Here is a 55,594-nt window from a genome sequence, read left to right as displayed (position 1 = left end):
CCGACTTGGCGGGCACACTCGGCGCACCATTCGGCCAAGCGCAATAGGGGAGGAGACCATGCCGCTGCCGGTCCTTCTGGCGCTGGTCGTGCTGGGCATCGGCGGCATTGCCGTGGCGCTGCACCTGCTGGGCCTCTCCGCCCCGCGGCGGCTGGACGAAGCCGGCGCCCGCGCCGCCTGGCTGCGCGAGTTTCCCGGCGACACCGTCACGGCGGCCACGGTCTGCGCCGACGGCTCCGCCGCACTGATCGCGGCGCACAGCGGACCCGGCGTGGTCTGGACGATGGGGGCCGACACCACCGCGCGGCCTCTGCAAGGGGCTCGCACCGCTGCGCATGAAACCGGCCTGACGCTCCACCTGCCCGATTTCACCGCCCCGCGCCTGCAGCTGCGTCTCACGCCGCAGGAGGCCGACCTTTGGACCCGTACCCTGAAAGACACCGCATGACCGACCAGATCGCCTTTCCCGATGTCGTCCAGCTCGCCGTGCCGCTGTTCATCGCGGCGATCCTCGCGGAACTCGCCTGGATCGTGCTCAGGAAGCGCGGCGGCCGCTACGAGACCCGCGATGCCCTGACCTCGCTGATCATGGGGGCCGGCAACGTCGCCTCGGGCATCCTGCTGGGCTTCATCGCCTACGGCTTCTTCATGCTGCTCTGGCAGATCACGCCGCTCGACCTCGGCACCTCGCTGCCGGTGATCCTGCTGTGTTTCGTGCTGGACGACCTGCGCTACTACTGGGTGCACCGTTTCGGGCACCGCATCCGCTGGGTCTGGGCCAGCCATGTGAACCACCATTCAAGCCAGCACTACAACCTCACCACCGCGCTGCGGCAGACCTGGACCGGCACCTTCACCTTCATGATGCTGGTGCGCGCGCCGCTGATCCTAGCAGGCTTCCACCCGGCGCTGGTGCTGTTCTGCGGCGGGCTCAACCTGATCTACCAGTTCTGGATCCACACAGAAGCCATCGGCCGCCTGCCCCGCTGGGTCGAATCCGTCATGAACACCCCCTCGCATCACCGCGTGCACCACGGCCGCAATGCGCGCTACCTCGATGCCAATTACGCCGGGGTCTTCATCGTCTGGGACAAGCTCTTCGGCACCTTCGTGCCCGAACAGCAAAGCGAAAAGGTCGACTACGGGTTGGTGCGCAACCTCGGCACCTTCAATCCGCTGCGTGTCGCCTTTCACGAATGGGTGGGCATCTTCCGCGACGTGACGCAACCCGGCATCACCTGGCGCGACCGCTGGATGTACATGGTCGCGCCGCCGGGCTGGAGCCACGACGGCAGCCGCGCCGACACCGCCCGGATCAAGGCCGATCACCTCGCCCGCCACCCCGAGGACCGCGGCACCCCCGGTTTCAGCTGACGCGAAACGCAGGCAAAGGCCGCTCCTTCATCTTGCCGATAAACCTCCAGAGAGCACGAGAGACAGCGTCTCTCGTATCGCCCCGGAGGGGCGATCCTCCGCCTCAGCGGCAGTAGGATCCGTTGCGGTGGCGCGCCGTGTCGAAGTGGAAGTGATCCTGGTGGAACCGGTCCGACTCCGGCCCGAGCACCGTCCCGAAGATGCCGCACGCGCGGCCGTGCATCTGCCGCAGCGCTTGGCCGTCGCGGGCGGTGTTCCAGCCCTGCAACACCGTGATCTCGCTGCCGTCGCGCAGGATGATGCCCGAAATGTCGATCGCGCGGCCCTTGCCATGCTCGGACACCTTCGCGCCGGGCTGGTTGTTGCGCGTCCGGCAGGCGTAATGTGCCGCCACCCGCAGCCGTGCGACGCCGCCGCCGCGCGACCCGATGGCGGGCTTGACGCCGCGATTGACCCATTGCTTGAACGCCTTGGCGGTGCGGCAGTCGATCATCGGCTGCTGGGTCAGCGCGATGCCGTCCACCGACCGCACCCGCACCGCGTCGTCGATGCCGCAGGCGGAAATCCGGCCGGGCACGAAACCGACCCGTTCGCCCTGGATCGCCGGATCGCCGCAGACCGACCCGCGGACCTCCTGCTGGCGCTGCGCCATCACCCGCTGCACCAGCGATTGCGACCGCCGCTCGGGCCGCAGCGTCCGCGCCACCGCCTGCGGCGTGGCCGTGGCGAAGGCCAGGAGCGGCTCCATGAACGGCAGCGGCTCGGCGCGCTCGACCGGTTCGAGCCGGGTCATGCGGCGAAGGAGCTGCGCCGCCAGCGCCGCTTCGAACACCTCTGGCCGGGCGGATGGGCGGAAGCCCGCCAAACCCGCGCGCTCCGGCGTCGTGTTACTTGCGGCGACGACCGGCGCGGCGGTGGCGTCCATGCGGGCGACCGGGGTCAGGGAGGTGACGGGCGCCTTGGCCAAAACCGGGCCGGACAGACAGAAAGCTGCAAGAAAACCAAAAAGATACCGCATCAACGCTCCACTTTCTTGCGCCCGAAGTCGGGCGCGTCGGTGTCCTGACCGGCCTGGATGATACCACGGCGGATCGCCCGGGTTCGAGTGAAATAGGCGTGAAGATGGTCGCCGTCCCCTGTGCGGATGGCGCGCTGCAAGGCAAAAAGCTCCTCGGTGAACCGCCCGAGGATTTCCAGTGTCGCCTCCTTGTTGTTGAGGAAGACGTCGCGCCACATCGTCGGGTCCGAGGCCGCGATCCGGGTGAAGTCCCGAAAGCCCGCGGCGGAATACTTGATCACCTCGCTGTCGGTCACCCGGCGCAGGTCGTCCGCCACACCCACCATCGTGTAGGCGATGAGGTGCGGTGCGTGGCTGGTGACCGCCAGCACCAGGTCGTGATGCTCGGCATCCATCTCCTCGACGAAAGACCCCAGCCCCTCCCAGTAGAGCCGCAGCCGGGCCACGGCCTCGGGGTCGGCGCCCGGCGGCGGCACCAGCAGGCACCAGCGGTCGTCGAAGAGCGTGGCAAAGCCCGACTCGGGCCCCGAATGCTCGGTCCCGGCCAGCGGATGGCCCGGAACGAAATGCACGCCCTCGGGAATATGCGGCCCGACCGTGTCGATCACGGTCTTCTTGACCGATCCCACATCGGTCACCGTGGCGCCGGGCTTGAGATGCGGCGCGATCTCTTCGGCGACGGCACCCATCGCACCGACCGGCACGGCCAGCACCACGAGGTCCGCATCCGCCACCGCCTCTGCCGCGCTGTCGCAGACCGTATCGCAGAGCCCGATCCGCCGCGCGGTGTCACGTGTCTCCCGCGACCTGGCAAAGCCCGATACCGTGCCCGCCAGCCCGCGGCGGCGCATCGCCCAGAACATCGACGAGGCGATCAGCCCCAGCCCGATCAGCGCGACCTTTCCGTAAACCTGGGTCATCGCTGGCCTGCCTTGAACTGCCCCACCGCATGGGCGACCCGGCGGCAGGAGGATTCGTCGCCCACCGTGATGCGCAGCGCCGCCGGCAGCTGGTAGCCCGCCACCCGGCGCACGATCAGCCCCTGGCTTTGCAGGTAGGCGTCGCAGGCCTCTGCCTCTTCGGGCGAGGCAAAGCGCGCGAGGATGAAATTTGCCATCGAGGTGTCCGAGGGCACGCCGTGTTCGGCCAGCGCCTCGGCCAGCCAGGTGCGCATACGGGCATTCTCGGCCAGGCATTTCTCGACGAAGGCGCGGTCCTGCACCGCCGCCTCTGCCGCTGCCAGCGCCGTGCCCGACAGGTTGAAGGGGCCGCGGATGCGGTTCAGCACGTCGATGATCTCCTGCGGGCCGTAGCCCCAGCCGACGCGCAGACCGCCCAACCCGTAGAGCTTGGAGAAGGTCCGCGTCATCACCACGTTGTTCCGCGCCTCGACCAGCCTGGCGCCGCCGTCGTAGCCGCCGACATATTCCGCATAGGCGCCGTCCAGCACGAGGATCGCTTGGCTTGGAATGCCGGCGGCCAGCCGTTCGATCTCGGCCATGCCGATCATTGTGCCGGTGGGGTTGTTCGGGTTGGCGAGGAAGACCAGCTTCGTGCGGTCCGTACAGCCGGCGAGGAAGGCATCCACGTCCGTGACCCGCTCGCGTTCGGGCACCTCGACCGGCGTCGCCCCGGCGGCCATCGCGCTGATCCGGTACATGCCGAAGCCGTGCACGGAATGCACCACCTCGTCACCCGGCCCGGCATAGCACTGGCAGAGGAAATGGATGATCTCGTCGCTGCCGACGCCGCAGATGATGCGCGCGGCATCCAGCCCGTGCACCTCGGCGATGGCGCGGCGCAGGCTCGCGTGATCCGTGTTCGGGTAGCGGTGCAGCTCGTGGACCGACCGGCGCACGGCCTCCTGCGCTGCCGGAGAGGGGCCGAAGGGGTTCTCGTTCGAGCTGAGCTTGACCACGTTGCTCACACCCTCCACCGCGGCCTTGCCGCCCTGGTAAAGCGCGATATCCATGATCCCGGGCTGCGGGGTTATGCTGTTCATCGGGGTACTCCTTGGACCCGTCTTTAGCGGGCGTGAGGGTCCAAGAAAAGCGGCAAACCGGCGGGACGGGAGATCAAGGATGTCCGGCGCGGAACAAAGGCGGCCAAGGGCCGCCGCCGCGCCATCGCCGGGCCGCCCCCCGGCACGGCGATTTGGCAGTTCTTGGACCCAAGCYCGTACCCTGCGCGGACTTGGCCGGGATAAAGTGCCCCGCTCCGGCGAAGGATCGCCGCACCGCGGCCCGGCGATGGCGCGGCCCCGCCGCTGGGCCGGGATCGCGCTCTTGAGGCTGCCGCAACAGACCTAGAGCCCGTGCCGGGAGAGGTGTTCAGGCGAAGTGCGCGTTTCCTCAGGTCGCCAGCACGTTGCGGAACAGCCAGGGATCGGATTCGTCGATATCCTCGGGAAAATGTTCCCAGCGGTCCTGCAGCGGCGTCCAGTCGGTGTAGTGCGCCTCGACCGGACCGAGATAGGGGCGCTGAACCTCGAGACAGCGGGCGTGGTCCATCTCGTCGGTCTCGACGATGCCGGCCTCGGGGTTCTCGAGCGCCCAGACCATGCCCGCCAGCACGGCAGAGCTGACCTGCAACCCGGTGGCGTTCTGGTAGGGGGCCAAGTCGCGGGTTTCCTCGTTCGACAGGCGCGAGCCGAACCAGAGCGCGTTCTTCTCGTGGCCGAAGATCAGCACGCCCAGCTCGTCGATGCCCTCGACGATCTCGTCCTCGGTGAGGATGTGATGCTTGGTCTGCTGTTTGCCCGACCCGAACATCTCGTGCAGCGACAGCACCGCGTCGTCGGACGGGTGATAGGCATAGTGGCAGGTGGGCCGGAACTCCGGGCTGCCGGGATCGCCGACGGTGTAATAATCCGAGATCGAGATCGCCTCGTTATGGGTCACGAGAAAGCCGAACTGCGGCCCCGGCGTCGGGCACCAGGTGTGCACACGTGTGATCGCGCCCGGGCGTTCGAGCCAGATCGCCGCTTGGCAGCCTTCGTCGTAGGAGTGGCCGTTCTCGGGGAACCAGGTTTCGTGCGTGCCCCATCCCAGCTCTGCCGGTTGGAAACCCTCGGCGATGAAACCCTCGACCGACCAGGTGTTGACGAAGACATTCCGCGGACGCGGGACACGGCGCGCCTGGGTGTCGCGCTCGGCGATATGCACGCCCTTGACGCCCAGATCCTGCATCAGCCTGGCCCAGCCGTCGCGGTCGGCGGGTACCTTGGCATCCCGGCCCAGGTCGCGGGCGAGGGTGAGCAGCCCCTCTTTCACGAACCAGCTGACCATGCCGGGATTGGCGCCGCAGCAGCTGACCGCTGTCGGCCCGCCCGGGTGTGCGGCCTTTTCGTTGCGCACCTTCTGGCGCAACGCATAGTTGGTGCGTTGCGCGTTGTCGCTGGTGTCGAAATAAAATCCCGCCCAGGGTTCGACCACCGTGTCGATATAAAGCACGCCCAGGTCGCGGCAGTATTTCATCAGGTCGAGAGAGGAAGTGTCGACCGACAGGTTCACGCAGAACCCCTTGCCCTCCTTGAACAGATCGCCCAGCACGTCGCGGTAGTTCTCGGGTGTCAGCGCCACCTGCAGGTGGTTCAGGCCGTGCTGTCGAAGGAAGTTCGCCTGCGCCTTGTCCGGCTCGATCACCGTCAGCTTGTCGGCATCGTAGTCGAAATGCCGTTCGATCAGCGGCCATGTGCCTTTGCCGATCGACCCGAAACCGATCATCACGATGGGGCCGTCGATGCGACCGTGGACGGGATATTCCTGAGCCATGCGGGGACCTCCTGTTTCCGTTCAGCCCCTACCTAACCCGTGTGACAATGAAGGGAAATGCGCAAGCCGCCATTTCCGGACCACAAAGGGCGGCTTCTCCGGTTGGTCGCTGCCTCGGGATTCGGGCAGAGCCTCAGGGTCGCAAGGCCAGCCTCAGACCAGCACCTCGAAGCTTTTCTGCGCGCCCACGTCGAAGACTGACTTGTACCGCGCGATCTGATCTTCGGGGCCCATCGCTTTTTTCGGATTGTCCGACAGCTTGACCGTGGGCTGGCCGTTCGCCGACACCGCCTTGCAGACCAGACTGAAGGGCGCCAGCCGGTCGTCGGGAGTGAGACCGCGGAAATCGTTGGTGAGCAAGGTGCCCCAGCCAAAGCTGACGCGCACCCGGTCCTTGAACTGGGCGTGCAACTCCAGGATCTTCTCGGCATCCAGCCCGTCGGAGAAGATCACCAGCTTCTTCTTCGGGTCTTCGCCGCGATCCTGCCACCAGCGGATCGCCACCTCGGCGCCGGTGGCCGGGTCGCCGCTGTCGATGCGGATGCCGGTCCAGCCCGCCAGCCAGTCGGGCGCGCGGCTCAGGAAACCTTCGGTGCCGTAGGTGTCGGGCAGGATGATGCGCAGGTTGCCTTCGTGCTCTTCGTGCCAGTCGGCCAGAACGTCATAGGGCGCGCGGGCCAGGGCGGCGTCGTCTTCGGCCAGGGCCGCATAGACCATCGGCATTTCGTGGGCGTTGGTGCCGATCGCCTCGAGATCGCGGTTCTTGGCGATCAGGCAGTTCGACGTACCGGCAAAGCAGTCCCCGAGCCCTTCGGTCATCGCCTGCACGCACCAGTCCTGCCAGAGGAACGAATGCCGCCGCCGGGTGCCGAAATCGGCGATGCGCAGGCCGGGATGGCCGCGCAGCCTTTCGACCTTTTCCCAGAGCTTGGTCATCGCGCGGGCATAAAGCACTTGCAATTCGAAACGCCCCATCTCGTTCAGGACGGCGCGGCCGCGCAATTCCATCAGAACGGCGAGCGCGGGGATTTCCCACAGCATCACCTCGGGCCAGGCGCCTTCGAAGGTCAGCTCGTACTGGTCGCCGACGCGTTCCAAATGGTACGGCGGCAGGGACAGATTCTCGAACCAATCCATGAAGTCGGGGCGGAACATCTGCCGCTTGCCGTAGAAGGTGTTGCCGCGCATCCAGGTCGATTCGCCGCGGCGCAGCGACAGCGACCGGATGTGGTCCAGCTGTTCGCGCAATTCGCCTTCGTCGATGAGCCGGGCCAGCGGGACGTGGGTAGACCGGTTGATCAGAGAGAAAGTGACCTGCGTCTCGCGCTTGTTGCGGAACACCGACTGGCACATCAGCAGCTTGTAGAAATCGGTGTCGATCAGGGACCGGACGATGGGGTCGATCTTCCACTTGTGGTTCCAGACTCGGGTGGCGATGTCCAATTCGGGGCCTCTTTCGCTGTTGGGTCCCCTGATACGCGATGCGCGCCGGAGGGTCCAAGCGTTTTACCCATGGCCGCCGCGCGGGCCAGCGCTCGCAGCAATTCCGCCTTGCGGACGGGCTTGGCGAGGAAGTCGTTCATCCCCGCGGCAAGGCAGGCGGCCTTGTCCGAGGCAAAGGCATTGGCCGTCAGCGCGATGATCTGCGGCTGCGCGATGGGGGCCGCGCGGATCGCGCGGGTGGCGGCGATGCCGTCGAGTTCCGGCATCGACATGTCCATCAGCACCATGTCGGGCGGCTGGTCCAGGCAGGCTTCCACCGCGGCGCGGCCGTCCTTGACGAACCGCAGTTGCAGACCCGCGTCCGACAGAAACCGCGCGATCAGGGTGCGGTTGGTGGCGTTGTCGTCCGCCACCAACAGGCTGCGGCCGGCAAGGTCGGGCGGCCGGACCTCTTCGGCCCCGGCGTCCGAAGGCATGGCCTCGCCGCAGCCGAGGCGCAGCGTCAGCTTGAAGCAGGCCCCGTGTCTGCCCGGCTCTGTCGTCAGCAGCACCAGGTCGCCGCCCATGCCGCGCGCCAGATGCCGCGAGATGGCGAGGCCCAGGCCGGTGCCGCCGTATTTGCGGGTAATATCCGCATCCGCCTGTTCGAACTGGTCGAAGATACGGGCGGCCCGGTCCGGCGGGATGCCGATGCCGGTATCGCGCACGGTGATCTCGATCCGGTGATGTGCGGGACCGTCCGGCCTGGCGCTGACGCGCATCGTGACGCCGCCGGTGTCGGTGAACTTGATCGCGTTGCCGATCAGGTTCAGCACGATCTGCCGCAGCCGTCCAGCATCGCCCGTCACCGTTTCGGGCAGCGCCGTGTCGTGGCAGATGTCCAGCGTCAGACCCTTGTCCAGCGCTTGCGGACGCAGCAGTTGCGTGGCGGAGCGCAGGCAGGCGGCCAAGGCAAAGGGTTCCTGCACAACGGTCAGCTTGTTCGCTTCGAGCCGTGAATAGTCGAGGATGTCGTTGATGATCTTCAACAACGCCTCGGCGGAATCGCGGATGGTTTCGACATTCGCCTTGTGGCGATCGTCCAGGGCCGACTCCGCCAGCAGGTTGGCCATGCCGATAATCCCGTTCATGGGCGTGCGGATCTCGTGGCTCATGGTTGCAAGGAACGCGGCCTTGGCGCGGGCGGCCTCCTCGGCGCGGCGCTTGGCCTCGGCCAGCTGGCGGGCGTGATCCTTGGTCTCGGTGATATTACGTTCGATGGCGATGACCACGTCGGTGGCGCCGGCATCGTCGAGCAGCGGCACGAGGTTCGTCTCGATCCAGATTTCCTGCCCCGATTTCGTGTAGTTGAGAATTTCGGTCCGGTAGGGTCGACCCTTGCGGATTTCCGTTCCGATCCGGGCTGAAACCGCCATGTCGGTCCCGGGTCCGTTCAGAAGCCGCCCCGGAGATTTCCCCAGCGCCTCTTGCAGGGAGTAGCCCGTGGTGCGGGTGAACGCGTCATTGACCCAGAGGATGCCGTGGTCCGGTTTCGAGATCACAACGCTGTCATTGGCATGCCGCGCCACCAGCGACAGCTGCCGCGCCTCGCGCTGCGACTCTTCAAGTTCGCGATTGGCGGTCGACAGCGCCTTGGCCCCCAGCAGAAGCTCGCGCCGTTCACTTTGGGCGCGGCGGTGATAGCGGGTCACATAGGTCAGGAAGACCTTGACCATGTAGGCAAGCATCACCGCGCCCAGAAGGTCGAACCCGTGTTTGGCCGCGACCTGCGGCGCCGACAGCAGCTCGACGATCAGGAAGACCGCGCAGGTCGCGGCGTAGACCGACAGCCGCAGGGTTGCAGCGGCGCGGTGGAATGGCATGACGAGGCCCGCGTTGATCGCGGCGCCGGTTAGGAACGCGAGGGCGAAGAAGGACGCCGCCCCCGACGGCGCCCAAACCTGCGCGAGCAGCACGCAGAGCCCGATGGTCAGCGCCTGCAGCCAGGCGGTGAAGGCGGTCACGGCGCGAACCCGGTCGATGTCCTGCCCCGCGGCGCGCCACGGCGCGACCCGCCGCAAGGTCAGGCAATCGATTGCCTCGCCAAACAGGGCCAGCGCCATCGCGATCAGCCCGTGCAGGGGCGAGGCCAGCCAGAACAGCGACCAGGCGCCGGCGACGGTCAGGATCTGCCGGCTGAGGAAATGCGCGATTCGGCCCGAGGCATAGCGTTCCAGCAGGCCCCAGGGACTGTTCTGCCGGTCGAATTCGGCAAGGGCCCGGTCGGGCGCGAGGGGCGGATCGGCCATGGCGTCAGGGTCCGGAACATATGCGTTCCCCGACACCTAGCGCTGCAAGGTTAAGAAAAGGGCAAACCGCGCGGGCGCGCGTTCAGGCGATGCGGACCCCGGCGGTGCGCATCGCCGTCATCGCGGCGTCCAGCGACCCGTCCACGTCGATGCCGCGGCACAGATCGGCGCGCAGCGTCACGTCGAACCCGGCGCGGGCCGCGTCCACGGCAGAGAAATGGACGCAGAAATCCGTGGCGAGCCCAACCAGCGTCAGCGCGGTGATGCCGCGGCTGCGCAGGTAGCCGTCGAGCCCGGTGGGCGTCTCGTGGTCATTCTCGTACAGCGCCGAATAGCTGTCGATGGCCGGGTTGAAACCTTTGCGGATTACCAGATCGGCGCGGTCGGTGTCGAGGTCGGGGTGAAAGGCGGCGCCCTCCGACCCTTGGATGCAGTGATCGGGCCAGAGCACCTGCGGGCCATACGGCATCTCGATCATCTCCATAGGCGCCTTGCCGGGGTGCTGGCTGGCAAAGGAGGAATGGCCCGCCGGGTGCCAGTCCTGGGTCAGGATCACCGCGTCGAACTCGGCCATCAGCGCGTTGATCGGCGCGACGATCCGGTCGCCTTCGGCTACCGCCAGCGCGCCGCCGGGGCAGAAATCGTTCTGGACGTCGATGACGAGAAGGGCGTGCATGGGGTCCTCCGGCTTTGCTGCGGTCGCGGAGAGTCTTAAAGGTGCTGTGCCTCGGTGCAAGGGGCGCGCACTTGATCCGCGCGCGCACTGGGCGTAAAGCGCGCGCCATGTTCACCATCGCCGCGCTCTATCACTTCAGCCGCTTCGACGACCCCGCTTCGCTGCGGGGGCCGCTGCTGGCGCTGTGCCGGGAGCAGGCGATCACCGGCACACTGCTGCTGGCGGGCGAGGGCGTCAACGGGACGATTGCCGGACCGGAGGCGGGCATCCTGCAGGTGCTGGAGCATATCCGCGGGCTGCCGGGCTGCGCCGGGCTGGAGTGGAAGCGGGCTGAGGCGGCGGAGCGGCCGTTCGCGCGGATGAAGGTGCGGCTCAAGAAAGAGATCGTGACCATGGGCCAGCCCGATGTCGATCCGCGCGCCCGGGTCGGGCATTACGTCCCGCCCGCCGAGTGGAACGCGCTGATCGCGGCGCCGGACGTGGCGGTGATCGACACCCGCAACGATTACGAGGTGGCCATCGGCAGTTTTGAGGGCGCCATCGACCCCGGCACCCGCAGCTTCGGCGAGTTTCCCGCCTGGTGGGTCGCCAACAGGCACCGGTTCGAAGGCAAGCGCATCGCGATGTTCTGCACCGGCGGCATCCGCTGCGAGAAATCCACCAATTACCTGCTGGGGCAGGGGGTGGAAGAGGTCTATCACCTGCAGGGCGGCATCCTGAAGTACCTCGAAGAGGTGCCCGAGGCGCAGAGCGCCTGGCGCGGCGACTGCTTCGTCTTCGACGGGCGCGTGTCGGTGGGGCACGGGTTGATCGAAGGTCCCCATGCGCTCTGCCACGCCTGCCGCCGTCCGATCCTGCCCGAAGATCGGGCGCGGCACGCGTTCGAGGAGGGCGTGTCCTGCCATCACTGCATGGACGAGACCTCGGACGCCGACAAGGCGCGGTTCCGCGAGCGTCAGAAGCAGATCACGCTGGCCCGGGCGCGGGGCGAGCGGCACCTGGCGGTGGATATGCGCGACGAGAGCTGAGGCGGGAATGCCTGCGGCATACGAGAGACGCTGTCTCTCGTGCTCTCTGGAGTTTATCGGCAAGATGAAGGGACTAGGCAGGTGCCGCGCCGGGCGCAGGTCCGGCGCGTTGTCCGCGCAGCAGGATCACGATCATGATCGCGATGTTGAGCCCGTTCCAGACGATCCCGTTGAGGAAGGCCCACTGGTAGCTGCCGGTCAGGTCGTAGATCAGTCCCGACAGCCAGCCGCCGAGCGCCATGCCGGCGATGGTCAGCATCATGACGAAGCCGACGCGTGCGCCGGCCTCGCGAGCGGGCAAGTATTCGCGCACGATGACCGCGTAGCTGGGGACAATACCGCCCTGGCTCAGGCCGAAGATCAGGCTTACCGCGTAAAGCGACACCAGCCCGCCCGCGGGCAGGTAGAGAAACAGCGCCAGGGCCTGCAGGGTCGAGCCGATGAGCAGGGTGCGTACACCGCCCAGCCGGTCGGCCAGCGCGCCGGAGGCCAGCCGCGAGACCACACCGCCCAGCAGCATCAGCGACAGCATCTCGGCCCCGACGGCGGCGCCGAAGCCCATGTCGACGCAGAGCGAGACGATATGCACCTGCGGCATCGACATGGCGACGCAGCAGCCCACCCCCGCGAACCCCAGCAGCCATTGCAGCTGTCGCGGGCTGAACCCGGTGGCGCGGCGGTGCAGCCGGCTCTGGGTTTCGGCCTGCTGCAAGGCCTCTGACGGAACGCTTGGCCGCAGAAGCTGCGCCAGCGGCAGGATGATCGCCAGGGTCAGCAGCGCCAGCGCCGTGTAGATCCAGCGCCAGTCCGCATCCGCCGCGAACCATCCCAGCAGCGCCGGCCAGATCGCGCCGGAGAGATAGTTGCCCGAGGCGGCGACGGCCACGGCGATGCCCCGTCGGCGCAGGAACCATTGCGAGATGTCGGCGATCAGCGGCCCGAAACACGAGGCGGTGCCGAAGCCGATGGCGAACTGTACGAGGCTCAGCACCGCGATCGAGGGCGCGAGGGCCGCCAGCCCGTACCCCGCCGCGATCAGCAGCGCCGCGCCGGTCAGCGACGCGGTGATGCCGAAACGGTCGACGGCGCGGCCGATGAGCATGTTGCCCAGGGCGAAGCCGAGCATCGTCGTGGTATAGGGCAGCGCGGTTGCGGCGCGGCCCGCGTCGAATTCCGTCCCGACCTCGGGCATCACAACGACGATTGCCCACATGCCGACATTGCCCATCACCGCCACCGTCAGCGTGATGGCGAGCCGGAGCCAGGAATAGCGGGTGTCGAAGGGGCTGGTGTCGTCGCGCATGGCCGCACCCTAGCGCCGCGCAGGGCGGGCCGGTATCCCCAATGCGACAATCGCGGGCGCGAAAGGCGATTGTCGCGCAAGCCGGGCTGCGGTCTTTGCATCCCCGGGGCCTCTGCCTATAGTCGGCCCAGACTTGCAAGGACCGACCCGATGCCCGACGCCGCCACCGTGACGCTTTCCGATATCATGTCCGCTGCGCGGGTGATCCGGGGGGTGGCCGATGCCACGCCGCTGGTGCCGTCGCCCTTCATGGAATCCCGGTCCGGGCAACCGTTCTGGCTCAAGCTAGAAAACATGCAACCGATCGGCGCCTTCAAGCTGCGCGGCGCGCTCAACGCCGTTGCCTCGCTGCCGGAGGGCTGCGCCGGCGTGACCTGCTGTTCGACCGGCAACCACGGCCGCGGGGTGGCTTACGCGGCGCGCGAAAGAGGCCTGCGCGCGGTGATCTGCATGTCGGAACTGGTGCCGCAGACCAAGGTCGACGGCATCCGTGCGCTGGGCGCGGAGGTCTGCATCGTGGGGCGGTCGCAGGACGATGCGCTGGCCGAAAGCCGGCGGCTGGTGGCCGAGGAGGGGCTGACGGAAATCTCGCCCTTCGACGATCCCTTCGTGATCGCCGGGCAGGGAACCATCGGGCTCGAGATCATGGCGGCGCGGCCTGAGGTCGGCACGCTGCTGCTGCCGCTGTCGGGCGGCGGGCTTGCGGCGGGCATCGCGCGGGCGGCGCGCGCCATCCGGCCGGACATCCGCATCGTCGGCATCAGCATGGACCGGGGCGCGGCCATGGCCGAAAGCCTCAAGGCGGGGCGCCCGGTCCCGGTCGAGGAGGTGGCGAGCCTTGCGGATTCGCTGGGCGGTGGCATCGGAGTCGACAACCGGCTGACCTTGGCCATGTGCCGCGAGCTTCTGGACGAGGTGGTGACGGTGACCGAAGAGGAAATCTACGGCGCCATGCAGGTGCTGTATCACGAGGACCGGATCGTGGCCGAAGGGGCCTGCGTCGTCGGCTTGGCGGCGGTGCTCGCCGGGAAGGTCACGCTCGACCGGCCCGCGGCGACGGTGATTACCGGGCGCAACGTGGACATGAAGATGTTCACCGACGTGATTTCGGGCCGCGACGTGGTGCTGGGCGACCTGACGGTGAAGGGGACGCCCTATGGTCGATGACACCCGCGTCGTGACCGAGGCGCATCTGCGCCGGATCGTCACGCTGGACACGCAACTTGTGGACATGGTCGAGGGGGCCTTCGTGGCATTGGCCGAAGGCCGGGTCATGATGCCGCCGATCATGTCGGTCGAACTGCACGAACGCAATGCCGAGATCGACGCGAAGACTGCCTATGTCTCGGGCCTGGACAGCGTCGCGCTGAAGGTCAGCACAGGGTTCTTCGACAATCCGAAGCAGGGGCTGCCCAGCCTCGGCGGCATGGTCACGGTGCTGTCGGCGCTGGACGGGTCGGTGCGGGCGGTGCTTCTCGACCGCGGCTACCTCACCGACCTGCGCACAGCTGCCGCGGGCGCGGTCGCGGCGCGGCACCTGGCGCCCGAGTCGGTGAGCACGGCCGGGGTGATCGGCACCGGGTTGCAGGCGCGGCTTCAGATGCAGGCGGCGCATCTGGTGCGGCCCTTCGAACGGGTGCTGGTCTGGGGGCGCGATCTGGAAAAGGCCGCCGCCTGTGCCGCCGACCTCGCCCGCGACATCGGCTGCGAGGCCGAGGTCTGCAGCGATCCCAACATCCTGGTGAAGCGCAGCCAGCTGGTGGTGACCACGACGCCGTCCTTCCGCCCGCTGTTCGCAGCGGAGAGCCTGCATCCCGAGCTGCACATCACCGCGATGGGGTCGGACGCGCCGGACAAGCAGGAGCTGGCCGGCGCCTGTCTTGCTCGGGCTGATCTCTACGTGGCCGACAGCGCGCCGCAGGTGGCGCTGCGCGGCGAATTGCGCGCCGCACTTGCGTCGGGCGACTGGACCGGGGGCGACCCGGTGGAACTGGGCCAGGTCATCACCGGCCAGCACCCCGGCCGCCGCCACCCGCGCGACATCACCATCGCGGACCTGACCGGCACCGGCGCGCAGGACACGGTGATCGCGCAGCACGTGATGGACCTGCTGGATCGCGGTACGGCGGCTGCATGATCAAGCTCGACGCCCGCGACCTGGAAATCCTGCGCGTGCTGAGCGCGGAGGGACGCATCACCAAGGCGGAACTGGCCGACCGCGTGGGCCTGTCGCCGACCCCCTGCTGGGAGCGGCTGAAAAAGCTGGAGACGGCCGGCATCATCGAAGGGTATGGCGCGCGCCTGGCGCTGCGGGCCTTCGGACCGCACGTGGTGGTGTTCGTCGCCTGCGAACTCGAAGGCCACAAGACCGAGCATTTCCAGGCCTTCGAACGCGCCGTCGCCCAATACGAGGAAATCACCTGGGCCTGGGCACTGGGCGGCGGGTTCGATTACCTCATTCAGGTGGTGACCCGTGACATCGACGCCTATCAACGGCTGATCGACGCGCTGCTCGAGGCCCGCGTGGGGTTGGCACGCTATTACACCTATATCGTGACCAAACGGGTGAAATCCTCGTACGGCCTGCCGCTGGGGCTCCTGTCTGATGAGTGACCGCCGCCGCCGGAGGTATCCTCTGCCCGGCGGCTGCCCTGGCAGAGGAATCCTCTGCCACTGAGCGTATCTTTGGTCTCGCTCTCTGCCGGTCCTGCCGTAGGCATGGGACACTTCAGTCAGAGGAGACACCCCATGACCGTTCATCAGACCCTTCCGAAATCGCCGCTGGCCGAGGCCGACGACCCGCGCCTGGTGCGCAGCTTTTCCTATATCGGCGGCAAGTGGAACCAGGGCGCCGAGGGTGCCTCCTTTGCGGTGACCAACCCGGCTGATGGCGAATGGCTGGGCGAGGTGGCCAAACTGACCGGCGCCGATTCCACCCGCGCGGTGGATGCAGCCGAGGCGGCCTTCGAACCGTGGTCCAACACCCTGCCGCAGGACCGCGCGCGGCTGCTGCGCCGCTGGTACGAGCTGATGATCGAACACCGCGAGGACCTCGCCCGGATCATGGTGCTGGAGCAGGGCAAGCCGATTTCCGAAGCGCGCGGCGAGATCACCTATGCCGCCGATTTCATCGAATTCTACGCCGAGGAATGCCGCCGTCCGAACATCGAGGGCGTGACCTCGCACCTGCCCGATGCCGAGGTCGAGCTGTGGCGCGAACCGATGGGTGTCGCCGCGCTCATCACGCCGTGGAACTTCCCCGCCGCGATGCTGACCCGCAAGGCCGCGGCGGCGCTGGCCGCTGGCTGCACCGTGGTCGCCCACCCCAGCGCCGAGACGCCGTTTTCGGCCTTGGCGCTGGCCGAGCTTGCCGACCGCGCCGGGTTCCCGGCGGGTGTCTTCAACGTCGTCACCGGCCACGCGCCCGAGATCGTCGAGCCCTGGACCCAGGACGCGCGGGTGCGCGTGCTGTCCTTCACCGGCTCGACCGAGGTCGGCCGGCTGCTTTACCGGCAATGCGCGGGCACCGTGAAATCCCTGATCATGGAACTGGGCGGCCACGCGCCGGTGCTGGTCTTCGGCGACACCGACCTCGATCAGGCGGTCGAGGAGACGATGAAGGCCAAGTTTGCCACTTCGGGCCAGGATTGCCTGGGCGCCAACCGCATCTTCGTCGAACGCGGCATCTACGACGCCTTCGTCGAGAAATTCGCCGCCGCCACGAAAGATCTGAGCATCGGCATCGGCATGGACGATCCCGAAATCGGACCGCTGATGAACGAAAAGGCCGTCGCCAAGCAGGAAGAGCACGTGGCCGACGCGCTCAAGAAGGGCGCGAAGCTGGTCTGCGGCGGCGACCGCCACACGCTTGGGCCGCTTTTCTACCAGCCGACTGTCCTGGCGGACGTGCCTGCCGACGCGCTGATCCTGAAAGAGGAAACCTTTGGTCCTGTCGCGGCCATCGTACCCTTCGACAGCGAGGACGAGGTGCTGGCACGCGCCAACGACAGCGAATACGGGCTGGTGGCCTACGTGCACACCATGGACCCGCGCCGCATCTACCGGCTGGCCCGGGCGCTGCAGTTCGGCATGGTCGCGGTCAACCGCACCAAGGTGACCGGCGCGCCGATCCCCTTTGGCGGGATGAAGCAGTCGGGTCTGGGCCGCGAAGGCGCGCGGCAGGGCTTGGAAGCCTTCACCGAGATCAAGTATGTGTGCCGCGACTGGGCCTGATCACGACCGGGCCTGAGCGCGACATGCAAGCCGGAAGCGCGGACGGGACGCGCCGGAGCCTCCGGCGGGAGTTTAGTGGCAAGATGAAGGGGCGCGCGGCGCCTGCGAAAGGAAAGACGATGCTGAAGAACGACATGCTGGACCAGTGGGACCGTGAGAATTTCTTTCACCCCTCCACGCACCTGGCGGAATTCGCCCGCGGCAACCTGCCGAACCGGGTCATCACCGGCGGCACCAACTGCCATATCGAGGATCGCGACGGCACCCGTCTGCTTGACGCCTTTGCCGGGCTCTACTGCGTGAACGTCGGCTACGGCCGCCAGGACATCGCCGAGGCCATCGCCGCCCAGGCGAAGGAGCTCGCCTATTACCATGCCTATGTCGGCCACGGCACCGAGGCGTCTATCACCCTGTCGAAGATGATCCTCGACCGCGCGCCCGAGCACATGTCCAAGGTCTATTTCGGCATGTCCGGGTCCGATGCGAACGAGACCAACATCAAGCTGGTCTGGTACTACAACAACATCCTGGGCCGCCCCGAGAAGAAGAAGATCATCTCGCGCTGGCGCGGCTATCACGGGTCGGGCCTCATGACCGGGTCGCTGACCGGGCTCGAGCTTTTCCACAAGAAGTTCGACCTGCCGCTGTCCCAGGTGATCCACACCGAGGCGCCGTATTATTTCCGCCGCGCCGACACCGCGATGTCCGAGGCCGATTTCGTCGCCCATTGCGCCGCCGAACTCGAGGCGCTGATCGCGGAAGAAGGTGCCGACACCATCGCGGCCTTCATCGGGGAGCCGGTGCTTGGCACAGGCGGGATCGTGCCGCCGCCCGCGGGTTACTGGGAGGCGATCCAGGCGGTGCTGGCCAAGCACGATATCCTGCTCATCGCCGACGAGGTGGTCACCGGCTTCGGCCGCCTGGGCAGCATGTTCGGGTCCGAGCATTACGGACTGAAGCCTGACCTCATCACCATCGCCAAGGGCCTGACCTCGGCCTATGCGCCGCTGTCGGGATCGATCGTCAGCGACAAGATGTGGAAGGTGCTGGAGCAGGGGACCGACGAGAACGGGCCGATCGGCCATGGCTGGACCTATTCGGCCCATCCCATCGGCGCGGCCGCCGGTGTGGCGAACCTGAAGCTGATCGACGAGCTGAACCTCGTGCAGCAGGCCGGCGAGAACGGCGCCTATCTGAACAAGGTCATGGCCGAGGCGGTTGGCGCCCATGCCCATGTGGGCGATGTGCGCGGCGAAGGCATGCTCTGCGCGGTGGAATTCGTGAAGGACCGGAACAGCCGCACCTTCTTCGATGCCTCGGAAAAGGTCGGCGCGCGGGTCGCGGCGGCGCTGCTGGAGCACGGGGTGATCGCGCGGGCGATGCCGCAGGGTGATATCCTGGGCTTTGCGCCGCCCTTCTGCCTGACCACCGCGGAAGCCGACGAGATCGCAGACAAGACCGCGAAGGCCGTGGCCGCGGTTCTGGACTAAGAGCCGATCTGCCGCGGGGCCGGATCATCCCGGCCCCGCGGGCGCTAGAAATAACTGCGCACCAGGCTGCTCGCCAAAAGTGACCAGCCGTCCGCCACCACGAAGAACGCCAGCTTGAACGGCAGCGACACGATGGCGGGCGGCACCATCATCATCCCCATCGACATCAGCACCGCGGCGACCACGAGGTCGATGATCAGGAACGGCAGAAAGATCAGGAAACCGATCTGGAAGGCGCGGGCAATCTCGGACAACAGGAAGCTCGGGATCAGCACCGACAGCGGCGCCTCGGGCGCCAGCGGCGTGCCGGCTGCGTCGGGACGCAGGTCCGCCATGGCGCCGAAGGTGTCGGGATCGGTGCGCGCCGCCATAAACCCGCGGAACGGTTCGAGCCCGCGCATCACCGCCTCGTCGAGCGGCAACGTGTCGTTCAGGAGCGGCACGACCCCGGCGTCGTAGGCGGCGCGGAACACCGGGTCCATCACGAAATAGGTCAGGAACAGCGCCAGGCTGATGATCAGCATGTTGGGCGGCGATTGCTGTAGGCCGATGGCCTGCCGCAGGATCGACAGCACCGTCACGATGAACGGAAAGCACGTGATCATGATGGCGATGCCGGGGGCGAGGCTGAGCAGGGTCAGCAGCGCGATCAGCTGCAGGCTGGTCGCCGTCAGCGACCCCTCGCCGCCAAGGTCGAGCGTCAGTTCCTGCGCTCCGGCGACGCCTGGCACGGCCAGCGCCAGCAGCGTCCATAGGCAGAGGGTACGCATGACCTGACCGCTCAGCTCGGAGTCTGGATATCGACCACTTCGGTCAGGCGGACGGCCAGCTGGCCGCTGTCGTCGCCTTCGACCACTTCGAGCGCGCCGATGGCAATGAGCCGGTCGCCCACGTAGAGTTCGACCGGGTCGTCGATGCGCTTGTCCAGGGTCAGCACCGATCCCTCGTCGAGCCGCAGCAGGTCACGCACCAGAGGACGGGCCCGGCCCACGGAAATGGTGATCTCGATCGGCACCGAGGTCAAAGGGGCGGCGGCCTCGGTCCGGGGGGCGGGGGTGTCGGCGGCGTTATCCATGGGCAGTCCTTCTGGTTTCATGGGCGAACCCCTGCACGGCCTCGTCGATGCTCGACAGCACGCCGGTCAGGTCCACCTGGCTTTCGGAGTCTCCGAAGCGGATGTCCGCCTGGCCGTCGCCAAGCGTGTCGTTTGGCAGCAGGTTCAGCGGAAAGCCGAAGTCGCGCTCCAGGAGCGGCGCGATGGCGGCGACGTTCTGCGGGGCGACGCTGATCTCGACCGCGAGCGATCCGATCTCGCGGGCCCGGTCCTGCAGCTGTTCGACGATCTGCAGTCCCAGCGCTTCGCGCGCGAGGCCGGGCAGCAAAGAGCGCACCATCTCTTCGAGCAGCGGCGTCATCGCGTTCATCACGTGGCTGTAGGCTTCGTGGTAGGTGAAGGAGAGATCCTGGAGGTTCTGCGCGAAATCGCTGGCGATGCGGCTTTGGTCCGCCGATTGCGCGGCAATCGCGTCGTCCCAACCGGCCTTGTAGCCCTCTTCAAAGCTTTGCAGTTTTGCGCCTTCAAGATCGAAATCGCTCGGTTCCGGCGCAGTGGATGCGCCGGCCGGTTGCGCCGGGGCGCTGAAATCCTCGAGCAGATCGCGCAGCAGCATCACCGCACCTCTTCCGATTCGTCGAGCCAGTTGCGCAGGATTTCGACCGTTTCCTCGCGACGCTGGCCGATCAGGCGGCGCAGGCGGTCGACGGGGTCGGCGTCGGCATCGGTGTCCATGTCGCCGATGCCGAAGTCGTCGAATCCCCCGCCGCCGGCCAGCATCGGCAGGTTGCCTCCCATGCCGGGCTCCGGGTCGATCTCTCCGGTCAGGGCGGCGCCGTCGGGCATTGCGCTGGCCATTGGAAAGCTGTCGAAGTCGCCGTCGGGGGCAGGCGCGGGTGCGGGCGCTGGCAGGGCGGCGGCGCGCGGACCGGCAAGCACCGGACGGACCACGAACAGGCCCAGCACCAGCGCCACGAAGGCGAGAATGCCCATCTGGATCAGCGTCATCATGTCCACAGGGGTGCTGAACATGCCGGGCGCGACCGCTTCGGTGCCAAGTCCGTCCGGCTTTTCGAAGGGCAGGGACCGCAGGGTGATCTCGTCTCCGCGCGATTCGTCGTAGCCCACGGCAGAAGCGACGAGGTCGCGCAGGGCGGTCATCTCCGCCTCGGGCATGGGAACGAATTCCGGTGTGCCGTCGGCGGCGGTGGCGTAGCTGCCATTGACCAGGACCGCGACGGTCAGCCGCTTGATCGCGCCCGGAGCACGGGTGATTTCGCGCGTGGTTTCAGAGACTTCAAAGTTCAGCCGCTCACGGGTTTCGGAATTCTGGCTGGACGAGCTGTCACCGCCATCTGCGGCGCCATCGGGCAGGTTGGAGGCTACGGTCACATCGCCGCCGCCGGTGTCCTGGCTCTGGCTCGTCGTCTCTTCGGTGTCGGAGCTGATGATCACGCGGTTTTCCGGGTCGAAGCGCCGTTCGAGGATCGATTCGCTTTCAGTCACTGTGTCGAGGCTCACCTCGACCACGGCGTTGCCTTGGCCCACGCGCGCCTCCACCAGCCTTTGCACACGGTCGCGGAGCTGGTCGGCCTTGTCCTCTGCGCTGGGGCCGGTGCCCGGGTCGTCGTCGCCGCCGATCAGCCCGCCCTTGCCGTCGATCACCGACACCTCTTCGGGGACGAGGCCGGGCACGGCGGAGGCGACCAGGTTGCGCAGCGCCCGCGCCTGCGCGGGGCCCAGCACGGCCTCGGTGGTGGTGACGCTGATCGAGGCGGTCGGGGTCACGTCGCGCTGGAACGGATTGGCGCCGGAATTGGCGATATGCACGCGCGCGCTTGTGATGTGCCGGCTGGCGACGATGGTGCGGGCCAGTTCGCCCTCTTTCGCGCGCCAGTAGGCGGCATCGAACATCTGCGACGTGGTGCCGAAGCCCGAGAGGCCGTCGAGCAGTTCGTAGCCCTGCGTGGAATTCGACGGCAGCCCCTCGCTCGCCAGGGTGAGGCGCAGCGCGTCCCGCTCTGTCCCCGGCACGAAGATCGCACCGCCGCGCACCTCGTAGGGCACGCCGCGCTGTTCCAGGGCGCTCACGACCTCGCCCGCGGCGCCCGATTCGAGCCCGGCATAGAGCAAGGTCATGTTCGGCGCGGCGGCCATGCGCGACAGGCCGAGAACCGCAGCAAACATCGCCAGGCTCGCGCCGATGACCAGCAGACGGCGGCGGGCACCCAGGGCGTTCCAGACTGTCAGGAGCTGCTGCAAGACTTACCTCCGTCGTTCAACCGGCGTTTTCGATTTGAGGCATCTTTGGCCCATCTGCCTTAACAAGCCGTTAGTCCCTGTTGGCTAAAAGAGCTCTCGACAGAGCCTTGGAACAGGAAAGGGCCGTGCATGTCGGATGCCGCCACGCCAGAGGAAGACGCCCCGAAGAAACCGTCGAAACTGCCCCTGATCATCGGGCTGGTGCTGGCGCTTGCGGGCGGTGCCGGCGGGTTCTACGCGGCCTTTTCGGGGATGATTTCCGGCCTGGGCGGATCGGCGGAGGCGGGCGATCACGGGGCCGACGGCGATCACGCGGGCGAGGCGGATCACGACAGTCCCGACTCGCCGCTGCCGGATGTGGCCTTTGTCGAATTGCCGCAGATCGTCGTGTCGCTGGGCGAAGGTTCCGCGACCGATCACTTGATCTTCCGCGCGGATCTCGAGGTGCCGTCGGCCAAGGCTGAAGAGGTCCGCAGCATCCTGCCGCGGGTCATCGACGTTCTCAACAGCTACTTGCGGGCGCTGGAACCGACCGATGTACAGGGGCCGTCGGCGCTGATCCGGCTGCGGGGCCAGATGCTGCGACGTATCCAGCTTGTGACCGGCGAGGGCCGGGTGCGCGACCTTCTGGTGATGGAATTCGTATTGAACTGAGAGGACTGACACATGGCGATGATTGCGGACATCCTTCTCGTTGCGGGGGCGCTGGGCGCCGGGTTCTACTGTTTCGTCCTGGCGCGCCGGCTGGCGCGGTTCAACGATCTGGAGAACGGCGTCGGCGGCGCGGTCGCGGTGCTGTCGGCGCAGGTCGACGACCTCACCCGCACGCTGGCGGCGGCGCAGAAGACGGCCGGCGCATCGACCGACTCGCTGGCACAGCTGACGGACCGGGCCGAGCAGGTTGCCAAGCGGCTGGAGCTCATGGTGGCGTCGATGCATGACCTGCCGACGGGCGATGCCCCGCCGCCCAGGGATAACAGCGGCGGTGGCGAGCCGGTTTTCCTGCGCCGCGCGCAGGGCGGAGCGTCGCGATGAGCGCGCGTCGGCAAGAGGCGCCACGCCGCCGGGCGTTTCGGCGTGGACGCGGGGCGCTCGCGGCCATCGGCGGGCTTCTGATCGCCTCGGCCGCGGTGCGGATCGGCACCGGCGCGACCGAAGCCATCGCGGCCCAGACGCTGGAGCCGCCGGCGGTCGAAACCTCCGACCTGCCGCCGGAGACCTGTACCGGAGAGGCGGACATCGCTCCGATGCTCGCGGCGCTCGACAAGCGCGAAGCCCGGATTGCAGAGCGGGAAACCGACCTGCGCACCCGCATCCAGGCGCTGTCCGTGGCGGAAACCGAAATCGACCGCAAGATGGCGGCGCTCGAAGAGGCCGAAGCGAACCTGCGCGCGACGCTGGCCCTGGCCAATGGCGCTGCCGAAGAGGATCTCGCGCGGCTCACGGATGTCTATGCGAACATGAAGCCCAAGCAGGCCGCCGCCCTTTTCGAAGAGATGGATCCGAACTTTGCGGCAGGGTTCCTGGGCCGGATGCGCCCGGACGCGGCGGCGGCAATTCTGGCCGGACTGACCCCGCGCGCAGCCTACACGATCAGCGTTGTGCTGGCCGGGCGAAATGCCGACGTCCCGAAGGAATAGCGCGTTTCGGCGGGGCATTTTCCCAGGGGTAGCGGCCATCATCCGCACTATGCCTCGCGGACCAGACGGATTTGGCGGGCGCGGCTTTTGACGGAATTCTATAGAAGGTCAGGCCCGGATAAGACGTGGCTGGGTCGTAGACGAACCGCCTGAACGTTGCGCGGGAAGCGCCGTTACACGTCTCCGAACAGACGCGCGGAGACCGAGCCGATGTGCCTGCGCATGGCCGTCTGTGCGCCGGCCGGATCGCAATCGGCGATGGCTGCGGCAATCTCGCGGTGCTCGGCAAAACTGGTGTGATCGCGGGGCGGCCGGTCGGTGCCGCGAATGACGGTTTTCCAGGCCACCGCGCGGCGCACCTGGTTGAGGTGATCGAAGACGGACAGCAGCATGATGTTATCGGACGCCTCGGCGATGGCGCGGTGCAGGCAATCGTCCTGCCGTTCGTATTCTTCCCAGGTTGGCGCCTCCATCGCGCGTTCGACCGCATCGCGGATCCTCTGGATCGCGCCGGGCGAGGCGTTCACCGCGGCTTCGCGGGCGATGGCCGGCTCGATGCTCAGCCGTGCACGCATCATTTTGACCGGAGTCAGCTGCTGCGATATATCCGCGACAAGGCTGGGTTGCGCCGCCGACACCGATCCCGAGATGAAGGTGCCCTTGCCCACGTGGCGCCAGATCGCTCCCTCGCGCTCCAAGGCGTCGAGCGCCTTGCGTAGAATGGTGCGCGACATGTTCAGGCTTCCCATCAACTCGCGTTCGGGCGGCAACCGGTCGCCCGGCGCATAGCGTCCGGCCTCGATGAAGTCGCGCAAGGCGGCGATCGCATCCGAGCGGGTCAAGATGTCCGGGCTTGTCAGCACGGCGCAATCTCCTGAATTGGTTAGCCAAAGGGCGCGTATTGGTTGGCAGCATCGCTAAAACATGCGAAGTTTTCAAGGCGAAACCGTCTCGCGATAAAATTGGTTGCGATTGATTGAAAGATTGGTACGGTTCGGGCAACGCCAAGAATCTGGACAGTGGAGAGGTGAATGTCTGATTTCGTGATCGAAACGCCGCCTGTGGTCGGCCTTCCCGTTGACGGCAACGATGCCAAATTCCCGGTACGCCGGGTCTACTGCATCGGCCGCAACTACGCTGCCCACGCGGTCGAGATGGGTCACGACCCGGATCGCGAGCCGCCGTTTTTCTTTCAGAAGAACCCGGACAACCTCGACCCCAGCCTCGAGTTCCCCTACCCGGTGCATTCCGAGGATGTGCACCATGAGGCGGAAATCGCCGTGATGCTGAAATCCGGCGGCACGGACATCCCGGTCGAAAGCGCCCTGGACCATGTCTATGGCTACGCGCTGTCGCTGGACATGACCCGCCGCGACCTGCAGGGCGTCGCCAAGAAGATGGGCCGCCCGTGGGAGATCGGCAAGGCGTTCGAGCGGTCGGCGCCGGTCGGGCCGATTCACCCTGTCGAAAAGGTCGGCCACCCGTCCGAAGGGGCGATCACCCTGCATGTGAACGGCGAGCTGCGACAGGAAGGCGACCTGAACCAGATGATCTGGAAGGTGCCCGAAATGATCGCCTACCTGTCGGACTACTTCGAACTGGCGCCGGGCGACGTGATCCTGTCCGGAACACCATCAGGCGTCGGTCCGGTGTCGCGCGGCGACACGATGAAATTGGCGGTCGACGGTCTGGGCGAGATCTCGGTCAAGGTGGTGTGATCCGGTGACATTTGCCACGCGCATATCGGCACCGATCCCCTGGGTGACGGACGGATGACAGAGGTCGCCACCCCTCTCGCGCTGAGCTTCGCCAGCTGGGACCATGACCGCGTCATGGCCCTGCACGACGGGCGGGTCGCGGTGCCGGGGGTGCGGCTGGACAGCGTGATCGAGACCACGCAGAAACTGTTTCCCCTGGCGGTGAGCACGGCACCGCACGACATCACCGAGATGTCGATCTCGTCCTATGTGCTGCAGACCTCGCGGGGCGAAGGCGCCTATACGGCGATTCCGGCCTTCGTCAGCCGCGCCTTCCGGCACCAGGGTTTCTTTGCGCGCGCCGGGTCGGGCATCCACAGCCCCGCGGATTTCGCCGGCAAGCGGATCGGCGTGCCGGAATACCAGATGACGGCGGCGCTCTGGATGCGTGGCATCCTGCGTGACGACTTCGGCGTGCGCGCCGAGGACATCCACTGGCGCACCGGCGCGCTGGATCAGGGCGTGCGCCGGGAACGGCTGGCGCTCGACCTGCCCGACGGCATGAAAGTCGAGCCGATCGACGAGGGCGAGACCCTGCAGGACCTGCTGTTGCGCGGAGAGATCGACGGGCTGCTTGCGCCGAAACCGCCGCAGGCTTTTCTGGACGGCAATCCCGATCTTGTGCGGCTGTTTCCGGATTACCAGGCGGCGGAAGAGGATTACCACGCGCGCACCGGCTTCTTTCCGATCATGCATGTGATCGGCCTGCGCAAGACATTGGCCGAGGCGCATCCCTGGCTGCCGCGCGCGCTCTACGACGGTTTTGTCGAGGCCCGCGACCTGGCGCTGGACAGGCTGCGCAAGCTCTGGCTCGGCAATGCCAATCGCCTGTCGCTGCCCTGGTTGGGTGCCAGCATGGAGCGGACGATCCGGGCGATGGGTTCGGATTACTGGAGTTACGGCTTTGCCGCCAACCGCGCCGAGTTGGACGCGGTCAGCCGCTATTCGGTGGAGCAGTTCCTGGCACGCGACCGCGTGGCCCCGGAGGCGCTGTTTCACCCCTCGGTGCTGGACACCTAAGCCTCGCACCGAGGCGCGACGCACCGATTTGGGAGGGTCGGTGCGTCGTCCAAGACAAGGGGGAGGAGCCCCGAGCAGTGAGAAAGACCCCGCCGGTCTGCGCGCGGACCGCCGGGGCAAAGTCACAGCGCGGAAAAACTGTTGGAGGAGACAACATGACCATGACACGCAAACTGGACCGTCGCGGATTCCTGCGCACCGGCGCCGCTGCATCGGCGATGACGCTTGGCCTGCCGGGCATCGTGCGGGCGCAGGACTATCCCAGCGGCAACATCAACGTCGTGATCCCGACGCGCGAGGGCGGCGGCGCCGACCGCAACTTCCGCGCCTTCACCAGCGTCTGGAAGGAAAAGCTGGGCACCGATTTCGAACCGGGCTTCTTTCCCGGCGCATCGGGCCGCGTCGGTTACGAGATCTACATGGGCAAGAACGAACCCGATGCATACAACCTGATCTTCGGCAACATGGGGCCCGAGGTGCTGAACTGGGCGGTGCAGCCGCCGAGCTTCCCGCTTGAGGATTATTTCTACTTCGGGCGCGTCGACACCGATCCGGGTGCTTTGTTCGTGGGCGCCGAAAGCCCGCTGCAGACCATGGACGACATCATCGCCGCTTCGAAAGAGCGCAAGCTGAACGTCGGCACCAGCCGCATGGCGCATCCGGCCTCCATCGGCCTGCTGGCTTTGGGCGAAGAGCTGGGGATCGAGTTCAACCTCATCCCGCTCTCGGGTGGCAAGAACACCGTCGCCGGCGCGGTCACCGGAGAGGTCGATTTCTCGGTCCTGACCTCAGGGTCGGTCATCGCCGCGGGGGATTCGGTCAAGACGCTGCTGGTCTTCGGCGAGAACAAGGTGGGCGAGGGGCTCGATAACGCGCCCAACATCAACGACGCCTACAACATGTCGCTGCCCGAGATGCTGTCCTCGCGCGCCTTCGCGATCCACCAGAAGGCCGCGGACGATTACCCCGAACGGTTCGACCTGCTGCAAAGCACCTTCAAGGAGACCTTCGAGGATCCGGCGTTGATGGAGGCCTATGTGGCGTCCAAGGGCACGCCGGAATACCTCAATTACGGCGGTGTGGAGGAGTGCGCTGAGTTCATGGCCGCGATGCTGGAGCTGGGCGAACGCTACAAGCCGCTGCTCACCGGCGCGTAAGCGACGCAGCTTGCGGGGCGGCCTTCGGGCCGTCCCGATCCCATGACCGTCCGAAATCAACAGGATACCGTCCCGATGCCCCTCGATCCCAAAGACCCGCCGCGCCAGCTTGGCGGAGAGCTGGTGATCCCCGTGCTCGCCGTGGCCTTCACGCTCTACTATTTCTCGTCGATCTGGAATTCGCCTTGGACCGCGCAGGTCAGCGCTTTCATGGTCGGCGGCATCCTGCTGCTGGTCTGCGCGATGTTCTTCCTGCGCGCGATCCTCTGGCTCAGCCGCGGGCAGGCATCGCTGGGTGTCGGCAACCTCTTTTCCATTGAGGATTTGCGCACCGGACGGATCGGGTTGATTGCAACGACGGTGGCCTTCTGCGTCTTCATCGACCAGCTTGGCTTTACCCTCACCACCTTCCTGTTCCTGGCGCTCAGCATGATCATACTCAGCAAGGGCAAGAGCCCGCTGCTGATCGTCGCGATCTCGGCCGTCATGGCCCTGGGCGGCTGGGCGGTGTTCATCTGGGCTTTCGATACGCGCTTTCCGCGCGGCTGGTTCGAAGGCGTAATGCAGGCGGTGATCGCCAATGGGTGACACGGCGACCATCCTCACCGAGGTCTTTTTCGAGACGATCTCGTTCTGGTGGGTCATCGTGCCCACGATCTTCCTTGGCCTGATCGTCGGCGGCATCCCCGGCTTTTCGGCGGCCAACACGATCATCATCCTGATGCCGCTGACCCTGTCGATGAGCCTCGAGACGGGCCTGATCTTCATGGTCTCGCTCTACTGTTCGGCCCGGATGGGGGCGGGCATTCCCGCGATCCTGGTCAACATTCCCGGCACCGCGGGGGCTGCGGCGACGCCGCTGGACGGCTATCCGATGACCAAGCAGGGCAAGGGCCAGCAGGCGCTGGCGATGACCTTCGTCGCCTCCTCGCTGGGCGGGCTTCTGACCACGATCATCGCGCTGGCGGCCATGCCGTTGCTCGCGCGCGTCGGCTTCTACATGCACTCGGTCGAGATGATCGTCGTCATGCTCTTCGGCATTTCGCTTATCGCCTCCATCGCCGCGCAGGACATGCTCAAGGGCCTGATCGCCGGCTTCCTCGGCCTGATGATCGGCTCCATCGGCACCGACGTGGTCTATGCCACGCCGCGCGGCACCTTCGGGTTCCTGGAGCTTTACGACGGCGTGCCGCTGATCCCGGCGCTGGTCGGTCTTTTCGCCGTGTCCGAGGCGTTCATGATCATCGAGAAGCGCCTCATCATCACCGAAGACGCGCAAAAGGCCATGGCGCGGCCCAGCTGGCACGCCACCTTCGAAGGCGTTGGCATCGCGTTCAAGCGCTGGTGGCACATCACCTGGACCTCGCTCATCGGGCTGGTGATCGGTGTGATCCCGGGCGCGGGTGCCTCCATCGCAAGCTTCGTCGCCTACCAGCAGTCGCGCAGCTTTTCCAAGACGCCCGAGAAATACGGCACCGGTCATCCCGAAGGCCTGATCGCGCCGGAATCCGCCAACAACGGCGTGACCTCCGGCACGCTCGTGCCGCTTCTGGTGCTGGGCATCCCGGGCGGAGCCACCGCGGCGATCATGCTGGTGGTGATGCAGTTCCACGGCGTGAGCTTTGGCCCGTCGCTGTTCGAGGAAAGCCCCAAGGTCGGCTACGGCATGTTCATGGCCATGGCGGTCAGCTACTTCCTGATGATCCTGACGATCCTGCCGCTGTCGCGCTACATGAGCCGGGTGACCACGGTGCCGACGATCTACCTCGCGCCGATGATCATTTCCTTCACGCTGGTGGGTGCCTTCGTGCCCCGCGAATACATGTTCGACATGTACCTGGCGCTGGCCTTCGGCGTGCTCGGCTACATCGCCCGCCGCACCGGTTATCACGTCGCGGCGATCCTGATCGGGGTGATCCTCGGGCCGCTGCTTGAGCGTTACTTCCTCTGGAGCCTCAAGAAATCCGACGGCGACATTTCGATCCTGTTCTCGTCGACGCTGGGCAACATCCTGTGGGTCGGCCTCGTCCTGTCGCTGGTCGTGCCGATCTGGCTCGACATGCGGCGCAAGAAGAATGCCCAAAAAGACCAAGAGGAGATTCCGATCCAATGAAGATGGAGGTCGACTATCAGCTGACGCGTAACATCCGCCGCGTCGGCCATCTGGAAACGCAGGGCGGCGGGCAGGTCGTGGTGCAGGACGGCTATGCCTATATCGGCCACATGAAGCCGCCGATGGGCACCTCGATCATCGACGTCCGCGACCCCGCGAACCCGATGGTCGTGGCAAATGTGGAACCGCCCGACGACTTTTCCCACACCCACAAGGTGCGGGTCGCCGGCAACCTGATGATCACCAACGTCGAGATGGACCGCCGCCATTTCCTGCGCAAGGGCGAAAAGATTCCGGCCTTGCGCGAAGAACTTGGGCCGGACGCCACCGACGACCAGATCGCGGCGGTACTCGGCGTGACGCCGGGCGACATCCCGCTGCTCGAAGAGGCGTCGGCGCGCGGCTACCACTCCGGCGGGTTCCGCGTCTGGGACATCTCGGACAAGACCAACCCGCGGCTGCTGTCCTACGTCAAGACCCACGGCTTCGGCGTGCACCGCTTCGATATGGACGAGAACTACGCCTACATCTCGACCGAGATGGAGGGCTATGTCGGCAACATCCTCGTGGTCTACGACCTGAGCGACCCCAGCCTGCCCAAGGAAGTGTCGCGCTGGCACATCCCGGGCCAGCACGTCGCGGGCGGAGAGACACCGACCTGGCAGGGGTATGGCCACCGCCTGCACCACGCCATGCGCTGCGGCGACGAGCTTTGGGCGGCCTACTGGCACGCCGGCTACCGGGTGCTCGATTGCAGCGACATGACGGACCTCAAGCTCAAGGGCAGCTACCGTTTCCCGGACGCGATCCCCGAACCCACGCATACGATCATGCCGCTGGAGCAGGAGATCAACGGTCGGCGATACGCGGTCTGCATCGACGAGGAACACGACCATAAACCCGGGCGCCTGCACGGGTTCATCTGGATCGTGGACGTCACCGACATGGACAAGATGGAGCCCATCGCCGCCTGGGACCTCAGCGAACGCGTCTGCCCGTGGATCGGCCAGCCCGGCGTGCGCTTCGGAGGGCACCAGTTCCGCGAAAAACTCGACGGCACGCTGGTCTATGCCACCTGGTTCGCAGGCGGGTTGCGGGTGCTGGACGTGGCCGACCCCTACCTGCCGGTGGAGGTCGCGCATTACATGGTGCCCGGCGCCGACGGCACGCCGCCGCAGTCGAACGACGTGGACGTTGACGAGAACGGCCTGATCTACCTGCTTGACCGAAGCAACGGGCTCGAAATCCTGGAGATGACCCTATGAGCGATTCCGACCTTCTGCCGCCTTCTGTCGATCCGAACACCAAGGCGCTCGGTATCCGCCGCGTCAGCGCCCGTAACGAGGCCTCGACGCGGTCGGTGATGATGGTGCGCGACCATATCGTCGTGACCGATGAGAAGGGCACCAACACGGGCCCGACGCCGCTGGAACTGACGTTGTCGTCGCTCATGGGCTGCGAGGGCGTCATCATCAACCGCTGCGCCGAGGCGATGAATTTCAGTTACACGGCGGTGGACATGGAGGGCGATGGCGAGGTCGATCAGCGCGGCAGCCGCGGTGTGCAGGGCGTGCGGCCCTATTTCAACTGGGTCAAGCTGCGCATCCGCGTCCATACCGACGAACCCGAAGAGCGGTTCGAACGGCTGATCAGGAACGTCGAATACCGTTGCCCCGTGATGAACCTGTTCAAGGCCGCCGACGTGGACGTGCAGATGCACTGGGAGCGTGTGGCCCCATGAGCCTGACCCTGCGCATCAATGGCGCGGAGGTTGCGGTCACATCCGAACCCGACACGCCGCTGATCTATGTGCTGCGCGACGAGCTGGGCCTCAAGGGCGCGAAACTGGGCTGCGGGCTGGAGCAATGCGGCGCCTGCATGGTGCTGGTCGACGGCGAAGCGGTGCCAAGCTGCGTGTCCCCCGCCGACACCTTCGGCGGCAAGGAGATCACCACTGTCGAAGGGCTGGCGGACGACCCCACTGGCGCGCGCGTGCAAGCGGCGTTCGTCAGCCACACCGCCGCGCAATGCGGCTATTGCACCGCCGGGTTGGTCGTCGCCGTGACTGCGCTGTTGCAACGCAACCCCGACGCGGACACGAAAACCGTGAAAGACGCGCTGGCGCCCAACATCTGCCGCTGCGGCTCGCATCCCCGCGTGCTGCGCGCGGTGGAGGAGGCCAAGGCATGAGCCTGAAGGCGCATCCGCTTCTGCGCGACTGGTTGCGGCGCGATGGCGACCGGCTGCAAATCCGCACCGGCAAAGTCGATATCGGCCAGCGCATCAGCTCGGCGCTGGTTCAGATCGTGCGGGACGAGTTGCATCTGCCGTCCGACCGGATCGCGCTGGCGCCCGTCACCACGGCGGACAGTCCGGACGAGGGCATCACTTCGGGCAGCAATTCGGTCGAACAGTCGGGGCACGCCATCCGCTGTGCCGCGGCCACCCTGCGCCGCGCGCTGATCGCCGCGGCCGTGGATCGCAGCGGTGGTGATCCGGAAGACTGGACGCTCGACGATGGCCTTCTGCGACGTCCCGGCAGCAACGATCCGCTGGACCTGCTGGACCTGATGGACAGCATCGATGCTGATCTGGCCGTCGATCCCAAAGTCGCCAAGTTGACAGCCCGTGACACGGCCCCCAGCGCGCCGATGCTGGGCTTGGCAGAGATGGTGCGCGGTACCTTCACCTTCGTGCACGACCTCGACGCGCCGGGCATGTTGCACGCCCGGGTGATCCGCCCGCCGCACGCACATGCGCGGCTGAGAAGTATTCCCGAGGATGAAATTTCCGCGCTGGACGACAAGGGCCTGCGGCTAGTGCGAGACGGCAGTTTCCTTGCCGTTGCTGGGCCGCGCGAATGGCCGGTGATCCGCGCCGCCGAACGGCTGGCCCGCGCCTGCGACTGGGACGCGCCGGATTTTCCCAACATCGACGTTTTCGAAAAACTCACCCGCGACAACGCCAGCACCCGCCTGCCCGTGGACAAGGGCCAGCCGCTGGAAGAGCCGGTGCCCGATCCGCCGGACGCGCCTGACTACACCGCGCGCTTTGAGAAACCCTACCTCATGCACGCCGCGCTCGGCCCCTCTGCGGCGATGGCGGTCTGGGATGGCGAGACGCTGGACATCAAGACCCACAGCCAGGGCATCTATCCCCTGCGCATCAGCATCTCCGACAGTTTCGGCCTGTCCGAGGACAAGGTGGTGCTCACCCACGTGCCGGGGTCCGGCTGTTACGGACATAACGGCGCGGACGACGCGGCCTTCGAGGCGGCTCTGGTGGCGCGGGCGATCCCCGATACGCCGATCCTGCTGAAATGGACCCGGGCCGAGGAACACGGCTGGGAGCCGTTCGCCCCCGCCATGGCGGTCGAGGTGGCGGCGACGCTGGAGCAGGGCCGCGTCGCAAGCTGGTCGGCCGAGGCGTTCTCCGATACCCACCGCGGCCGCCCGCGCCCCGGCCCGAACCGCGTCGGCCCGTCGCGGCTGGTTTCGAACCGCCATCTGGCCGATCCGATCCCGGCACAGCCCGGCACGCCCAACATGAACCGCGAGGGCGGGATGCATCGCAACCTCGACCCGATCTACACCTTCGCCGAGCGACGGCTGGTCAAGAACCTCGTCACCGGTCTGCCGCACCGTACCTCGGCCCTCCGGTGCCTCGGTGCTGTCGCCAATGTCTTCGCGCTGGAATCGAGCATGGACGACCTTGCCATCGCCGCTGGCGAAGATCCCATCGCCTATCGCTTGGCGCAACTGGACGATCCCCGCGCCATTGCGGTGCTGGAGACGTTGCGCGACCGGATCGCGGACCTGTCCGCAACCGCAGAGGGACAGGGCCGCGGCATCGCCTATGCGCAGTACAAGAACGCCATGACGCGCGTCGGCCTCTGCATCGACGTGACCGTGACGGACCTTGCCGAGGTCAAGCTTGACCGGGCCGTGATGGTCGCCGATGCGGGCCGGGTGGTGGACCTTGCGGGCCTCATCGCGCAACTCGAAGGCGGGGTGATCCAGGGCGCCAGCTGGGCGCTGTGCGAAGAGGTGCAGTGGGACCGCGACGGCGTCACCTCGCTCGACTGGGACAGCTACCCGGTGCTGCGCTTCGACAACCTGCCGACGATGGACGTGCATGTGCTCGACCAGCCCACCGAACGCCCGCTGGGCGCGGGCGAGGCCAGTCCCGGCCCGACCGTGGCGGCCATCGCCAACGCCGTGCACGACGCCATGGGCATGCGCCTGCGCCGTCTGCCGTTCACCGCCGATGCGATCATGCAGGCCGCCGCCAACGCGTGACCCTTGGAGCGGACGGCGCCCGCGCCTATCTGGGATGGACAGGGCAGACCCCGAACGCTAGGTACGCAGGCCATGGCCAAGGACAAGACAAAGACCGATCCGAACTACCGTGTGATCGCCGAAAACCGGCGCGCGCGGTACGACTACGCGATCGAGGACGATCTCGAATGCGGGATCGTCCTGCAAGGGTCCGAGGTCAAGTCCCTGCGCGAGAACTCCGCCAACATCGCCGAAAGCTACGCGGCGGTGGAAGAGGGCGAGCTGTGGCTGGTGAACTCCTACATCGCGCCCTACGAGAAGGCGATGTTCAAGCACGAGGAACGCCGCCGCCGCAAGCTGCTGGTCAGCCGGAAGGAACTGGCGCGGCTGTGGAACGACACGCAGCGCAAGGGTATGACGCTGGTGCCGCTGGTCCTGTACTTCAATCACAAGGGCACGGCGAAGGTGAAGATCGGCGTCGCCAAGGGCAAGAAGAACCACGACAAGCGCGAAACCGAGGCCAAGCGCGACTGGAACCGCCAGAAGAACCGCCTGCTGCGCCAGCACGGCTGAGCGCGGCGGCGGGCGTCCTCAGATTTTCAGGAACGGCTGCGCGAGGCGCGGCAGCAGTCCCTTGAACCGCAGGGGTGCGTCGGTGACGGCGAGGCAGATGCAATCCTCCGAGATATCCGCGACCGGCGTATGATTCAGCTCTTCGGTCGCCACCTCCACGTCGCCGCGGGCAAAGCGGCCGTCTTCATCCTCGAACGCGCCTTTCAGCACCAAAGTCACCTCGGTGCCGTTGTGGCCATGGTCGGGCACTGCCGTCCCGGCAGGAATGTAAAGCAGCCGCGCCGTGGCGCCGGGTGAGGTCGGCAGGATCGACTGTTTCACGCCCATGCCGACGGACCGCCACTTTACGGTGTCCAGACCCCCGCCAATATAAGGCGCGAGCGGTGTGGGCACTCTCGGATCGCCGCATTTCGGTGCGGGCGCGGGCGCGGGGGCGGCAGGTTCCTCGTTGCGAATGGCGGCAAGAACGTCGCTCCGGCTTGACGCATCAAGCTCGATCCCGCGGAAACCATCGGTTTCCGCCTCGAGCAGCGCGCCGCCGACGGCGTCGTAACTGGCAAGCTCTGCCCGGCAGGTATCGCAGAGCGACACGTGGGACGCGACGATCAGGTCGAAGGCCTCGGGCAGCGTGCCTGCGGAATAGGCCATGAGAAGCTGCGGGGTCAGGTGGTGCGTCGGTTCGGTCATGTCGGTCACTGTTTCTGTTGCATGGCATGGCGCAGGCGGTCCAGCGCCAGCCGGATTCGGGATTTGATCGTGCCAAGCGGCAGGCCGGTTTCGGCAGCGATCTCGGAATGGGTGAGATCGCCGAAATAGGCTTTCTCGATCAGTTGTCGCTGCTTGTCGGGCAGGGCGGCCAGTGCCTCTCCCAGCGTTTCGGTTTCCTGCTGAAGGGCCAGCACTTCGGTCTGGTCTGGTTCCGGTTCCGGACCCCAGGGCAAGTCCTCGGGCTCGGGACGGCGCTGCCTGCGCAGCACGTCGATCTTCTTGTTTCGGGCGATGGTGAAGATCCAGGTGGCGACACTGGCACGCCCCGGATCGAACATGTGCGCCTTGTTCCAGACCGTGACCATCACCTCTTGCGCGCATTCCTCTGCCAGCGACGCATCGGACCCCGACCGCATCAAAAAGGCCTTCACCCGCGGCGCGAAATGATCGAACAGGGCCACGAAGTCGTCTTCGCTGCGGTCGTCTCGGACGCGGATCATCTGATCCACCCATCCGGGCCTCGCGTCAGGCTTGGGGTCGGTCACCGTGATACTCTCCGCTCTCCGACTGATGCGCTCTGGATGCTTGGCCGCGGCGCGCGGCAGAACCGGCGCCGGAGCAGAGCCAAAGGCAGATATCTGAGTGCGTAACATGTGACGGATACGCGCCGCTGCCATGAATGGATCACTCCGACACCCGTTTTTTCTTTTTTCATCCAAAACTCTCTGACAAGCGTACCCGTTACTACAGGCAAGCTGAAACCGTCCGGAGACCCGTCCTTCATGCCCTTTGATCCCAGCGCCGGCGCGCGCAGACACATTGCCGTCATCGGTGCCGGAATCTCGGGGATGGGGGCGGCGTACATGCTGGGCGACGATCACGACGTGACCCTGTTCGAGGCCGAACCGCGGCTGGGCGGCCACGCGCGGACCAAGGCGGCCGGCAAGCGCGGCGATCAGCCGGTCGATACCGGGTTCATCGTCTTCAACTACGCCAACTATCCGATCATGGCGCGGCTCTTTGCCGACCTAGACGTGCCTGTGACGCCTTCCACCATGAGCTTCGGCGCCTCGTTGCGCGGTGGCCGGCTGGAATACGGTCTGGCCAGTGCCCAGGCGACGTTTGCGCAAAAGAAAAACGCTCTCAATCCGAAATTCCTCGGGATGATCCGCGATATCTTCCGTTTCAACGCCAAGGCGGTCGACCGGGCGCGCGACCGCACCGTGTCTCTTGGCGATTTCCTCGACGGACTCGGCACCGGCGACTGGTTCCGCGACTATTACCTCTTGCCGCTGTCGGGTGCGATCTGGTCGACTCCGACGCAGAAGGTGCTCGATTTCCCGGCGCATGCGCTGGTCCAGTTCTTCGAAAACCACGCGCTGCTGAACTATTCGGGTCAGCACCAGTGGTACACGGTGCAGGGCGGATCGGTGGAATACGTGAACCGGCTCGGTGCGGCGATGCAGGCACGCGGTGTGACGCTGCGGCTCGGCACGGCGGTCGATGCCGTCCGCCGCACCGGCGCCGGCGTCGCGATCAAGACCCATGGCGCCGACTGGCAGACCTTCGACGAGGTGATCTTTGCCACCCATTCCGACGACTCGCTGCGGATGCTGAGCGATGCCGACGATACCGAACGCCGCGCGCTGGGCGCCGTCGCCTACCAGCCCAACCGCGTGGTGCTGCATGCGGACGAAAGCGTCATGCCCAAACGACGGGTTTGCTGGTCGTCGTGGAACTATACCGAGACCGAGCGTAAAGAGCTGAACCGCATCGACCTCACCTACTGGATGAACAGCCTGCAGCCGATCCCCAAGGACGATCCCATGTTCGTCACGCTCAACACCACCCGTCCGATCCGCGAAGATCTGATCTACGACGAAACGGTGCTGCGCCACCCGGTCTACGACCTTGCCGCGCTCGAAGCGCAGGAACTGGTGCGGGCGATGAACGGCCGGCAGAACACCTGGTTCTGCGGCGCCTGGATGAAGAACGGCTTTCACGAGGACGGGCTGAGCAGCGCGCTCGACGTGGCAGAGGCGCTGCGGGCCCGCAGCGCGGCCCGGGCCGCGGCGGCGTGACGGCGCGCGTCGATCATATCGCGGGCCACACCTATCACGGCCGCAAGGGGGCCATCGCCAATGCCTTTCGCTACGGCGTGGATTTCGTCCTGCTGGATGCCGAGGCAAGGACACGCGGCCCTGCGCTCTTTTCCCGCAACGGCGGCAACTTCGTGTCTCTGCACGACCGCGACCATGGCGGTCCGCCCCGGGACGGGCGCGGGGCTGCCTGGGCGCGCGACGTGCTGCAGGCGCACCAGGTGCGCGCGCCGGGCCAGCTGCTGCTGCTGGCGCAGCCGCGGATGCTGGGGCACGTGTTCAACCCGGTGTCGTTCTGGCTTGCCCATGACGAGGATGGCGGCCTGCGCGCGGTGATCGCGGAGGTCAGCAACACCTTCGGCGACCGCCATTCCTATCTGTGCCACAAGGACAATGGCAGCGTTATCACCGCCGATGACCGGCTGCGTGCTAAGAAGATTTTCCATGTTTCTCCGTTCCAGCGCATCGCGGGCGGTTACGAATTTCGTTTCGACATCCGGCCGGACCGCATCGGCATCTGGATCGACTTTTCCGAAGGCGAAGACGGGCTGATCGCCACCCTGACCGGCCCGCGCAGACCTTTGCGCAACCGCGGCATCCTTGCCGCCGCCCTGCGCCGCCCGCTGGGATCGCGGCGGGTGCTGGGGCTGATCCACTGGCAGGCGCTGAAGCTCTGGTGGAAGGGGGCGCGCTACCGGCCCCGCCCGGTGCCACCGAACCGCGAAGTGTCCTGATGGCGCGCAGTGCTGTCGGCAACCTGCCCGGCTTTGCGGTCTTCGCGGGCGTTCTGGCTGCCGCCGGCCTGCCGATCTACATCCACGCGCCGAAATTCTACGTCGACGAATATGCGGTTAGCCTTGGCGCGCTCGGCACCGTGCTGTTCGCGCTCCGGCTCATCGACGTGGTGCAGGACCCCTTGCTTGGTCGGCTGGCCGAGGCGCTGCGGCGCCAGCAGGCGCTGGCGGTGTCGCTGGCAGTGGCGGTCATGGGGGCCGCGATGCTGGGGCTCTTCGCCGTCGCGCCGCCGATCGACCCGCTCTGGTGGTTCGCGGGGATGCTGACGCTGGTGTTCTCTGCCTACAGCTTTCTGACCATCAACTTCTACGCCCGCGGAGTCGCCAAGGCCGGAGAACTGGACAAGCAAGGACGGGGCCATCTGCGGCTGGCGCGGTGGCGCGAAACCGGCGGGCTGATCGGCGTCTGCATCGCGTCGGTGCTGCCCGCTGCGTTCGAGTACCTGGGCCTGCCGCCCTTTGCCGGGTTTGCGGCGGTCTTCGCGGTGTTCTGCGCCGTGGCAGCCTGGCTCATGCGTCCCGAATGGGGGCGCGCGCTGGAGCTGGACTCCGGCGGCTTCGGCCCGGTGCTGCGCGATCCGGTGTCGCGCAAATTGCTGTTGGTGGCTTTGGCCAATGCGGCGCCCGTCGCGGTCACCTCGACCCTGTTTCTGTTCTTCGTCGAAAGCCGTCTGGATGCGCCCGGCTGGGAAGGGCCGCTGCTGCTGCTCTTTTTCATCTCGGCAGCGGGCGCGGCGCCCGTCTGGGGCATGATCGCCGAACGAATCGGCGCAAAAAAGGCGCTGCTGGCCGCGATGGTACTGGCCATCGTCGCCTTCAGCTTCGCGCTGCTGCTGGGCACCGGCGACACGATTGCCTTCGCGCTCATCTGCCTTGCGTCGGGCGCGGCTCTGGGGGCCGACTTGACGCTCTTGCCCGCGATCTTCGCCCGGCGGATGGAGATCATCGCCCCCAACGCCACCGAGGGATTCGCGCTCTGGTCCTTCGTCTCGAAATTCACGCTGGCCTTCGCCGCCGCCGCGCTACTTCCCACACTGGAAGCGGCAGGCTTCGAATCCGGGGCCGAGAATTCGGAGCAGGCGCTCTGGACGCTCAGCCTGCTGTATGCGGCGGTGCCCTGCGTTCTGAAACTCGTGGCGTTCGCGCTGCTGATCGTCACGCCCGTGCAAAAGGATTGATCCAGATGGAACCGCTGTTTTACGTCCTGATCGGCGCGCTTCTGGCGCTGGGGATCGGACTGCTCAAGCGGCGGTTTTTCGGGTTCCTGGCGCAAAAACCGGAGGATTACGCGGATTACGGACCCGAGGCGTTCGATCTGAAAAGGCACCTCGACGGACCGCTGCTGTGCGAAGGCGTGATCTATGGACCGATGGGGCGGATCACCTCGTGTTTTGTCGGGGATTTCGACGTCACCTGGGAGGGCAATTCCGGCGTGATGGCCGAAACCTTTCGCTACGACAACGGCGAGGTGCAGCGCCGCGAATGGCGGCTGACGCTTGAAGACGGCGGCGCGATCCGCGCCCAGGCGGACGATGTCGTGGGCGACGGTCGGGGCCAGCAGAGCGGGCCGACCGTGCAGCTACGCTACCGCATCCGCCTGCCGGAGGAGTCGGGCGGCCATGTGCTGAGCACGGTGGATTGGATGTATCTGGCGCCGAACGGAACCATCGTGAACAGGTCGCAGTTTCGTAAATACGGAATCAAGGTCGCCGAACTGGTGGCGACCATGCGCCGAAAGGACACCACATGAGAGACTGGCAGGGAAAACGCTACTGGCTGGTGGGCGCCAGCGAAGGTCTGGGTGCTGCGCTGGCGCACAAGCTGTCGACCGTGGGCGTGCACCTGATCCTGTCGGCGCGCAGCGAGGACGGATTGCGCGATCTCGCGTCTAAGCTGCCCGGTCCGAGTGAGATCGTGCCGGTGGACGTGACCGATGCTGATGCGTTGGCCAAGGCGGCGGAGCAGATCGGCGAGGTCGACGGCGTGGTGCAATTGGCCGGGGTCTACTGGCCTTTCGGCGCCAAGGAATGGGACGCCGAGCAGGCCAACACCATGGCCGACGTGAACTTTAGCGGCGCGATGCGCCTGATGGGTGTCGTCGTGCCGCCGATGGTCGCGCGCGACAAGGGGCACATCGTGCTGACCGGCAGCCTGTCGGGCTTTCGCGGCCTGCCCGGTGCGATCGGCTATTCGCCTTCCAAGGCCGGTGTGATGGTGTTGGCGGAATCGATGTATTGCGACCTGCGCAAGACCGGCGTGGACGTACAACTGGTCAACCCCGGCTTTATTCGCACGCGCCTCACGGACAAGAACGACTTCAAGATGCCCTTCATCATGGAGCCGGAGGCGGCGGCGGACATCTACTTCGAACACATGAACTCGGACCGGTTCAAGCGCAGCTTCCCGATGGTGTTTTCCTGGGTGTTCCGGGTGTCGCAATTCCTGCCGGACTGGCTGTACTACCGCCTGTTTGCCTGATCGCGTCGGAGGTTTTCCGTCGTGAACGCACCGCGCCTCAGCGCAATGCCCGTCCCTTGAGGATGGCGTCCGGGCCAAACCGTCCGCGGATACGGTCGGTGGCGGCTTCGGCTGCGCGGCGCTTGGCGGCGCCGGGATCCAGCAGATCGGCCGAGCGGTCGGCATCCGCTGCGGAACACAGGTCCGACAATCCGGCGCCGAGCAGTCGGTAAGGGCCCTTGTTGCCAACCTGGTCGAACAGCCCGCGTGCGGTGCGGTAAAGCGTATCGGCGGTCTGGGTCGGGTCGCGCAGGGTGGTCCGCCGCGAAAGCAGGGTGAAATCGGCGCGCTTGAGCTTGAGTGTCACGGTGCGGCCCGCCAGCCCTTTGGCCTTGGCCCGGTCGGCGACCTTTTCGCACATGCGCCACAGGTGCCCGTCCAGCAGATCCGGGTCGCCGGTGTCCTCGTGAAACGTGGTCTCGTTCGAGATGGATTTCATCGGCGCATCGCGGGACACGCGACGGTTGTCGATGCCGCGCGCGAGGTGCCAGAGCCGGTCGCCCATCGACCCGAACCGCGCGGCAAGGTCGCGGCGGTCCCATCGCCAAAGATCCTCGAAGGTGCGGATGCCGGCCTTGTCGAGCGCCGCCTGTCCCGCAGCGCCCACGCCCCAGATCAGGCGGATTGGCTTGGGGCGCAGGAAGGCCTCGGTTTCGGCCCGGCCGATTACCGAAAACCCGTGCGGCTTGTCGAGGTCGGAGGCGATCTTGGCCAGGAACTTGTTGTGCGACAGGCCGATGGAGCCGGTCAGCCCCAGCTCGTCGCGCATCCGGCGCACCAGCCGGGCGAGCATCGTGGCAGGCGGTGCGCCGTGCAGGCGTTCGGTGCCCGACAGGTCGAGAAACGCCTCGTCCAGCGACAGCGGTTCGATCGCCGGGGTCAGCTCTTCCATCATCGCCCGGATCGCCCGGGATGCCTCGGCATAGGCCTGCATCCGGGGTTTCACGATCACCGCGTCGGGGCAGAGCTTGAGCGCCTGGAACATCGGCATGGCAGAGCGCACGCCGCGGATGCGCGCGATGTAGCAGGCCGTCGACACCACACCACGCCGCCCGCCGCCGATGATCACCGGCTTGTCCGCCAGTTCGGGATTGTCGCGTTTTTCGACCGAGGCATAAAAGGCGTCGCAATCCATGTGCGCAATGCTGAGGTCGCGCAGTTCCGCATGCGCGACGACCCGAGGGCTTCGGCAGACGGGGCAGCGCGGACCGGCATCGAACCCGGTCAGGCAATCGCGGCAGAGGGCAGGCATGGGTCGCAAATCCGGTGGGGGACCTTACGTTCGAAAGTATAGCCCGACGCCGGAGGCGATGCCATGACCCAGAATGACGGCGAGTTCCATGGAGCGAAGCTGCTGCTGTTCCTCGGCGCCCAGCTCTTGGTCATCCGCCGTGATCGGAAGCCGCACATTCCCTGGCCCGGTTACCTCGATTTTCCGGGCGGCGGTCGGGAGGGCGCGGAGACTGCGGTGTCCTGTGTCCTGCGCGAAACGCGGGAAGAGGTCGGGCTCAACCTTCGGCCTGCCGATTTGACCTGGCGCCACGAGCTGCTGCAGCATGACAGGCGCAGCTGGTTCTTTGCGGCAAATATCGAAGAATCGGGTCAGGCGGATATCCGGCTGGGCGACGAAGGCAGCGGCTGGAGGTTGATGGCGCCAAACGCTTACCTTGAGCGGGCGGATGCTATTCCGCATTTCCGCGACGTGCTGCGCCTATATTTGCGTGAAGGTTAAAATTGTGCGCCTGCCGGGGGATCAGCAGGCGCACGTTCGGCCAGAGCCGAACAGGCTGCGATAAGACACCGGGACAGGCGCAGAGCATCACAGCCAAAACTTTGAGTTCAGAGATTCAGGCCGCTTCGCTATGGCCGGTGATCTGGCGCAGCCAATGAGTGAACTGCGGAACGAACCGGGGCTGGCGACGCTCTGTCGCCCGCTTGGCGCTGAGCCGCGCCTGCAAGGCATCGGGTGCGTCAAGCTGGCGAATGGCGGTGTGCCACAGCCCGTCTGTCACCTCGGCAAAGTCGGCGTCGAGTTTCGCGGGATAGGCGGCAGCCACCCGAACGCGGCCTGCATCGGTGTAAAATGTGACCAGCGCTTCGAAGGACTGCGTCATGGCGTTGTAGGTAACGTCGCCAATTTGTGTCTTTGTCTGTGTCATGCTCGTAACCTCAAGGTTGCGTTATGCGAGATTAACGTCACACCCTGAGAAAAAGTTTCAAGCATCTCGAAAACGTGAGCGGACTCAGTGCTTTCGCCCGGCGCAGCCCGTCAGGGCAGTTCGGCAAGGATCGCCTGGGCGGCGGCGCGGGGATCGTCCGACTGCCAGACCGGGCGGCCCACCACGATATGGTCGGCACCGTCGCGGATCGCGGCACCCGGCGTGGCGATGCGTTTCTGATCGCCGGCGGCGGCCCCGGTCGGACGCACGCCTGGCGTCACGATCAGGCGTCCGTCGGCTTCGGGCAGGGCGCGGATCATCGCCGCCTCGTTGGGCGAGGCGATGACCCCGTCGGCCCCGGCGTCAAAGGCGCGGCCGGCGCGGGTTTGCACCAGATCCGCGATGTCGCCGTCGGCGATCAGTGCGGCATCGAGGTCATCGCGGTCCAGCGACGTCAGGATCGTGACCGCAAGAATGCGCATCGACGAACCCGCCGCACCCTGCATGGCCGCGCGCACCACGTGCGGGTCGCCGTGAACCGTCAGGAAATCGATATCGTACTGCGCGAGGCCCCGCACCGCTGCCTCGACCGTGGCGCCGATGTCGAAAAGCTTCATGTCGAGGAAGATGCGTTTGCCGTGATCCTGCTTGAGTTCGTTCGCCAGGGCCAGACCGCCCCCGGTCAGCATGCCGAGACCGATCTTGTAGAACGACACCGCGTCACCCAGCCGGCCGGCAAGATCGAGCCCCGCCAGGGCGTTGGGAACATCGAGGGCGACGATCAGGCGGTCATCGGACATGGCGGCGGCTCCGAAAATCTGAACGGCGCGGTCGCGCCGATTGCGCCGTCCGTAAAGGAAGTCGGGAACGGATTCCAGCCTTCGCTTGTTGGGTCTCCGATAGACCCAGGCCTGCAAGCGATTTTGATGGAGGACAGAATGAGTGATTCCGGACCCGGCACCGACCAGGAACAGTCCAAGACCCAGACGACCAAGAAAGGTGACAGCGGCATGAATTTCCCTGCCATTGCCGCGGGAACGTCCTTTGTTGTCTTTCTGATCATCGCGGCGACGATGACGATGACGCGCGACAACGAGGGTGAGACGCAGCAGGCCGCGAGCATGACGGAAAGCGCCTCCGAAGACGGCTCTTCCGAAGACAGCGCGGCGTCGGAAAGCGAAAGCGGCGGCACCGAGATGGCCGCGAATGACAGCGAAGAGAGCGGGTCCGCGGACGGCTCTGACGGCGAAATGGCAAGTGCGGACGAAGGCGGCGGCGAGAGCGAAGCCGCCTCTGCTTCTGAGAGCAGCAACGGCGATGAAGCGGCTTCCGCAAGCAGCGAAGAGAGTGGCGACACCGAAGGCGGCGAGTCCGCGACAGCCTCTGCATCCCAGGATGGTGGCCAAGAAAACGCTGCATCTGATGAAGGTGCCGGCGATACAGAGAGCGATACCGCCAGCACGGGCGAGTCCTCCTCCGACGACTCCACTGAAGCGGCATCGGCAGGCGACTCGTCTTCCGGCGACAGCGATGCGGCCGCCGCCGAGCAGTCTGGCGACACCGAACAAGCGGCGGGCGACAGCGCATCCGATCAGTCCGGTGAGAGCGAAACGGCATCGGACAGCGGCAGTGCTGAGAGCGACACCGCAGATGCCCCCGCTTCGGACAGCGAAAGCTCGGAAGGTGCGAGCGAAACGGCATCGAGCGAGGCTGAAAGCGGCTCGGACAGCGAAGCGGCTTCCGCAGCTTCGTCCGGCAGCGGTTCTGGCGATGAAGCGAGCGAAACGGCGTCCTCCGAGGGTGAGACAGAGAACGAGACAGCAAGTTCCGGTTCGGACGGCGAGGAGAGCGAAACTGCCGAGGGCAGCAGCGGTTCCGGCAGCGAAACCGCGCAGGCGGCGTCGGGCGGTTCCGAGACCGAGAGTGCAGACGCATCGGGCTCCGACGATGCCAGCGGCGACACAACCGAGGCCGCGTCGTCCGAGGACAGCTCGGAGAGTGAGTCCGCAAGCGCTTCGGCATCCGGCAATTCGGACAGCGAAGCGACCCAGACAGCCTCTGCCGATAGCGGATCGAGCAGCGAAGGCTCGGGTGACGAGGCGACGCAGACGGCTGCAGCCGAATCCGGATCGGACAGCGAAAGCGGCAATACCGAAACGGCACAGAGCGACTCATCCGAAAGCGGTTCGGAGAGCGAAACTGCGGCGTCGTCCAACTCTGGCAACGAAGGCTCCGAAAACACGACGGAGACCGCATCTGACAGCGGCGGTTCGGACAGCGAGAGCGCCAGCGCCGGTGCGTCCGGGTCGGAGAACGAAAGCGGCGCGACCGACTCCGCATCGGACGGCTCCGGTGACGCGTCGAACGAAGACCTCGCTGCCCTTGCCGATGCTGCAACGCAAGCGATGGAAGCGAGCAAGGAAGCCGCAGCCGCCGCGGACTCGGCATCCAAGGCCGCCGAAGAGGCCGCATCGGTTGCCGCCAAGGCTTTCGAAGCCCTTGCGCGCGCCAGCGAGGCGGCTGCCAGCGGCAACTGACCCTGACGCTTTTCGCGATCATGATAGCGCGGCCCCCTGCGGGGCCGCGCTTTTCATGTCTGACTGTCAGTGTGGCGCTCGCTCCGAGCGCATCTTTGCGGCATTCCATCACTTGAATGTGAGCCGCGGATTTCCCATTTCATAGCCAGAGGCCCGACCCGGGACGTGCTGCCAAGCCAGGCGTCGCCAAATCCATATCGGGCGCTTCGGAGAAGGAGACGACGATGAACTTAGAAAAGTTCACGGAGCGGTCGCGCGGCTTCATTCAGGCCGCTCAGACGATCGCCATGCGGGAAAGCCATCAGCGGCTGACGCCCGATCACATACTCAAAGCCTTGCTGGACGACGATCAGGGTCTTGCGGCCAACCTCATCACCCGCGCCGGCGGTGCGCCTCAGCGTGTGGCACAGGCCAACGACGTGCGGCTGGGAAAACTTCCCAAGGTCGGCGGCGATGCCGGGCAGGTGTACCTCGACAGCGCAACGGGCCGCGTCCTGGACGAGGCCGAGAAGATCGCCAAGAAGGCGGGCGACAGCTTTGTCCCCGTGGAGCGCATCCTCATGGCTCTGGCGATGGTGAAATCGCCGGCCAAGGAGGCGCTGGACGCCGGTGCCGTCACCGCGCAGAAGCTCAACGAGGCGATCAACGATATCCGCAAGGGTCGCACCGCCGACAGCGCCAATGCCGAGGAAGGCTATGAAGCGCTCAAGAAATACGCGCGCGACCTGACCGAAGCCGCGGAGCAGGGCAAGATCGACCCGATCATCGGCCGCGACGAGGAAATCCGCCGCGCCATGCAGGTGCTGAGCCGCCGGACCAAGAACAACCCCGTCCTGATCGGCGAACCGGGCGTCGGCAAGACCGCCATCGCCGAGGGTCTCGCGCTGCGTATCATCAGCGGCGACGTGCCGGAATCCCTGCGCAACAAGCGGCTGATGGCGCTCGACATGGGCGCGCTGATCGCCGGCGCGAAGTATCGTGGCGAGTTCGAGGAGCGTCTGAAGGCGATCCTGAGTGAAGTCACGGCAGCCGCGGGTGAGATCATCCTCTTCATCGACGAGATGCACACGCTGGTCGGCGCGGGCAAGGCGGATGGCGCCATGGACGCGTCCAACCTGCTGAAACCGGCGCTCGCACGGGGTGAGCTGCACTGCGTGGGCGCCACGACGCTGGACGAATACCGCAAGCATGTCGAAAAGGACGCGGCCCTCGCCCGACGTTTCCAGCCGGTGATGGTGCAGGAGCCGACGGTCGAGGACACGATCAGCATCCTGCGCGGCATCAAGGAAAAGTACGAACTGCATCACGGCGTGCGGATCAGCGACTCTGCGCTGGTGACCGCGGCGACGCTGAGCCATCGCTACATCACCGACCGGTTCCTGCCCGACAAGGCGATCGACCTCATGGACGAGGCCGCCAGCCGGTTGCGCATGGAAGTCGACAGCAAGCCCGAGGAACTGGACCAGCTCGACCGCAACATCCTGCAGATGCAGATCGAGCAGGAGGCGCTTAAGAAAGAGGACGACCAGGCCAGCAAGGACCGGCTCGAAAAGCTCCAGAAAGAGCTGGCCGAGTTGCAGGAACGGGCGTCGGAAATGACCGCCAAGTGGCAGGCCGAGCGAGACAAGCTGGGCGCTGCGCGCGATCTCAAGGAGCAGCTGGACCAGGCGCGCGCCGAGCTCGACATCGCCAAGCGCAACGGCGATCTGGCCAAGGCCGGGGAGCTGTCCTACGGCGTCATCCCGCAGCTGGAAAAGCAGCTGGGAGAAGCTGAAAGCGCCGATGGCGACATGATGGTCGAAGAGGCCGTGCGTCCCGAGCAGATCGCCCAGGTCGTCGAACGCTGGACCGGCATCCCGACCTCCAAGATGCTCGAGGGCGAGCGCGAAAAGCTGCTGCGCATGGAGGACGGGCTGCACAAGCGCGTCATCGGGCAAGAGCAGGCGGTGCGCGCCGTGGCCAATGCCGTGCGCCGGGCGCGCGCGGGACTCAACGACGAGAACCGTCCGCTGGGGTCGTTCCTGTTCCTTGGACCCACGGGCGTCGGCAAGACCGAGCTGACCAAGGCAGTGGCGGAGTTCCTCTTTGACGACGACAGCGCCATGGTGCGGATCGACATGTCGGAGTTCATGGAAAAACACGCGGTCGCCCGTCTGATCGGCGCGCCTCCGGGCTATGTCGGTTATGACGAAGGCGGCGTTCTGACCGAAGCGGTGCGGCGCAGGCCGTATCAGGTCGTGCTTTTCGACGAGGTCGAAAAGGCGCATCCGGACGTGTTCAACGTGCTCTTGCAGGTGCTGGACGACGGCGTCCTGACCGACGGGCAGGGCCGTACGGTGGATTTCAAACAGACTCTGATCGTGCTGACCTCGAACCTCGGCAGCCAGGCGTTGTCGCAGATGCCCGAGGGGGCGGATGCGTCCCATGCCAAGCGCGACGTGATGGACGCGGTGCGGGCGCACTTCCGGCCTGAGTTCCTGAACCGTCTGGACGAGACGATCATCTTCGACCGGCTCAACCGCGAGGACATGACCGGCATCGTGACGATCCAGATGGCGCGGCTGCTCAAGCGGCTGGCGGCGCGGAAGATCTCGCTGGATCTGGACGAGGCGGCGCTGAAATGGCTGGCCGACGAAGGCTATGATCCGGTGTTCGGGGCGCGGCCTCTCAAGCGGGTGATCCAGCGCGCCTTGCAGGATCCGCTGGCCGAGATGCTGTTGGCGGGCGACGTGTCAGACGGCGACACGATCCGCGTCTCCGCCGGGGCGGATGGGCTGATCATCGGTGACACGGTGGCGGCCAGCAACCGGCCCCGCCCGGACGATGCGGTGGTGCATTGATCGCCGCCTGACCGGGCCGCCGCCGCTGGAAACGACAACAGGCCCGCCGTGATGGCGGGCCTGTCTGGTTTTCGCATCCGGTTCTCAGAACAGGAAATCGCTGGCGTCGAGGTCCAGAAGCGATGTGCCGGTCAGCGTGATCGTATTGGCAAAGGTGCCGTCGTGGCTGATCTGCATATCGGCCCCGACCTGCCAGAGCGACAGCGCGGCAAAGCCGGGCAGGGTCAGGGCCTGCAGGTCGATCATATCCACGCCGTCTTCAAAATCGGTGATCTCGTCCACGCCGTTATTGGCGGTGAAGACGAAGACATCCGCACCCGCGCCGCCGGTCAGCACATCGCGCCCGCGGCCGCCGTCCAGCGTGTCGTTGCCGCCGTCGCCTTTCAGCGTGTCGTTGCCCTGACCGCCGTCCAGCAGATCGTTGCCATCGCCGCCGAACAGCTGGTCGTTGTTGTTGCCGCCGTCGAGCAGGTCGGCACCCGCGCCGCCGTAAAGCTTGTCGTTGCCTTTCTCGCCATAGAGCGAGTCGTCCCCGTCGCCGCCCAGCAGCCGGTCCTTGTCGTCGCCGCCCATGATGATGTCTCCGGCGGTGGATCCGTGCACGGTGTCATTGCCCCCGGTGCCGGTGGTCAGGGGAGCGGTCGCCAGAACGAACCAGCCGTTGCCCGTGCCGCTTGCCTCCACGCCGGTCAGCGTCAGGCTGTTGCCACCTCCGAAGTCGATGACCGTATCGGCCCCGGACTGGGTCACGGTCAGTTGCGTAAGATCGGTGATCCCGAGGGCGGAGAGGTCGATCAGATCCTCGCCCGCGGTGAAGTCGGTAATCGTGTCGGCGCCGTTCCCGGGGATGATGTGGAACACATCCGCACCCGCACCGCCGGTCATCACGTCGTCGCCGAATCCGCCCTGCAGCAGGTCGTTGCCGTCGCCGCCATCCAGCGAGTCGTCGTCCTTGCCGCCGTCCAGCGTGTCGTCGCCGATCCCGCCCTTGAGGTCGTCGAAGCCATCCCCGCCGTTGACGCTGTCGTTGCCGTCGCCGCCGTGCAGGCTGTCGTCGCCCTGGCCGCCAAGAAGCGTGTCGTCGCCCGCGCCGCCGTGGATGCTGTCTTCGCTATTGTCGCCGGTAAATAACTCTGCGGTGTCATCGCCCTGGACGGAATAGCCGCCGATCGGTTCGGGGTCCGGCAGGGGAACGTCGGCAAAGATGAAATGGGCTGCGGTCAGGTCCGAGGGCAGGATGGATTCAATCAGAACGGTGTTTCCAGGGCTGAACGTCAAGAGGGTAGAGAAGCCGTCAGGCGCGACGATCATGTCGAGTTGGTCAAAGCTGGTAATCCCAAGCGCGCTGACGTCGAGCATGTTTCCAGGCGAAATGTAGAAAGCGGAAATCGTATCCTGGCCACTGTCGGCCTCGAAGATGAACGTGTTGTTGCCATAGCTTCCCATCAACCAGTCGTTGCCGGTGCCGCCGTTTATGGTGTCGTCAAAGCGCCCGCCAAAGATCGTGTCGTTGCCCGCACCGCCCAGCATCAGGCCTGTCCCGATGTTGGTGGTAATGTGGTCGTTGCCGTCGCCGCCCTCTGCGGTGCTGTTGCCAAAATGGAAACTCAGGGTATCGTCGCCATCGCCGCCCAGCAGATGATTGTCACCTGTGGACCCATAAAGGCTGTCGTTGCCTGCGCCGCCGTCGAGTGTGTCGTTGCCGGTATCGCTGCTCAGATTGTCGTCATCCGCTCCGCCGTCGAGTGAGTCGTTGCCGGTACCGCCTCTCAGATCGTCTTCACCCGCGCCGCCGATCAGGTGGCTGTCGCCTGTCCCGGCCAGGATCGTGTCATTGCCTGCAAGGCCATCCAGCGAGCCACCTGCATCACTGAGGACCAGACGGTCATCGCCTTCGGTCGGGCCAACCAGGTCGCCCTCTTGCACCAGAACGGAAACGCCGACGGATGCCGCCGGGCCGGATGTCGTGCGTTCGAGAATGAACAGATCGTCGCCGTCGTTCGGTGCGGTGTAGGTGAAGGTGAGCGAGGTGTCGGTTCGGTTGAAGGTATATCGGCCATGGCCCGAAATCGGGCCCATCCCGTCACCTTGAAAATTGATGTAGGCATCGCCGGAATAAAGCGCGAACCGGTAGGAATCCGCCGGATCGAGGCCCGTGACAGTGAAGGTGTAGGTGTTGCCTGCCGTCATCCCAGTGATGTTGAAATTATCGGCGTCGCCCACGGCGAGATCGGCAAGGAACGTGTCGCCAGGGGTAATTGTCTGGTACGGACTGCCTTCGATGTCGGTTACAATGGTCATTCAAGTGCCTCTTCTGAACTGGTCAAGTATCGAGGCGGCCCCATGTTCTTTGTGACCGAGCCACCGCCAATGGCGAGCTATGATCAGGCCGAACGACCATACAGCGGTCGATTTGCGAAGAATTCGTGGTTAATTTTCAAGAATAGGGCGGTGATGCGGCCCCTGCGCTTCAATTGCGAAACAGCCCGCCGATTGACGGGCTGTTGTCGATGGTTTGGAGATAATCGGATCAGAACAGGATGTCGGCATCCGTGATCAGCGACATGTCCGTGTTGGTCAGCGTGACCGAGTTCCAGTCGTTCCAGTGAATGACCGTATCCGCGCCCACCTGTTCGATCATCAGATCGTCAAAGGACGTCACGCCGTAAGCTTCGTAACCGGACACGGTCAGGACGTCTTCGCCGTCGACGAAGTTGTTGATCGTGTCGTCGCCGCTGCGCTCTTCGAAGACGAAGGTGTCCGCATCCGCGCCGCCGTCCATGATATCCCGGCCCCGGCCTCCGATCATCACGTCCTCGCCGGCGTCGCCATACATCACGTCGTTTCCGGAGCCGCCGTCGACCAGGTCGTCGTCCGCGCCGCCCCACATGCGGTCGTTGCCGTTCTGACCGTACAGTTCGTCCTGGCCTTCGTCACCGTAGAGGCGGTCGTTCTTGTTGCCGCCTTCAAGAGAGTCGTTGCCTGCGCCGCCGACCAGCTTGTCGTTGCCCGCTTCGCCGGTCAGCGTATCGTTGCCCGCGTCACCGTGCAGATGATCGTCGCCGGACCCGCCGTTCACCATGTCGTTTCCGTCACCGCCGCGTACGGTGTCCTGGCCTTCTCCGGCCAGCACGGTATCGTTGCCCTCGGCTCCGAAGATCCGGTCGCTGCCGTTCCCGGCGGAAATGAAGTCGCCGTCGGCGGTTCCGAAGACGCGGTCGCCGCCGTCCGAGGTCGCCAGGGTATCGGGCTTCGGAGCCAGCAGGAAGCTGTCGTTGGTCAGGCTCTCGGGCGATATGTTCAAGAGATCCAGGCGGTTGCCTTCGGGCAGCAGCAGGCGCACGCCGCCGGCGATCACCTTGATCTCGATCTCGGACATGTCCGAGACGTTGACGATGCGCAGGTCGATCTTGTCTTCGCCCACGGTGAAATCGGTGATCGTGTCGCGACCGGATTTCCAGCCGCCAATGACGAAAAGGTCGTTCCCGGTGCCGCCGGTCAGTACATCATTACCCTTGCCGCCGTTCAGCGTGTCGGCACCGGCGGCGCCGACAAGCGAGTCGTCGTCCTGGCCGCCGTCGAGGCTGTCGTCGCCGTCGCCTCCGTACAGCGTGTCGCTGTTGTTGCCGCCCAGAAGAGTGTCGTTGCCGTCGTTGCCGTAGAGCAGGTCATCGGCATTGCCGCCGCTGATGAAGTCCATGCCGATGCCGCCACGGATCGTGTCGTGGCCACAGGCGCCGACGATGCTGTCGTCGCCGTCACCGCCGAAAATCTCGTCGCTGCCGTTTCCGCCCAGCAGCGTGTCGTTGCCCCCGCTGCCCCGGATCAGGTCGGCACCGTTCCCGGCCATGACGTAGTCGTTGCCGAGAAGCATTTCGATGATGTCGCGGGTGGCTGTGCCGGTCAGGCTGTCATCTGAATCGGTTCCGGTGAATTGTGCCATTGCGAATATCCTTCAGAAATTGAGCAGTACCGCTCCCAATCAGGAAGAAATCCGCGCATTTCGACGTCGGACGACAGTTGTCGATGTCGAAGAGTTCGGCGCCTTCCCTGCAAAATTGGTAGGCCGAATTACCTAAATGTGCAAATTCTATGGAAAAAAGCGTCAGAAACTGGGCCGATCAGACGAACTTTCGCGGCGTTTGACCCCGGGCCGAAAACAGTGTCCGGCCCGGGGCGATATTGTTGAATTTACTCGGGCATGATCACCGCGTCGATCACGTGAATCACGCCGTTCGATGCTTCGATATCGGCGGTGGTCACGTTGGCGCCGCCGACGGTCACGCCGCCTTCGGTGGTGATGGTCACGTCCGATCCTTCGACGGTAGTCGCCATCATGCCGTCGGTCAGGTCACCCGACATGACTTTGCCCGGCACCACGTGGTAGGTCAGGATCGACACCAGCTGATCCTTGTTCTCGGGCAGCAGCAGGTTGTCGACCGTGCCCTCGGGCAGGGCGGCAAACGCCTCATCGGTCGGAGCGAAAACGGTGAACGGGCCTTCGCCCTTCAGCGTTTCCACCAGTTCGGCGGCTTCGGCTGCGGCGAGCAGGGTGGTGAAGTTGCCGGCGTCGGCCGCGGTGTCGACGATATCCATCGAATGTGCTGCGCCGAATGCGGCGGTGCCGCCAAGAACGGTGGCTGCGGTCAGGGCGAGATAAGTTCTGCGGAACATGAAATGTCCTCCTGTGGTTCACGTTGCATGATGCGCTGTGACATCACGTAGTTAACGCACGGCAGAGGCGACCGGATCAGTGCGAAAAACCGCCGGACGGGTTTGACAAAACGGCCCGCCGACTAAGCCAGCGATCCCGCACATTTCCAATGATATCCTTGTGACCGGCTGTCAGTGCCGCGTGATCATTCCAGCCCGATGGCGGCCCGCGCTATGCCGTCGAGCAGCGTCTGGACCTCTTGCATCGGGCCGTCTGGATAGCGGTTAAACCCGATCACCGTGGTGTCCGGCGCATCGGGCCGGACCAAGACGAAGATGTCGTAGGGACAGAAGCGGATGTTCATCGGATCGGCCTCCATCACCTTGCGTGACAGTGCAGCGGAACAAAAGCTGTAGACATCGGCCTCGGAGAACAGCACCACATCGGACCCGAGGTCGGCGCGGGTCCGCTCCAGCATCTCTCCGGTGTGGCTGACGCTGTCGATCACCAGCCCCGCATCCAGGATCGCGCTTTCGAGGCCGAAGATCACATCGTCGAAGCTTTGATCCGTTTCATAGGTGACGGCATCCTGCGCCTGCGCAAGCTGCGGCAGGAGCGCGAGGGCGAAGGCGGCGAGAAGACGGGTCATGGCACTGCTTTCCGAAAAGGGGGCTGACAGGACGCTATACATACTGTGCCGGGTCCGCAAACCGCACGCTTCGTTACAGAACCGGCACGGCAACGTGAGACGAAGTGGTTTTGAGAACGCCGCCGGGGCCGTTACCTCAATGGGCAGGAGACAAAGGAGGCCGCCATGGCATTTCGCTGGACCAACGACCTGACCCGCGCCGACGTGACCCCGGAACGGCTGTTCCTCAATCGCCGACAGATCCTCGGCGGTCTGGCCGCAGGCGGGATCGCCGGAGGTCTGGGGCTGCGGGCCGAGGCGCAGGAAGCGCTGGAGCCGAACACCTGGGAAGAGATCACCAGTTACAACAATTACTACGAGTTCGGCACCGGCAAGGACGATCCCGCGCGTTATGCCGACAGCCTCGTCACAAGCCCCTGGTCGGTGACCATCGACGGGCTGGTGGACCGCCCCGGCGATTATGGCTTCGCGCAGATCATGGAGGCGATGACGGTCGAGGAGCGGATCTACCGCTTCCGCTGTGTCGAGGCGTGGTCGATGGTGGTGCCGTGGAACGGTTTCGAACTCGCGGACCTGCTCGAGATGGCGGGCGTGCAAACCGGCGCGCGCTACGTCGCCTTCCAGACCGCGAACCGTCCGGACCAGATGCCGGGCCTCGCGCGCCCCGTTCTCGACTGGCCCTATGTCGAAGGGCTGCGGCTGGACGAGGCGCTGCATCCGCTGACGCTCATGGCGACCGGCATCTACGATCGGCCGATCCCCAACCAGAACGGCGCGCCGCTGCGCCTGGTGGTGCCGTGGAAGTATGGCTTCAAGTCGATCAAGTCGATCGTGCGGATCACCCTCACCGAGGACGAGCCGCCGACCAGCTGGAACAAGGCCAACGCCCGAGAATACGGCTTCTATTCCAACGTGAACCCCGAGGTGGACCATCCCCGCTGGTCCCAGGCCACCGAGCGCCGCATCGGCGGCGGGTTGTTCGCCAGGCGTCAGCCGACGCTGATGTTCAACGGCTATGACGAGGTCGCAGGGCTTTACGAGGGCATGGACCTGACCGAGAATTTCTGAGCCAGGAGGCCGTGAAGATGACCGCCTTGATCGACCGCTTCAACGGGGCTGCACGCCGGGTGCCCACCTGGCCCCTATATATACTGTGTGCGATCCCCGGTTTCTGGTTCTTCTACCTCGGCCTCACCGGCGGGCTGGGGGTCGAGCCGATCAAGGCGCTCGAGCACAAGCTGGGCGAGCTGGCCTTGCAGTTCCTGATCGCCGGGCTGGCCGTCACGCCGCTGCGGCGCCACCTCGGCGTGAACCTTCTGAAGTTTCGCCGCATGCTCGGGCTGGTCGCCTTCTTCTATGTACTCACGCACCTGCTGGTCTGGCTGCTGCTGGACGTGCAGATCGTCAGCCAGATATGGGCCGACATTCTCAAGCGTCCGTACATAACCGTGGGAATGGCGGGATTCGTCCTGCTGCTGCCGCTGGCGCTGACCTCGAACAACTGGTCGGTGCGCAAGCTGGGCCCGAAGTGGCGGCAGCTGCACAAGCTGGCCTATGTCGCTGTTCTGCTCGGCGCGATTCACTTCGTGATGCTGGTGAAGGGCTTCCAGATCGAGCCGTACCTGTACCTGGCGGCGATTCTGACCCTCCTGGCGCTGAGGATTCGCCCGGCGCGGAGAAAAGTGGCGATCTGACTCGCGATCTGCCCGGATTCGGGCGCGAGTCGGATCGGCGAGTCGCCGTGATTCACGGCCTCAGGAGAAAAATCCGCCCGCGTGGCGGTTTTTTTGCGCCTTCAGCAGGGGCGAGTCGGGGGGGGTCGGGTGAATCGCGCCGCCGATTCAGGGGTGATTTGCCCCGACTCCCGGGCGAGTCACGGGTGCTCTTGGGGATAAGCCTGTGAGTAACCCAATATGTGGTAAGAGACTCGCGCCGCGTCGCAGCAATTCACCCTGCGTAAAGCTGGGCGAGCCAGGCGGAAAAGCCTCTTTTGCGAAAAAAATGCTCGCACAAGTCACTGATATTAAATGAAAAATGAGAAAATCCAAAAAAATGCGACGTTTCTGTAAAAAAGCGCTTGCGGACCCACCCATCTAACCGTAGAACCCCCCTCACCGGCGGCGCTGAGGCGCACAACGGGACGCCAGACGGGCCAGAC

53 protein-coding genes are annotated in these 55,594 nt (G+C 65.9%); 31 read left to right on the top strand and 22 right to left on the bottom strand.

Annotation, left to right across the window (positions count from 1 at the left end):
- Positions 1–58: 58 nt before the first annotated feature.
- A complete protein-coding gene (locus DU478_RS00930) occupies positions 59–448 on the top strand; it encodes a hypothetical protein (RefSeq protein ID WP_114509048.1) in 390 nt (129 codons plus the stop codon).
- Positions 445–1,374, top strand: a complete 930-nt coding sequence (locus DU478_RS00925; protein ID WP_114509047.1) for a sterol desaturase family protein — start codon at positions 445–447, stop codon at positions 1,372–1,374. The genes DU478_RS00930 and DU478_RS00925 overlap by 4 nt, the downstream gene beginning before the upstream one ends.
- Before the next feature lie 103 nt (positions 1,375–1,477).
- On the opposite strand, the gene DU478_RS00920 is transcribed toward DU478_RS00925, so the two are convergent.
- From DU478_RS00920 to pncA, 7 genes are all read right to left on the bottom strand, one after another.
- A complete protein-coding gene (locus DU478_RS00920) occupies positions 1,478–2,299 on the bottom strand; it encodes an extensin-like domain-containing protein (protein ID WP_233501075.1) in 822 nt (273 codons plus the stop codon).
- Between the two features lie 92 nt (positions 2,300–2,391).
- Positions 2,392–3,312: a prephenate/arogenate dehydrogenase family protein gene (locus tag DU478_RS00915; RefSeq protein WP_114509045.1), complete on the bottom strand. Its 921-nt coding sequence runs from the start codon at positions 3,310–3,312 to the stop codon at positions 2,392–2,394.
- Positions 3,309–4,394, bottom strand: a complete 1,086-nt coding sequence (gene hisC, locus DU478_RS00910) for a histidinol-phosphate transaminase (protein WP_114509044.1) — start codon at positions 4,392–4,394, stop codon at positions 3,309–3,311. Before hisC ends, DU478_RS00915 begins: the two co-directional genes overlap by 4 nt.
- Before the next feature lie 349 nt (positions 4,395–4,743).
- Positions 4,744–6,165 (bottom strand): homospermidine synthase, encoded by a 1,422-nt coding sequence (locus tag DU478_RS00905; RefSeq protein ID WP_114509043.1) that lies wholly within the window; start codon positions 6,163–6,165, stop codon positions 4,744–4,746.
- Between the two features lie 153 nt (positions 6,166–6,318).
- Entirely contained in the window at positions 6,319–7,608 is a 1,290-nt protein-coding gene (gene pncB / locus DU478_RS00900) for a nicotinate phosphoribosyltransferase (protein WP_114509042.1), read from the bottom strand.
- Positions 7,545–9,896 (bottom strand): hybrid sensor histidine kinase/response regulator, encoded by a 2,352-nt coding sequence (locus tag DU478_RS00895; RefSeq protein ID WP_114509041.1) that lies wholly within the window; start codon positions 9,894–9,896, stop codon positions 7,545–7,547. Before DU478_RS00895 ends, pncB begins: the two co-directional genes overlap by 64 nt.
- A gap of 82 nt (positions 9,897–9,978) precedes the next feature.
- Positions 9,979–10,572: a bifunctional nicotinamidase/pyrazinamidase gene (pncA, locus tag DU478_RS00890; RefSeq protein ID WP_114509040.1), complete on the bottom strand. Its 594-nt coding sequence runs from the start codon at positions 10,570–10,572 to the stop codon at positions 9,979–9,981.
- A gap of 107 nt (positions 10,573–10,679) precedes the next feature.
- Here pncA and trhO point away from each other — a divergent pair, with 107 nt between their 5' ends.
- The gene (trhO, locus tag DU478_RS00885; protein WP_114509039.1) at positions 10,680–11,600 is read left to right on the top strand and encodes an oxygen-dependent tRNA uridine(34) hydroxylase TrhO; all 921 of its coding nucleotides are present in this window, start codon (positions 10,680–10,682) and stop codon (positions 11,598–11,600) included.
- Between the two features lie 73 nt (positions 11,601–11,673).
- Here the strand turns inward: trhO and DU478_RS00880 are convergent, their stop codons facing one another.
- A complete protein-coding gene (locus DU478_RS00880) occupies positions 11,674–12,903 on the bottom strand; it encodes an MFS transporter (RefSeq protein WP_114509038.1) in 1,230 nt (409 codons plus the stop codon).
- A 150-nt stretch (positions 12,904–13,053) separates the two neighbouring features.
- On the opposite strand from DU478_RS00880, the gene eutB reads away from it, so the two are divergent.
- The 5 genes from eutB (at position 13,054) to DU478_RS00855 (ending at position 18,626) form a co-directional block, all read left to right on the top strand.
- The gene (gene eutB / locus DU478_RS00875) at positions 13,054–14,070 is read left to right on the top strand and encodes a hydroxyectoine utilization dehydratase EutB (protein WP_114509037.1); all 1,017 of its coding nucleotides are present in this window, start codon (positions 13,054–13,056) and stop codon (positions 14,068–14,070) included.
- Positions 14,060–15,040: an ornithine cyclodeaminase family protein gene (locus tag DU478_RS00870; RefSeq protein WP_114509036.1), complete on the top strand. Its 981-nt coding sequence runs from the start codon at positions 14,060–14,062 to the stop codon at positions 15,038–15,040. The genes eutB and DU478_RS00870 overlap by 11 nt, the downstream gene beginning before the upstream one ends.
- Complete coding sequence (locus tag DU478_RS00865) at positions 15,040–15,516, top strand: Lrp/AsnC family transcriptional regulator (protein ID WP_114509310.1); 477 nt, start codon at positions 15,040–15,042, stop codon at positions 15,514–15,516. The genes DU478_RS00870 and DU478_RS00865 overlap by 1 nt, the downstream gene beginning before the upstream one ends.
- Positions 15,517–15,651: 135 nt before the next feature.
- Entirely contained in the window at positions 15,652–17,136 is a 1,485-nt protein-coding gene (locus DU478_RS00860) for an NAD-dependent succinate-semialdehyde dehydrogenase (protein ID WP_114509035.1), read from the top strand.
- Between the two features lie 119 nt (positions 17,137–17,255).
- A complete protein-coding gene (locus tag DU478_RS00855) occupies positions 17,256–18,626 on the top strand; it encodes an aspartate aminotransferase family protein (RefSeq protein WP_114509034.1) in 1,371 nt (456 codons plus the stop codon).
- Positions 18,627–18,670: 44 nt separating this feature from the next.
- Here the strand turns inward: DU478_RS00855 and fliP are convergent, their stop codons facing one another.
- The 4 genes from fliP to fliF are packed head-to-tail and all read right to left on the bottom strand — an operon-like array spanning position 18,671 to position 21,942.
- Positions 18,671–19,396, bottom strand: coding sequence for a flagellar type III secretion system pore protein FliP (gene fliP / locus DU478_RS00850; RefSeq protein ID WP_114509033.1), 726 nt, complete (start codon positions 19,394–19,396; stop codon positions 18,671–18,673).
- An 11-nt stretch (positions 19,397–19,407) separates the two neighbouring features.
- Positions 19,408–19,701: a FliM/FliN family flagellar motor switch protein gene (locus tag DU478_RS00845; RefSeq protein WP_114509032.1), complete on the bottom strand. Its 294-nt coding sequence runs from the start codon at positions 19,699–19,701 to the stop codon at positions 19,408–19,410.
- Positions 19,694–20,296: a FliH/SctL family protein gene (locus DU478_RS00840; protein ID WP_233501074.1), complete on the bottom strand. Its 603-nt coding sequence runs from the start codon at positions 20,294–20,296 to the stop codon at positions 19,694–19,696. The genes DU478_RS00845 and DU478_RS00840 overlap by 8 nt, the downstream gene beginning before the upstream one ends.
- Positions 20,296–21,942 (bottom strand): flagellar basal-body MS-ring/collar protein FliF, encoded by a 1,647-nt coding sequence (gene fliF, locus DU478_RS00835; protein WP_114509030.1) that lies wholly within the window; start codon positions 21,940–21,942, stop codon positions 20,296–20,298. Before fliF ends, DU478_RS00840 begins: the two co-directional genes overlap by 1 nt.
- Before the next feature lie 129 nt (positions 21,943–22,071).
- On the opposite strand from fliF, the gene DU478_RS00830 reads away from it, so the two are divergent.
- From DU478_RS00830 to DU478_RS00820, 3 genes are read left to right on the top strand one after another with little or no spacing between them, the layout of a single operon-like run.
- Positions 22,072–22,596, top strand: coding sequence for a flagellar basal body-associated FliL family protein (locus DU478_RS00830; protein ID WP_114509029.1), 525 nt, complete (start codon positions 22,072–22,074; stop codon positions 22,594–22,596).
- Positions 22,597–22,608: 12 nt separating this feature from the next.
- Positions 22,609–22,977 carry a hypothetical protein gene (locus DU478_RS00825; RefSeq protein ID WP_114509028.1) on the top strand — a complete coding sequence of 123 codons (369 nt, stop codon included), beginning with the start codon at positions 22,609–22,611 and terminating at the stop codon, positions 22,975–22,977.
- Positions 22,974–23,582, top strand: a complete 609-nt coding sequence (locus tag DU478_RS00820; protein ID WP_114509027.1) for a MotE family protein — start codon at positions 22,974–22,976, stop codon at positions 23,580–23,582. The genes DU478_RS00825 and DU478_RS00820 overlap by 4 nt, the downstream gene beginning before the upstream one ends.
- 173 nt (positions 23,583–23,755) lie before the next feature.
- Here DU478_RS00820 and DU478_RS00815 read toward each other — a convergent pair whose 3' ends face one another.
- On the bottom strand, positions 23,756–24,445 hold the full coding sequence (locus DU478_RS00815) for a FadR/GntR family transcriptional regulator (protein ID WP_233501073.1): 690 nt from the start codon (positions 24,443–24,445) through the stop codon (positions 23,756–23,758).
- 168 nt (positions 24,446–24,613) lie between these two features.
- Between DU478_RS00815 and DU478_RS00810 the strand changes: the two genes are divergently transcribed.
- The 10 genes from DU478_RS00810 (at position 24,614) to smpB (ending at position 34,479) form a co-directional block, all read left to right on the top strand.
- On the top strand, positions 24,614–25,300 hold the full coding sequence (locus DU478_RS00810) for a fumarylacetoacetate hydrolase family protein (protein ID WP_114509026.1): 687 nt from the start codon (positions 24,614–24,616) through the stop codon (positions 25,298–25,300).
- 54 nt (positions 25,301–25,354) lie between these two features.
- Positions 25,355–26,359, top strand: a complete 1,005-nt coding sequence (locus DU478_RS00805; RefSeq protein WP_114509025.1) for a substrate-binding domain-containing protein — start codon at positions 25,355–25,357, stop codon at positions 26,357–26,359.
- Positions 26,360–26,514: 155 nt separating this feature from the next.
- Positions 26,515–27,516: a Bug family tripartite tricarboxylate transporter substrate binding protein gene (locus tag DU478_RS00800; RefSeq protein WP_114509024.1), complete on the top strand. Its 1,002-nt coding sequence runs from the start codon at positions 26,515–26,517 to the stop codon at positions 27,514–27,516.
- A gap of 75 nt (positions 27,517–27,591) precedes the next feature.
- On the top strand, positions 27,592–28,104 hold the full coding sequence (locus tag DU478_RS00795) for a tripartite tricarboxylate transporter TctB family protein (RefSeq protein WP_158545721.1): 513 nt from the start codon (positions 27,592–27,594) through the stop codon (positions 28,102–28,104).
- Positions 28,097–29,629: a tripartite tricarboxylate transporter permease gene (locus DU478_RS00790; RefSeq protein WP_114509022.1), complete on the top strand. Its 1,533-nt coding sequence runs from the start codon at positions 28,097–28,099 to the stop codon at positions 29,627–29,629. The genes DU478_RS00795 and DU478_RS00790 overlap by 8 nt, the downstream gene beginning before the upstream one ends.
- The gene (locus tag DU478_RS00785) at positions 29,626–30,894 is read left to right on the top strand and encodes an LVIVD repeat-containing protein (RefSeq protein WP_114509021.1); all 1,269 of its coding nucleotides are present in this window, start codon (positions 29,626–29,628) and stop codon (positions 30,892–30,894) included. The genes DU478_RS00790 and DU478_RS00785 overlap by 4 nt, the downstream gene beginning before the upstream one ends.
- A complete protein-coding gene (locus DU478_RS00780; RefSeq protein WP_114509020.1) occupies positions 30,891–31,370 on the top strand; it encodes an OsmC family protein in 480 nt (159 codons plus the stop codon). The genes DU478_RS00785 and DU478_RS00780 overlap by 4 nt, the downstream gene beginning before the upstream one ends.
- Positions 31,367–31,819 carry a (2Fe-2S)-binding protein gene (locus DU478_RS00775; protein ID WP_114509019.1) on the top strand — a complete coding sequence of 151 codons (453 nt, stop codon included), beginning with the start codon at positions 31,367–31,369 and terminating at the stop codon, positions 31,817–31,819. Before DU478_RS00780 ends, DU478_RS00775 begins: the two co-directional genes overlap by 4 nt.
- Entirely contained in the window at positions 31,816–33,927 is a 2,112-nt protein-coding gene (locus tag DU478_RS00770; RefSeq protein WP_114509018.1) for a molybdopterin cofactor-binding domain-containing protein, read from the top strand. The genes DU478_RS00775 and DU478_RS00770 overlap by 4 nt, the downstream gene beginning before the upstream one ends.
- Before the next feature lie 72 nt (positions 33,928–33,999).
- The gene (gene smpB / locus DU478_RS00765; RefSeq protein ID WP_114509017.1) at positions 34,000–34,479 is read left to right on the top strand and encodes an SsrA-binding protein SmpB; all 480 of its coding nucleotides are present in this window, start codon (positions 34,000–34,002) and stop codon (positions 34,477–34,479) included.
- 18 nt (positions 34,480–34,497) lie between these two features.
- Here the strand turns inward: smpB and DU478_RS00760 are convergent, their stop codons facing one another.
- Together DU478_RS00760 and DU478_RS00755 are read right to left on the bottom strand one after the other, a co-directional pair.
- Entirely contained in the window at positions 34,498–35,166 is a 669-nt protein-coding gene (locus DU478_RS00760; protein ID WP_114509309.1) for a ChrR family anti-sigma-E factor, read from the bottom strand.
- Between the two features lie 5 nt (positions 35,167–35,171).
- Positions 35,172–35,687: a sigma-70 family RNA polymerase sigma factor gene (locus DU478_RS00755; protein ID WP_325048083.1), complete on the bottom strand. Its 516-nt coding sequence runs from the start codon at positions 35,685–35,687 to the stop codon at positions 35,172–35,174.
- Positions 35,688–35,969: 282 nt separating this feature from the next.
- Between DU478_RS00755 and DU478_RS00750 the strand changes: the two genes are divergently transcribed.
- From DU478_RS00750 to DU478_RS00730, 5 genes are read left to right on the top strand one after another with little or no spacing between them, the layout of a single operon-like run.
- Entirely contained in the window at positions 35,970–37,268 is a 1,299-nt protein-coding gene (locus DU478_RS00750) for an NAD(P)/FAD-dependent oxidoreductase (RefSeq protein WP_114509016.1), read from the top strand.
- Positions 37,265–38,020: a DUF1365 domain-containing protein gene (locus DU478_RS00745; RefSeq protein WP_114509015.1), complete on the top strand. Its 756-nt coding sequence runs from the start codon at positions 37,265–37,267 to the stop codon at positions 38,018–38,020. The genes DU478_RS00750 and DU478_RS00745 overlap by 4 nt, the downstream gene beginning before the upstream one ends.
- Positions 38,020–39,258, top strand: a complete 1,239-nt coding sequence (locus DU478_RS00740) for an MFS transporter (protein WP_114509014.1) — start codon at positions 38,020–38,022, stop codon at positions 39,256–39,258. Before DU478_RS00745 ends, DU478_RS00740 begins: the two co-directional genes overlap by 1 nt.
- A gap of 5 nt (positions 39,259–39,263) precedes the next feature.
- Entirely contained in the window at positions 39,264–39,830 is a 567-nt protein-coding gene (locus tag DU478_RS00735; protein ID WP_114509013.1) for a DUF3833 family protein, read from the top strand.
- Positions 39,827–40,558 carry an SDR family NAD(P)-dependent oxidoreductase gene (locus DU478_RS00730; protein ID WP_114509012.1) on the top strand — a complete coding sequence of 244 codons (732 nt, stop codon included), beginning with the start codon at positions 39,827–39,829 and terminating at the stop codon, positions 40,556–40,558. The genes DU478_RS00735 and DU478_RS00730 overlap by 4 nt, the downstream gene beginning before the upstream one ends.
- 37 nt (positions 40,559–40,595) lie before the next feature.
- On the opposite strand, the gene DU478_RS00725 is transcribed toward DU478_RS00730, so the two are convergent.
- Positions 40,596–41,849 carry a DNA polymerase IV gene (locus DU478_RS00725; RefSeq protein ID WP_114509011.1) on the bottom strand — a complete coding sequence of 418 codons (1,254 nt, stop codon included), beginning with the start codon at positions 41,847–41,849 and terminating at the stop codon, positions 40,596–40,598.
- A gap of 63 nt (positions 41,850–41,912) precedes the next feature.
- Here DU478_RS00725 and DU478_RS00720 point away from each other — a divergent pair, with 63 nt between their 5' ends.
- Positions 41,913–42,329: an NUDIX domain-containing protein gene (locus DU478_RS00720; protein ID WP_114509010.1), complete on the top strand. Its 417-nt coding sequence runs from the start codon at positions 41,913–41,915 to the stop codon at positions 42,327–42,329.
- A 115-nt stretch (positions 42,330–42,444) separates the two neighbouring features.
- Here the strand turns inward: DU478_RS00720 and DU478_RS00715 are convergent, their stop codons facing one another.
- Both DU478_RS00715 and pyrF read right to left on the bottom strand, forming a co-directional pair.
- Positions 42,445–42,756, bottom strand: coding sequence for a hypothetical protein (locus tag DU478_RS00715; RefSeq protein ID WP_147276309.1), 312 nt, complete (start codon positions 42,754–42,756; stop codon positions 42,445–42,447).
- Positions 42,757–42,866: 110 nt separating this feature from the next.
- The gene (pyrF, locus tag DU478_RS00710) at positions 42,867–43,556 is read right to left on the bottom strand and encodes an orotidine-5'-phosphate decarboxylase (RefSeq protein ID WP_114509307.1); all 690 of its coding nucleotides are present in this window, start codon (positions 43,554–43,556) and stop codon (positions 42,867–42,869) included.
- 138 nt (positions 43,557–43,694) lie between these two features.
- Here pyrF and DU478_RS00705 point away from each other — a divergent pair, with 138 nt between their 5' ends.
- The gene (locus DU478_RS00705) at positions 43,695–45,293 is read left to right on the top strand and encodes a midas domain-containing protein (protein ID WP_114509008.1); all 1,599 of its coding nucleotides are present in this window, start codon (positions 43,695–43,697) and stop codon (positions 45,291–45,293) included.
- A gap of 224 nt (positions 45,294–45,517) precedes the next feature.
- Positions 45,518–48,133 carry an ATP-dependent chaperone ClpB gene (clpB, locus tag DU478_RS00700; protein ID WP_114509007.1) on the top strand — a complete coding sequence of 872 codons (2,616 nt, stop codon included), beginning with the start codon at positions 45,518–45,520 and terminating at the stop codon, positions 48,131–48,133.
- Positions 48,134–48,217: 84 nt separating this feature from the next.
- Here the strand turns inward: clpB and DU478_RS00695 are convergent, their stop codons facing one another.
- From DU478_RS00695 to DU478_RS00680, 4 genes are all read right to left on the bottom strand, one after another.
- Entirely contained in the window at positions 48,218–50,434 is a 2,217-nt protein-coding gene (locus tag DU478_RS00695; RefSeq protein ID WP_114509006.1) for a calcium-binding protein, read from the bottom strand.
- A 229-nt stretch (positions 50,435–50,663) separates the two neighbouring features.
- Positions 50,664–52,076 carry a calcium-binding protein gene (locus DU478_RS00690; RefSeq protein ID WP_114509005.1) on the bottom strand — a complete coding sequence of 471 codons (1,413 nt, stop codon included), beginning with the start codon at positions 52,074–52,076 and terminating at the stop codon, positions 50,664–50,666.
- A gap of 248 nt (positions 52,077–52,324) precedes the next feature.
- The gene (locus DU478_RS00685; RefSeq protein ID WP_114509004.1) at positions 52,325–52,807 is read right to left on the bottom strand and encodes a fasciclin domain-containing protein; all 483 of its coding nucleotides are present in this window, start codon (positions 52,805–52,807) and stop codon (positions 52,325–52,327) included.
- 185 nt (positions 52,808–52,992) lie between these two features.
- Entirely contained in the window at positions 52,993–53,436 is a 444-nt protein-coding gene (locus DU478_RS00680) for a DUF302 domain-containing protein (RefSeq protein ID WP_114509003.1), read from the bottom strand.
- A gap of 165 nt (positions 53,437–53,601) precedes the next feature.
- Between DU478_RS00680 and msrP the strand changes: the two genes are divergently transcribed.
- Together msrP and msrQ are read left to right on the top strand one after the other, a co-directional pair.
- Entirely contained in the window at positions 53,602–54,504 is a 903-nt protein-coding gene (gene msrP, locus DU478_RS00675; protein WP_114509002.1) for a protein-methionine-sulfoxide reductase catalytic subunit MsrP, read from the top strand.
- A gap of 17 nt (positions 54,505–54,521) precedes the next feature.
- The gene (msrQ, locus tag DU478_RS00670; protein ID WP_114509001.1) at positions 54,522–55,130 is read left to right on the top strand and encodes a protein-methionine-sulfoxide reductase heme-binding subunit MsrQ; all 609 of its coding nucleotides are present in this window, start codon (positions 54,522–54,524) and stop codon (positions 55,128–55,130) included.
- Positions 55,131–55,594 lie beyond the last annotated feature (464 nt).

It is taken from the genome of Thalassococcus profundi, from assembly GCF_003344785.1.
Classification (GTDB): Bacteria; Pseudomonadota; Alphaproteobacteria; order Rhodobacterales; family Rhodobacteraceae; genus Puniceibacterium; species Puniceibacterium profundi.
This window is presented reverse-complemented; position numbering and strand designations above follow the sequence as displayed.

What these genes read in the sequence shown, in the direction of transcription:
- DU478_RS00930 (WP_114509048.1), top strand. Translation starts at nt 59, where the DNA reads ATGCCGCTGCCGGTCCTTCTGGCGCTGGTCGTGCTGGGCATCGGCGGC.
- DU478_RS00925 (WP_114509047.1), top strand. Translation starts at nt 445, where the DNA reads ATGACCGACCAGATCGCCTTTCCCGATGTCGTCCAGCTCGCCGTGCCG.
- DU478_RS00920 (WP_233501075.1), bottom strand. Translation starts at nt 2,299, where the DNA reads ATGGACGCCACCGCCGCGCCGGTCGTCGCCGCAAGTAACACGACGCCG.
- DU478_RS00915 (WP_114509045.1), bottom strand. Translation starts at nt 3,312, where the DNA reads ATGACCCAGGTTTACGGAAAGGTCGCGCTGATCGGGCTGGGGCTGATC.
- hisC (WP_114509044.1), bottom strand. Translation starts at nt 4,394, where the DNA reads ATGAACAGCATAACCCCGCAGCCCGGGATCATGGATATCGCGCTTTAC.
- DU478_RS00905 (WP_114509043.1), bottom strand. Translation starts at nt 6,165, where the DNA reads ATGGCTCAGGAATATCCCGTCCACGGTCGCATCGACGGCCCCATCGTG.
- DU478_RS00895 (WP_114509041.1), bottom strand. Translation starts at nt 9,896, where the DNA reads ATGGCCGATCCGCCCCTCGCGCCCGACCGGGCCCTTGCCGAATTCGAC.
- pncA (WP_114509040.1), bottom strand. Translation starts at nt 10,572, where the DNA reads ATGCACGCCCTTCTCGTCATCGACGTCCAGAACGATTTCTGCCCCGGC.
- trhO (WP_114509039.1), top strand. Translation starts at nt 10,680, where the DNA reads ATGTTCACCATCGCCGCGCTCTATCACTTCAGCCGCTTCGACGACCCC.
- DU478_RS00880 (WP_114509038.1), bottom strand. Translation starts at nt 12,903, where the DNA reads ATGCGCGACGACACCAGCCCCTTCGACACCCGCTATTCCTGGCTCCGG.
- eutB (WP_114509037.1), top strand. Translation starts at nt 13,054, where the DNA reads ATGCCCGACGCCGCCACCGTGACGCTTTCCGATATCATGTCCGCTGCG.
- DU478_RS00870 (WP_114509036.1), top strand. Translation starts at nt 14,060, where the DNA reads ATGGTCGATGACACCCGCGTCGTGACCGAGGCGCATCTGCGCCGGATC.
- DU478_RS00860 (WP_114509035.1), top strand. Translation starts at nt 15,652, where the DNA reads ATGACCGTTCATCAGACCCTTCCGAAATCGCCGCTGGCCGAGGCCGAC.
- DU478_RS00855 (WP_114509034.1), top strand. Translation starts at nt 17,256, where the DNA reads ATGCTGAAGAACGACATGCTGGACCAGTGGGACCGTGAGAATTTCTTT.
- fliP (WP_114509033.1), bottom strand. Translation starts at nt 19,396, where the DNA reads ATGCGTACCCTCTGCCTATGGACGCTGCTGGCGCTGGCCGTGCCAGGC.
- DU478_RS00845 (WP_114509032.1), bottom strand. Translation starts at nt 19,701, where the DNA reads ATGGATAACGCCGCCGACACCCCCGCCCCCCGGACCGAGGCCGCCGCC.
- DU478_RS00840 (WP_233501074.1), bottom strand. Translation starts at nt 20,296, where the DNA reads ATGCTGCTGCGCGATCTGCTCGAGGATTTCAGCGCCCCGGCGCAACCG.
- DU478_RS00830 (WP_114509029.1), top strand. Translation starts at nt 22,072, where the DNA reads ATGTCGGATGCCGCCACGCCAGAGGAAGACGCCCCGAAGAAACCGTCG.
- DU478_RS00825 (WP_114509028.1), top strand. Translation starts at nt 22,609, where the DNA reads ATGGCGATGATTGCGGACATCCTTCTCGTTGCGGGGGCGCTGGGCGCC.
- DU478_RS00820 (WP_114509027.1), top strand. Translation starts at nt 22,974, where the DNA reads ATGAGCGCGCGTCGGCAAGAGGCGCCACGCCGCCGGGCGTTTCGGCGT.
- DU478_RS00810 (WP_114509026.1), top strand. Translation starts at nt 24,614, where the DNA reads ATGTCTGATTTCGTGATCGAAACGCCGCCTGTGGTCGGCCTTCCCGTT.
- DU478_RS00805 (WP_114509025.1), top strand. Translation starts at nt 25,355, where the DNA reads ATGACAGAGGTCGCCACCCCTCTCGCGCTGAGCTTCGCCAGCTGGGAC.
- DU478_RS00800 (WP_114509024.1), top strand. Translation starts at nt 26,515, where the DNA reads ATGACCATGACACGCAAACTGGACCGTCGCGGATTCCTGCGCACCGGC.
- DU478_RS00795 (WP_158545721.1), top strand. Translation starts at nt 27,592, where the DNA reads ATGCCCCTCGATCCCAAAGACCCGCCGCGCCAGCTTGGCGGAGAGCTG.
- DU478_RS00790 (WP_114509022.1), top strand. Translation starts at nt 28,097, where the DNA reads ATGGGTGACACGGCGACCATCCTCACCGAGGTCTTTTTCGAGACGATC.
- DU478_RS00785 (WP_114509021.1), top strand. Translation starts at nt 29,626, where the DNA reads ATGAAGATGGAGGTCGACTATCAGCTGACGCGTAACATCCGCCGCGTC.
- DU478_RS00780 (WP_114509020.1), top strand. Translation starts at nt 30,891, where the DNA reads ATGAGCGATTCCGACCTTCTGCCGCCTTCTGTCGATCCGAACACCAAG.
- DU478_RS00775 (WP_114509019.1), top strand. Translation starts at nt 31,367, where the DNA reads ATGAGCCTGACCCTGCGCATCAATGGCGCGGAGGTTGCGGTCACATCC.
- DU478_RS00770 (WP_114509018.1), top strand. Translation starts at nt 31,816, where the DNA reads ATGAGCCTGAAGGCGCATCCGCTTCTGCGCGACTGGTTGCGGCGCGAT.
- smpB (WP_114509017.1), top strand. Translation starts at nt 34,000, where the DNA reads ATGGCCAAGGACAAGACAAAGACCGATCCGAACTACCGTGTGATCGCC.
- DU478_RS00760 (WP_114509309.1), bottom strand. Translation starts at nt 35,166, where the DNA reads ATGACCGAACCGACGCACCACCTGACCCCGCAGCTTCTCATGGCCTAT.
- DU478_RS00755 (WP_325048083.1), bottom strand. Translation starts at nt 35,687, where the DNA reads ATGATCCGCGTCCGAGACGACCGCAGCGAAGACGACTTCGTGGCCCTG.
- DU478_RS00750 (WP_114509016.1), top strand. Translation starts at nt 35,970, where the DNA reads ATGCCCTTTGATCCCAGCGCCGGCGCGCGCAGACACATTGCCGTCATC.
- DU478_RS00740 (WP_114509014.1), top strand. Translation starts at nt 38,020, where the DNA reads ATGGCGCGCAGTGCTGTCGGCAACCTGCCCGGCTTTGCGGTCTTCGCG.
- DU478_RS00735 (WP_114509013.1), top strand. Translation starts at nt 39,264, where the DNA reads ATGGAACCGCTGTTTTACGTCCTGATCGGCGCGCTTCTGGCGCTGGGG.
- DU478_RS00730 (WP_114509012.1), top strand. Translation starts at nt 39,827, where the DNA reads ATGAGAGACTGGCAGGGAAAACGCTACTGGCTGGTGGGCGCCAGCGAA.
- DU478_RS00725 (WP_114509011.1), bottom strand. Translation starts at nt 41,849, where the DNA reads ATGCCTGCCCTCTGCCGCGATTGCCTGACCGGGTTCGATGCCGGTCCG.
- DU478_RS00720 (WP_114509010.1), top strand. Translation starts at nt 41,913, where the DNA reads ATGACCCAGAATGACGGCGAGTTCCATGGAGCGAAGCTGCTGCTGTTC.
- DU478_RS00715 (WP_147276309.1), bottom strand. Translation starts at nt 42,756, where the DNA reads ATGACACAGACAAAGACACAAATTGGCGACGTTACCTACAACGCCATG.
- pyrF (WP_114509307.1), bottom strand. Translation starts at nt 43,556, where the DNA reads ATGTCCGATGACCGCCTGATCGTCGCCCTCGATGTTCCCAACGCCCTG.
- DU478_RS00705 (WP_114509008.1), top strand. Translation starts at nt 43,695, where the DNA reads ATGAGTGATTCCGGACCCGGCACCGACCAGGAACAGTCCAAGACCCAG.
- clpB (WP_114509007.1), top strand. Translation starts at nt 45,518, where the DNA reads ATGAACTTAGAAAAGTTCACGGAGCGGTCGCGCGGCTTCATTCAGGCC.
- DU478_RS00695 (WP_114509006.1), bottom strand. Translation starts at nt 50,434, where the DNA reads ATGACCATTGTAACCGACATCGAAGGCAGTCCGTACCAGACAATTACC.
- DU478_RS00690 (WP_114509005.1), bottom strand. Translation starts at nt 52,076, where the DNA reads ATGGCACAATTCACCGGAACCGATTCAGATGACAGCCTGACCGGCACA.
- DU478_RS00685 (WP_114509004.1), bottom strand. Translation starts at nt 52,807, where the DNA reads ATGTTCCGCAGAACTTATCTCGCCCTGACCGCAGCCACCGTTCTTGGC.
- DU478_RS00680 (WP_114509003.1), bottom strand. Translation starts at nt 53,436, where the DNA reads ATGACCCGTCTTCTCGCCGCCTTCGCCCTCGCGCTCCTGCCGCAGCTT.
- msrP (WP_114509002.1), top strand. Translation starts at nt 53,602, where the DNA reads ATGGCATTTCGCTGGACCAACGACCTGACCCGCGCCGACGTGACCCCG.
- msrQ (WP_114509001.1), top strand. Translation starts at nt 54,522, where the DNA reads ATGACCGCCTTGATCGACCGCTTCAACGGGGCTGCACGCCGGGTGCCC.